Consider the following 40,464-nt stretch of genomic DNA (forward strand, 5'->3'; position numbering starts at 1 on the left):
GCGTGCGGCGCGTCTGGCGGCGCGTTCCGGGGCGCATACCATCATTGTGGGTGGTCGCCTGGAGCGTGTGCTGGACCGTCTGAAGGCAGGCGAGCGCCTGGGTACATTGTTGTCGCCTGAGCGTGGCATGCTGGCGGCGCGCAAGCAGTGGCTGGCCGGGCATCTGCAAACGCGCGGCACCCTGGTGCTGGATGCCGGTGCTGTGGCGGCATTGTCCGAAGGGCATAAAAGCTTGCTGCCGGTGGGCGTCAAAGCCGTGCAGGGCGGGTTCCGTCGTGGCGAAATGGTTGTGTGTGTGGCGCCTGATGGACGAGAAATTGCCCGTGGCCTGGCCAACTACAGTGCGGCTGAAGCGCAAAAAATTATTGGGCAGTCGTCTGAGGCGATTGTCAGCTTGTTGGGTTACATGGCTGAACCAGAGTTGGTTCACCGCGATAACCTGATCCTGGTGTGAATTGAGGTGTTGAATGCGCTTGCTTAGCGGTCTGTTGGGTTTGATCTTGGCGGTGCCTTTGTTGGCATCGGCTGAGGAAATTGGCACGGTGTCGACCGTGTTCAAATTTGTTGGGCCGAACGACCGCATTGTGGTCGAGGCATTCGATGACCCGAAGGTGGATGGCGTGACCTGCTACCTGTCGCGGGCCAAGACTGGCGGCATGAAAGGTGGTCTGGGCCTGGCGGAAGATCGCGCTGAAGCGTCATTGGCTTGTCGTCAGACCGGCCCGATCAGCTTTAAAGGTGATTTGAAAGATGGCGAAGAGGTGTTCAAGGAGCGCACTTCGCTGGTCTTCAAGACCATGCAAGTGGTGCGCTTTCTCGACAAGAAGCGCAACACGCTGGTGTATCTGGTGTACAGCGACCGCCTGATCGAAGGCAGCCCGCAGAACGCAGTGACTGCGATCCCGATCTTGCCGTGGCCGCAGCGGTAATAAAAGCGCTAAGTGACTGTGTAGGAGCTGCCGAAGGCTGCGATCTTTTGATCTTTTAACCTCAAAAGATCGCGAGCAAGCTCGCTCCTACAAGGTTCTGGTGAAATCGCAGGCAATAAAAAACCGACCCTAGGGTCGGTTTTTTTAAAAGCTTATCGCTTAAGCAGCAGTCGCAAGGTTCAACGCCTTGACGTGGCCATTCAGGCGGCTCTTATGGCGAGCAGCTTTGTTCTTGTGGATGATGCCTTTATCGGCCATACGGTCGATAACAGGGACAGCCAGAACATAAGCAGCTTGCGCTTTAGCAGCGTCTTTTGCGTCGATGGCTTTAACTACATTCTTGATGTAGGTACGAACCATGGAACGCAGGCTGGCGTTGTGGCTGCGACGCTTCTCAGCCTGTTTTGCACGTTTTTTGGCGGAAGGTGTGTTGGCCACCGTCGAGCTCCTCGAAAGACTTTTGAATTAACAAACAAAATAGGCCGCGAATCATGCCGATGACGACAACTCTTGTCAAGGGCGATTGATTCGAGCCGCTGAGTGGTTGATCGAGGGAGACGGGAGATTTATTTCCGGCGCTTGACCTGTAAACTCGCGAGCTTGGCTCTGTGCTGTTGCGGCGCGCAGTATCGCATAAGTGAACGCTTTGTTCGCCTGCTCTTTCTCTAAAGGCAAAAACTCTTTCAATGAATTTGCTCAAGTCGTTGGCTGCTGTTAGCTCCATCACCATGATTTCAAGGGTTCTGGGCTTTGTCCGGGACACCATCGTGGCGCGCATGTTTGGCGCAGGTATGGCTACGGATGCGTTCTTTATTGCCTTTAAACTGCCCAATCTGCTGCGCCGGATTTTCGCCGAAGGCGCTTTTTCGCAAGCGTTTGTGCCGATTCTGGCCGAATACAAAAATCAGCAGGGCGAGGAGGCCGCGCGCACCTTTGTGGCCTATGTCGCCGGGCTGCTGACGTTGGTGCTGGCCATCGTCACCTTGCTGGGCATACTGGCTGCGCCCTGGGTGATCTGGGCCACGGCGCCAGGGTTTGCCAGCACGCCCGAGAAGTTTGAACTCACCTCAAACATGTTGCGGGTGACCTTTCCTTATATATTGCTGATCTCGTTGTCATCGCTGGCCGGGGCGATCCTCAATACCTGGAACCGCTTCTCGGTGCCGGCGTTTGTGCCGACGCTGCTCAACGTCAGCATGATCATCTTTGCCCTGTTCCTGACCCCGTACTTTGACCCGCCGGTGATGGCGCTGGGCTGGGCGGTGCTGGCCGGTGGCCTTGCGCAGTTGCTGTTCCAGCTCCCGCACTTGAAAAAAATCGGCATGCTGGTGCTGCCGCGCCTCAATTTGCGCGATACCGGCGTATGGCGCGTGATGAAACAGATGGTGCCGGCCATTCTGGGGGTGTCGGTCAGTCAGATTTCGCTGATCATTAACACGATTTTTGCCTCCTTTCTGGTGGCCGGGTCGGTGTCCTGGATGTACTACGCAGACCGCTTGATGGAGTTGCCGTCCGGTGTGCTCGGGGTGGCGCTGGGCACAATCCTGCTGCCAACGCTGTCCAAGACCTACGCCAATAAAGACCGTCAGGAGTACTCGCGAATTCTCGACTGGGGGCTGCGTCTGTGCTTTTTGCTGGTGTTGCCGTGTGCACTGGCCTTGGCGATCCTGGCGGAACCGCTGACCGTCTCGCTGTTTCAGTACGGTGAGTTCAGTGCCCTGGATGCGGCGATGACTCAGCGCGCCCTGATGGCGTACTCGGTCGGTTTGCTCGGGCTGATTCTGATCAAGGTGCTTGCGCCCGGCTTCTATGCGCAACAAAACATCCGCACCCCGGTAAAAATTGCCGTGTTCACCCTGGTGGTCACGCAGTTGCTCAACCTTGTATTTATCGTGCCGCTGCAGCACGCCGGGCTTGCCTTGGCCATTAGCGTGGGCGCGTGCATTAACGCCGGGCTGCTGTTCTGGCAGTTGCGCAAGCAAAAGCTGTTTATCGCCCAGCCGGGCTGGTCGCTGTACCTGTTCAAACTGGTGTTGGCGGTTGCCGTGATGTCGGCGGTGCTGATGGGCTTGATGCACGTTATGCCCGCCTGGGATCAAGGCCATATGCTCGAGCGCTTTATGCGCCTTGGCGGCTTGGTGGCTGCGGGCATACTGGCTTATTTCGGTATGTTGTTGCTGTTGGGCTTGCGTTTGAAGGATTTCGCCCGCAAGTCTCTGATGTAAGGAAAATTACGGTCAAACGTCTATTTTGTCGGTTTGACCTGATTTGCCTTGCGCTGTCGCCTGTCGTCACGGGCCGGGTGTGGTTATAATCGGCCACTTTATGAGCAAGAAGCGCGTTATGCAGCTGGTTCGAGGCCTTCACAATCTGCGGCCCCAAGATCGGGGCTGTGTCGCCACTATTGGCAACTTTGACGGTGTACACCGTGGTCACCAGGCTATCCTGGAGCGGCTGCGTGAACGTGCACTGGAGTTGGGCGTGCCCAGCTGCGTGGTGATTTTTGAGCCCCAGCCGCGCGAATTCTTTGCCCCTGAAACCGCTCCGGCGCGTCTGGCTCGCCTGCGCGACAAATTGCAACTGCTGGCTGACGCCGGGGTTGATCGCGTGCTGTGCCTGGCGTTCAATCAACGTCTGTGCAAGCTCAGCGCGGCCGAGTTTGTCGACACGATCCTGGTCGATGGCCTGGGTGTGCAGCACCTTGAGGTCGGTGACGACTTCCGCTTTGGCTGCGACCGGGTCGGTGATTTTGACTTCCTGCAACAAGCAGGCGTCATGCAGAACTTTACCGTCGAAGCTGCGCAAACCGTTGAGCTGGACGGCGTGCGCATCAGCAGCACCCAGGTGCGTGATGCGCTGGCCAAGGGCGATTTCGCTCAGGCAGAACGCTTGCTGGGCCGCCCGTTCCAGATTGCCGGCACGGTATTGCACGGGCAAAAGCTGGCGCGCCAATTGGGCACGCCAACCGCCAATATCCAGCTCAAGCGTCGTCGTGTTCCGTTGACCGGGGTGTACCTGGTGAGCGTCGAGATCGACGGCAAAACCTGGCCCGGCGTCGCTAATATCGGCGTCAGACCTACCGTAGCAGGGGATGGCAACGCCCATCTTGAAGTACATCTATTGGATTTCGCTGGCGATTTGTATGGCCAGCGATTGACCGTGGCATTCCACCACAAGCTGCGTGATGAGCAGCGTTTTGCCTCCCTGGAGGCGCTCAAGACGGCGATCAATGCGGACGTCGCCGCCGCCCGAGCCTTTTGGCTGGGTCAACCGCTTAAAAAGAGCCTGAAATGACCGACTACAAATCCACGTTAAACCTTCCGGACACAGCCTTCCCAATGAAGGCCGGCCTGCCACAGCGCGAACCGCAAATTTTGCAGCGCTGGGACAGCATTGGCCTGTACGGGAAGTTGCGCGAGATTAGTAAGGATCGTCCGAAGTTCGTACTTCATGACGGTCCTCCGTACGCCAACGGTACGATTCACATCGGTCATGCGCTGAACAAGATTCTGAAAGACATGATCGTGCGTTCGAAAACCCTCGCCGGTTTCGATGCGCCGTACGTACCGGGCTGGGACTGTCACGGTCTGCCTATTGAGCACAAGGTCGAAGTGACTCACGGTAAAAACCTGTCCGCGGATAAAACCCGCGAGCTGTGCCGTGCCTACGCGACCGAGCAGATCGAAGGCCAGAAGTCCGAGTTCATCCGTCTGGGTGTGCTGGGTGACTTCGCCAACCCTTACAAAACCATGGACTTCAAAAACGAGGCCGGTGAAATCCGTGCCTTGGCCGAAATCGTCAAAGGCGGTTTCGTCTTCAAAGGTCTGAAGCCGGTGAACTGGTGCTTCGATTGCGGCTCGGCCCTGGCTGAAGCAGAAGTCGAATACCAGGACAAAAAGTCGTCGGCCATCGACGTTGCCTTCCCGGTTGCCGATGACGCCAAGCTGGCCGAGGCCTTTGGCCTGGCAACCTTGAGCAAGCCGGCGGCGATCGTGATCTGGACCACCACCCCGTGGACCATCCCGGCCAACCAGGCGCTGAACGTGCACCCGGAGTTCACCTACGCGCTGGTCGACGTGGGCGACAAACTGTTGGTGCTCGCTGAAGAACTGGTTGAATCGAGCCTGGCGCGTTACAACCTGCAAGGTTCGGTGATCGCCACCACCACCGGTTCGGCACTGGAACTGATCAACTTCCGTCACCCGTTCTACGACCGCCTGTCGCCTGTTTACCTGGCTGAGTACGTTGAACTGGGCGCTGGCACGGGCGTGGTTCACTCCGCACCGGCTTACGGCGTAGACGACTTCGTGACCTGCAAAGCCTATGGCATGGTCAACGACGACATCATCAACCCGGTTCAAAGCAATGGCGTGTACGTGCCGTCGCTGGAGTTCTTCGGTGGCCAGTTCATCTGGAAAGCCAACCAGAACATCATCGACAAGCTGACCGAAGTTGACGCGTTGATGTTCACCGAAACCATCAGCCACAGCTATATGCACTGCTGGCGTCACAAAACCCCGCTGATCTACCGCGCAACCGCGCAGTGGTTTATCGGCATGGACAAAGAGCCAGTAGCTGGCGAGACCCTGCGTACCCGCGCACTGCAAGCCATCGAAGACACCCAGTTCGTACCGGCCTGGGGCCAGGCGCGCCTGCATTCGATGATCGCCAACCGTCCGGACTGGTGCATCTCGCGTCAACGCAACTGGGGCGTGCCGATCCCGTTCTTCCTGAACAAGGAAAGCGGTGAACTGCACCCACGTACCGTCGAAATGATGGAAGAAGTGGCCAAGCGCGTTGAAGTCGAAGGCATCGAAGCCTGGTTCAAACTGGACGCTGCCGAGCTGTTGGGCGACGAAGCGCCGCTGTACGACAAAATCAGCGACACGCTGGACGTATGGTTCGATTCGGGTACTACCCATTGGCACGTGCTGCGCGGTTCGCACCCGATGGGCCACGAGACCGGCCCGCGTGCCGATCTGTACCTTGAGGGTTCCGACCAGCACCGTGGCTGGTTCCACTCGTCGTTGCTGACCGGCTGCGCCATCGACAACCACGCACCGTACCGCGAACTGCTGACTCACGGTTTCACCGTGGACGAAGCGGGCCGCAAAATGTCCAAGTCGCTGGGCAACGTGATTGCACCGCAGAAGGTCAACGACACCCTGGGCGCTGACATCATGCGTCTGTGGGTAGCCTCGACCGACTACTCGGGCGAAATCGCAGTGTCTGACCAGATCCTGCAACGCAGTGCGGACGCCTACCGGCGTATCCGTAACACCGCGCGCTTCCTGCTTTCCAACCTGACCGGCTTCAACCCGGCTACCGACCTGCTGCCTGCTGAAGAAATGCTCGCGCTGGACCGTTGGGCAGTAGACCGCGCCTTGTTGCTGCAACGTGAGCTGGAGCTGCACTACGGCGAATACCGTTTCTGGAACGTGTACTCCAAAGTGCACAACTTCTGCGTTCAGGAACTCGGTGGTTTCTACCTCGACATCATCAAGGACCGCCAGTACACCACGGGCGCCAACAGCAAGGCCCGCCGTTCGTGCCAGACCGCGCTGTTCCACATCTCTGAAGCGCTGGTGCGCTGGATCGCTCCGATCCTGGCCTTCACCGCCGACGAACTGTGGCAATACCTGCCGGGCGAGCGCAACGAATCGGTCATGCTCAACACTTGGTATGACGGCCTGAGCGAACTGCCGGAAGGCACCGAGCTGGACCGCGACTACTGGGAGCGGATCATGGCGGTGAAGGTGGCGGTCAACAAGGAAATGGAAAATCTGCGCGCAGCCAAGGCCATTGGCGGCAACTTGCAGGCAGAAGTGACCTTGTTCGCCGAAGCTGAACTGGCCGCTGACCTGTCCAAGCTGAGCAACGAACTGCGCTTCGTCCTGATCACCTCCACCGCCAGTGTTGCGCCTTTTGCGCTGGCACCGGCTGACGCTGTGGTCACCGAAGTACCGGGCCTCAAGCTCAAAGTGGTCAAGTCGGCACACGCCAAGTGCGCGCGCTGCTGGCATTGCCGTGAAGACGTGGGCGTGAACCCGGAGCATCCGGAAATCTGCGGCCGTTGCGTTGACAACATCAGCGGCACCGGTGAGGTACGTCACTATGCCTAACACCAGCACTGCCGGGCGCTTCGGGCGCCTGGGCTGGCTCTGGTTGACTGTGCTGGTCCTGGTCATTGACCTGACCAGCAAGGTCTATTTCGACAACGCCTTGCAGATGTACCAGCAAATCGTGGTCATCCCGGACCTGTTCAGCTGGACGCTGGCCTACAACACCGGCGCAGCCTTCAGCTTTTTGGCAGACAGTGCTGGCTGGCAGCGTTGGCTGTTTGCCCTGATCGCCATCGTGGTCAGTGCCGTGCTGATCGTCTGGCTCAAGCGCCTTGGGCGCAATGACACCTGGTTGGCGATTGCGCTGGCGCTGATTTTGGGCGGCGCGTTGGGCAACCTGTATGACCGGATTGTGTACGGTCATGTGGTCGATTTCATTCTGGTGCATTGGCAAAACCGCTGGTATTTCCCGGCCTTCAACTTCGCCGACAGTGCGATTTGCGTGGGTGCGGTGATGCTGGCACTGGATATGTTCAAAAGTAAAAAGTCTGGAGAACCGGCTCATGACTGAGCAACGTATTGGCCAGAACACGGAAGTCACGCTGCATTTCGCATTGCGCCTGGAGAATGGCGACACCGTCGACAGTACATTCGACAAGTCCCCGGCGACCTTCAAGGTGGGTGATGGCAGCCTGTTGCCAGGTTTTGAAGCCGCTTTGTTCGGCTTTAAGGCGGGCGACAAACGCACCCTGCAAATCCTCCCGGAAAACGCGTTCGGCCAGCCTAACCCGCAAAACGTACAGATCATTCCACGTTCGCAGTTCAAGGACATGGACTTGTCTGAAGGTTTGCTGGTGATCTTCAATGACGCGGCCAACACCGAGCTGCCGGGTGTGGTCAAAGCCTTTGACGACGACCAAGTGACCATCGATTTCAACCACCCGTTGTCAGGCAAAACCCTGACCTTCGACGTGGAAATCAAAGACGTTAAAGCGCTGTAATTCAGAGCCCGGCGTGTGCCGGGCCTGATTGGCATTATTTTTCTGCGCGACCCACGAGGCTCAGCATGCACATCAAACTCGCCAACCCCCGTGGCTTCTGCGCTGGGGTGGACCGAGCGATTGAAATCGTCAATCGCGCTCTCGAAGTCTTCGGTCCGCCTATTTATGTTCGCCACGAAGTGGTGCACAACAAATTTGTGGTCGAAGACCTGCGCTCCCGTGGCGCGATCTTTGTTGAAGAGCTGGACCAGGTGCCGGATGACGTCATCGTGATTTTCAGTGCCCACGGCGTTTCCCAGGCCGTGCGTACCGAAGCGGCAGGCCGTGGCCTTAAAGTGTTCGATGCCACCTGCCCGCTGGTGACCAAGGTGCATATCGAAGTGGCACGTTACAGCCGCGATGGCCGTGAGTGCATTTTGATCGGCCACGCCGGGCACCCGGAAGTGGAAGGCACCATGGGGCAGTACGACGCGAGCAATGGCGGCGCGATTTATCTGGTTGAAGACGAAAAAGATGTCGCCAACCTGCACGTCAACAACCCCGAAAAACTCGCGTTCGTAACCCAGACCACCTTGTCGATGGACGATACCAGCCGTGTGATCGACGCGCTGCGTTCGCGCTTCCCGGCCATTGGCGGACCGCGCAAGGATGACATCTGCTACGCCACGCAAAACCGTCAGGATGCGGTCAAGCAACTGGCCGACGAGTGCGACGTGGTCTTGGTGGTGGGCAGCCCGAACAGCTCCAACTCCAACCGCTTGCGCGAGCTGGCTGAACGCATGGCCACCCCGGCTTACCTGATCGATGGCGCCGAAGACCTGCAAAAAAGCTGGTTTGACGGTGTGCAGCACATTGGTATTACCGCAGGTGCGTCGGCGCCTGAGGTGCTGGTGCGCGGTGTGATTCAGCAGTTGCATGCCTGGGGTGCAACGGGGGCAGACGAACTGGCTGGCCGCGAAGAGAACATCACCTTCTCGATGCCTAAAGAACTGCGCGTTCGCTCCCTGATTTAAGCCATGGCGCACAATGCCTGCGTCGCTTGATCGCTGCGCAGGCTGATGCGACCGCTCTTTGCTAGTACCACCTGGTAGTGGCTCAGAGCGGTGTCTGCCTGGCAAATATGCAACGTCCCCGCCTGAAATGCCCCGCCACTTAATAACGGTTCGCCCAGCGGGTTGAACCGCACGTAATGTTTTACCGGCGTATTACCGGCAATCGGTATTTGCGTGTTGCCTTGCTTGTACGCAAGGACCGGGTTGCTCTCATCCAGATGCCCCCGGCCGCTCTGATCCAGAATAATCCTCCAGCCTTTGCTCCAATCGTCTTCCAGTGCGTGCACCACCACATAGTGGTGGCGAACCAGCGCCTCGGTGCGCGCGTTGCGCAAACCGCTGGCCAATTGCTCGGCCGCGACCTGACGGCGTTGCTGTTCAACCAGAACGCCGTAGGCCGGGCCGGCGAATTGCGCGGTAATCGCGACAATCGCCAGCGTGAACAACAGTTGGATCATGCTCATGCCGTGTTGATACACCTTGTCCTCCCTGGACATGCCCTCGCGCATTCCTTGCGCTTGTATCGGTATAGCCCAGCCATGACGTGTGCCGCTCACGCAACGATTTCAGCATGTTTAAAGCGTTATCAGCGTTAGGTAGCTTACCTGAATGGACGATTAGTCCCGGCGCTTTACCAGCCAGATCCTACAAACATGGCCTGTGTACAGGGCTAGGCTTTTGGCAGGTCGACACAGGACGTGTCGGCGAGTGATGGCCAGGGTGGCGCACATGAATCGATCGGATAAACGCCGGCAAAGCGGGGTCACCTTGATTGAGGTGCTGGTGGCGACAGTTATTTTGGCGGGCGGGTTGCTGGGGGCGGCCGCCGTACAGCTGAATGCGCTGAAACACACCGACAGCGCGTTAATGACTACCCAAGCCAGTTTTATTGCCTACGACATGCTGGATCGTATTCGCGCCAACCCTGCGGCTGATTACGCCGGGGCGACTGCCGGAGCGGGGTTGCACAGTGTGCTGGGCCAGGATTTGAGTGACTTCAAGCGCAATGTTCGCCAATTCGGCGGGGCAAGTGCCAAGGGCAGCATTGCGATCAACGAGCGTCAGGTGGCCATCACTCTGCAATGGGACGACACGCGTGCCGGGGGCCAGTGGCAAACATTCAGCCTGACCAGCCAGATCGCATCCGGGTTTGCGATGGGCGCCTCATGACACGTCGCAATGCCGGGTTTGGCCTGATAGAGCTGCTGATCGCCCTAGGGCTGGGCGTGCTGCTGATGTCGGGTGCCACCCAGGTATTTTTGAGTGCCCGTGAGACTTACCTAGCGCAGTATGCCGCCGCCATCGCCCAAGAAGACGCCCGTTTTGTCCTGAGCAAAATCGCGCAGGAAATTCGCATGATTGGCATGTTCGGCTGCCTGTCGGCCGACAGCATCATCAATGCGCCTGCCGTGTTCCAGACGCCTGTTTCATGGCAGGGCGCAGCGGGTTCCAGGTCGTGGCGGTTCGTCAGTGGTGATGTCGGCCTGCAAGGCACCCGGCCGGACTGGACGGTGGTGTCGGACTGTAAACGTTATGCACAGGCCTATGCCGGGCAGCCTGGGCCGCTTGAACCCGGTGAAACCGCCTTTGCATTACGTAACGTTGTTTACTGGTTTGAGAACGGGCAGCTCAAGACTGGCCCGGGTAAAGCGGTGCTGCTGGATAACGTGGCGGCGTTTGAGGTGACGTTTGGTGTCGCCAGTTCGGCAGCGGGGGCATCGGTTCAGCGCTATGAACAAAGCCCAAGTAGTTTGGCCAGTATCCGCAGCCTGAAAATAGCCCTGACACTGCGCGATCCCAAGGCACGGGTAAAGGATCAGACCTACCACCTGGTGGTGGCCCTGCGTAATCGGCTGGGTTAGGGGGAGTTATGCGTGATTACCCGCGTAAACAGTCGGGCATGGTCCTGTTGGTTTGCCTCACATTGTTGCTGTTGCTCAGTGTGCTGGGGCTTACCTCCTTACAGAGCGCCGTGCAGCAAGAAAAAATGGCGGGCAGTGTGTGGTTTGCCAATCACTCGTTGCAGGCCGCGGAAACGGGGCTGCGCATGGGCGAGGCGCAGGTGCAGACGCAGTGGCGTGAGCTGCTGGTATGCAGCGCGCCGGCTCAATGCGTGCCGCCTTTGTCGGCCCGCACGCAGGTCTTGCCCGGCCTGGACCCGCAGTCCGGTGTGCTGTGGCTTAAGGCGCCTGATGGCGTGTTCGGTATTCAAAGCCTGGGTGTGGGCGTAACGCCTGCACACTTGCCGGGTATTGCTTCAGCGCACTTTTACCGTGTGACCGCCGTTGGGGCGCGCGGCCCTTCACGTACGGTGCTGGAGAGCGTTTATGCGCGTTATCAGCCAACAGACAGCGAGGCGGGCGAGCCCGTACGTCAGCAGTTTCGACGAATCATGTGGCGGCAAATCCAGTAAGGTCAACGGTATGAATCGATATGGAGCAGGGTTCACTTTGATGGAGTTGATGATCGTGGTGGCGATCATCGGCATCCTTGGCGCGTTCGCGTATCCGCTTTACAGCGACTCAGTGAAGCGCGGCTATCGCGCTCAACTTGTATTGCTGTTGTCAGAGCAATCCCAAAGTCTTGAGCGTTTTTATGCGAAAAAAGGTTTATACAGTGGGGCGGAAAATGTCAGCCCGGGTAATCAGCACTACCTGATGACCTCTGAGCTCGCCGATCACACCTACCTGTTGACGGCGACACGTCGAGCAGACTCGCCCATGGCGGGAGACGCCTGTGGTGACTACACGTTGAACCACGTGGGCCTGGCAGCCAATACAAACGCCGCCCCGGACCTGACAAGGCAACAGTGTTGGGGGCGCTGACGATTAATGTGCATTTTTTGAGCTGAGTGGATAGATGGCTAAGCAGCAACGAGTGGTGATTGTAGGCGGTGGCGTGATCGGGCTTCTGACGGCGTTTAACCTGGCGGCGGAGGTTGAACACGTGGTTTTGCTGGATCGCAGTGGCGTCGGGCAAGAGTCTTCATGGGCGGGCGGCGGGATTGTCTCGCCCCTGTACCCTTGGCGCTACAACCCGGCCGTCACGGCGTTGGCGCATTGGTCCCAGGACTTTTACCCACAACTGGCCGACCGTCTGTTCACCACCACCGGTGTCGACCCCGAAGTCCACACCACCGGTTTGTACTGGCTGGACCTTGAAGACGAAGAGCAAGCGCAGGCGTGGGCGCAGCGTGAAGGTCGTCCTTTAAGTGCCGTTGAGATTCCGGCAGTTGAACAGGCCGTGCCCGTACTGGGCCGTGGCTACTCGCGTGCGATTTACATGGCGGATGTGGCGAACGTACGTAACCCGCGGCTGGTTAAATCACTGAAAGCGGCGCTGCACGCCATGGCAAATGTGACGATCCATGAACACTGTGAAGTTCAGGGGTTTATCCGTGAGGGCAGCACCATTGCCGGTGTGAACACCGCGCAGGGTGAGATTCGCGGCGACCAGGTGGTGTTGTCAGCGGGTGCCTGGAGCGGTGAGTTACTGGGCCTTTTGGGCCTGGAGCTGCCAGTAGAGCCAGTAAAAGGGCAGATGATCTTGTACAAGTGCGCGCCTGATCTGCTGTCGAGCATGGTCTTGGCAAAAGGCCGTTATGCGATCCCGCGCCGGGATGGGCATATCTTGATCGGCAGTACGCTGGAGCACGAAGGCTTTGATAAAACCCCGACCGACGTAGCGCTTGAAAGCCTTAAGGCTTCGGCCGTTGAGTTGATTCCTGCGCTGGCGGACGCCGAGCTGGTGGGGCATTGGGCTGGCCTGCGACCGGGCTCGCCCGAAGGCATCCCGTACATTGGCCGGGTGTCAGGGTTTGACGGGTTGTGGCTTAACTGCGGGCACTACCGTAATGGCCTGGTGCTGGCGCCAGCATCGTGTCAGTTGTTTGCCGACCTGCTGCTGGGCCGTGAGCCGATTATCGACCCGGCGCCGTATGCGCCGACCGGGCGGATTTAAAGCACACCAACCCGTAGCCGTTGACGAGCCTTGCGAGGCTACGTCCGGCTGCGCAGCAGTCGTAAACCATCCACCTAGGTACTGCGCCAAGATCTTTATGCAACGTGACACGGTGTAAGGGCTGAACCCTAAATGGCCGTGTACATAAAAGCTTCTCTAATCAAGAGCACCCCTCACCCTAGGCCTCTCCGAAGGAGAGGGAACCGATTGGGGGATGCTGAAGATAGTCGGTGGCCTGTTTACTACGTAGCAGTTGACGAGCCTTGCGAGGCTACGTCCGACTGCGCAGCAGTCGTAAAACCAAGATAAAAAGATCGCGAGGCAAGCTCGCTCCTACAAGGCGTGACCAGCGTTGGAGCGAGCTTTTGACTTTAACGGGGGGCTTGTGGGCCTTGCTGCAGGTGCTCTTGTGAGCAGAACCATTGCTGCTGTTTGCTCAGGGCGCGATCGCGTGGCAGGTGCACGCCGCAGTGGGCGCAACGCACCATCGGTTGTGCGCCAGGGTCGGCCGGTTTTTTAGGCGCCTGAAGGCTGGCTTTGTATTTGCGCCAGAACCACACGCCAGCCGCAATCAGAGCAGCCCAGATCAGTAAACGAAGCATGGTTATCCGCTATTCGAGAAAAGGTCAGTCAGTTTAGCCAAGGACTTGGCGGGCGCACAGCAGCAAATCACAGACCAAAAAAAGAGCCCCGAAGGGCTCTTTTTTTATTGCCGAACAATCAGTCGAACAGACCAAAGGTCATGTAGCTGAACCACGAGCGGCTTTTGCTGGTGTCTTCAGGCTCTTCGATGATGTTGCCATCAGCGTCTTTGGCTTTGAGTTCCGACGGAATCGCGTCCTTGGCATCCTGGTATTGCTTCTGGATGTCGAGGTTGGCGCGGGTTTCACCCGGTGGCAGCGGTGTCGACGACTCGATCAGGCCCAGGGTGGCCTTGCTCAACCACGAACGGTTGTCAGACTCGGAAACCTGCGGCACAAACTCACCGTTCACCAGGCTTGGGTGGTTCGGGTAGTTGTCCTTGAGCACTTCAAGGCTGGTGGCAGCCAGTTGGTCGAGGTGCATGCGCTGGTAAGACTCAACCATCACCGCCAGGCCGTCACCGACCGAAGGGGTTTCCTGGAAGTTCTCAACCACATAACGGCCACGGTTGGCAGCTGCGACATAAGCCTGACGGGTCAGGTAGTAGTCGGCTACGTGGATTTCGTATGCCGCCAGCAGGTTACGCAGGTAAATCATGCGTTGCTTGGCGTCAGGAGCATAACGGCTGTTCGGGAAACGGCTGGTGAGCTGGGCGAACTCGTTGTAGGAGTCGCGTGCAGCGCCCGGGTCACGCTTGGTCATGTCCAGCGGCAGGAAGCGCGCCAGCAGACCAACGTCCTGGTCAAACGAGGTCAGGCCCTTGAGGTAGTAGGCGTAGTCGACGTTTGGATGCTGCGGATGCAGGCGAATAAAACGCTCGGCAGCGGACTTGGCCGCTTCCGGTTCGGAGTTTTTATAGTAGGCGTAGATCAGTTCGAGCTGTGCCTGGTCGGCATAACGGCCGAACGGGTAGCGCGACTCTAAAGCCTTCAGCTTGGCGGTGGCACTGGTATAGCTGTTGTTGTCCAGGTCGGCCTGCGCCTGCTGGTACAACTCGACTTCGCTCAAGTTTTCGTCAACGACTTCTTTTGTCGACGAGCAAGCGGCGGTCAGTGCGAGGATGGCGATCAGCAGCAGGTGTTTCACTTGCATGGCGGCTTGCGTCCCTATGACGGCCGCTGTCTTGGGCGGGTCCGTCCTGTTATGATGAGCGCCCCGTGAAAAGCCTCGGGGCAAAAGACGCCGTATTTAACCACAAGCGCGCAGCCGAAACCAAAGGCTTGGCGCGGTCCTGATGAGCATGTCCGAGAAAATTCAACTTCGCGAAGAGGTGCCGTCCGAACTGGGTGGCCAACGCCTCGATCAAGTCGCCGCACAATTATTCGCTGAGCACTCGCGCTCGCGCCTTTCCGCCTGGATCAAAGACGGCCGCCTTACAGTGGACGGAGCCGTCATACGCCCTCGTGATATCGTCCACGGGGGTGCCATTCTGGAGCTGACTGCCGAGCAGGAAGCACAGGGTGAATGGGTCGCCCAAGACATCCCTCTGGATATCGTTTACGAAGACGATGACATTCTGGTGATCAACAAGCCTGCGGGCCTGGTGGTGCACCCGGCTGCCGGTCACGCCGACGGTACGTTGCTCAACGCCTTGCTGCACCACGTGCCGGACATTGTGAATGTGCCGCGTGCGGGGATCGTGCATCGCCTCGACAAAGACACCACCGGTCTGATGGTGGTCGCCAAGACCATCCAGGCGCAGACACAACTGGTTGCACAGTTGCAGAGCCGCAGTGTCAGCCGTATTTATGAGTGCATCGTGATCGGTGTCGTCACCGCCGGGGGCAAGATCAACGCGCCCATCGGCCGTCACGGCCAGCAACGCCAGCGCATGGCGGTCATGGAGGGCGGCAAGCAGGCGGTGAGTCATTACCGTGTGCTTGAGCGTTTCCGTTCCCACACCCATGTGCGGGTCAAGCTCGAAACCGGTCGCACGCACCAGATTCGTGTACACATGGCACACATTAACTTCCCATTGGTCGGAGACCCTGCCTACGGCGGTCGCTTCCGTATCCCGCCGGCAGCGAATGTGAACATGGTCGAATCGCTTAAAAACTTCCCGCGCCAGGCCCTGCATGCGCGTTTCCTCGAGTTGGATCATCCGACGAGCGGTGTACGCATGAGCTGGGAATCGCCATTGCCGGACGACTTTACCTGGTTGCTGACCCTGCTGAAGCAAGACCGTGAGGCTTTTATCGGATGAACACCTTCCTGATTCCTGACTGGCCCGCGCCGGCAGGCGTCAGGGCCTGTGTGACCACCCGTGCGGGCGGCGTCAGTGTGGCGCCGTTCGACAGCTTCAATCTGGGCGACCATGTGGGCGACGACCCCGTCGCCGTTACCCATAACCGCCAACGCTTGACCCATATTTTTGACGTACAGCCCGCCTGGCTTAGCCAGGTTCACGGGGTTGTCGTTGCGCCTGCCACCCCCGGCCAGATCGCAGAGGCCGATGCCAGCTGGACAGCCACCCCCGGCATTGCCTGTACGGTAATGACGGCTGACTGTTTGCCTGCCTTGTTCTGTGATCGCGCGGGCACGCGCGTCGCTGCGGCCCATGCCGGTTGGCGCGGGCTGGCGGCCGGTGTGCTTGAAGCGACAGCGCAAAGCCTCAATGTTGAGCCACAAGACATACTGGTCTGGCTCGGCCCGGCCATCGGCCCCAAGGCCTTTGAAGTCGGCGGCGAAGTGCGTGATGTCTTTATAAAAGACCTGCCCGACGCCGCTGCGGCTTTTGTTCCGAGCGTCAATGAAGGCCGCTACATGGCCGACATCTATGAGCTGGCGCGCCTGCGTCTGGCCCGCTGCGGCATTACGGCGGTGTATGGCGGCGGTTTTTGCACCGTCACCGACCCGCGTTTTTTCTCCTACCGGCGCAGCCCTCGCACCGGTCGTTTCGCCTCGCTGGTCTGGATCGAAACGCCTGCCAGTTGACGTACATCATTTTCTATACGCTTGAAACTCTCGAAACCGCCCGCATCTACTAAGGTATCTGGCAGGTTTCTTCATTCAGGAGTTTCCATCCCTCCGGCCTGCTCATAAGGAAGGTGACGAATGCGTATAGATAGATTAACCAGCAAGTTGCAATTGGCGTTGTCCGATGCCCAGTCATTGGCCGTTGGTCATGACCATCCGGCTATTGAGCCTGTGCACTTGATGCAAGCATTGTTGGAACAGCAGGGCGGTTCGATCAAGCCGCTGCTGATGCAAGTCGGTTTTGATGTAAACAGCCTGCGCAAAGAGCTGACCAAAGAGCTCGACCAACTGCCAAAAATTCAGAATCCAACCGGCGACGTGAATATGTCGCAGGACTTGGCGCGTCTGTTGAATCAGGCAGATCGTCTGGCGCAGCAAAAAGGCGATCAGTACATCACCAGCGAGCTGGTCGTGCTGGCCGCGATGGACGACAACAACAAGTTGGGTAAATTGTTGTTGAGCCAGGGCGTAACCAAAAAAGCCCTGGAAAACGCCATTAACAACCTGCGTGGCGGCGAAGCGGTCAACGATCCAAACGCTGAAGAGTCGCGTCAGGCGCTGGATAAATACACCATCGACCTGACCAAGCGTGCCGAAGACGGCAAGCTCGACCCGGTGATTGGCCGTGACGATGAGATTCGTCGCACCATTCAGGTCTTGCAACGCCGGACCAAAAACAACCCGGTACTGATCGGTGAGCCTGGCGTGGGTAAAACCGCGATTGCTGAAGGTTTGGCGCAGCGGATCATCAATGGCGAAGTGCCGGATGGTCTTAAAGGCAAGCGCCTGCTGTCGCTGGACATCGGCGCACTGATTGCCGGTGCCAAGTTCCGTGGCGAATTCGAAGAGCGTCTGAAAGCAGTGCTCAACGAGCTGTCTAAACAGGAAGGGCAAGTCATCCTGTTTATCGACGAACTGCACGTCATGGTCGGTGCCGGTAAAGGCGAGGGCGCCATGGATGCGGGCAACATGCTCAAGCCAGCGTTGGCCCGGGGCGAGCTGCATTGCGTCGGTGCGACCACGCTCAACGAGTACCGCCAATATATAGAGAAGGACGCAGCGCTTGAGCGTCGCTTCCAGAAAGTATTGGTCGATGAGCCAAGTGAAGAAGACACCATCGCGATTCTGCGGGGGCTGAAAGAGCGCTATGAAGTGCACCACAAGGTGGCGATCACCGACGGTGCGATCATTGCGGCGGTCAAACTCAGCCATCGCTACATCACTGACCGGCAGTTGCCTGACAAGGCAATCGACCTGATGGACGAAGCGGCCAGCCGCATCCGCATGGAGATCGACTCCAAGCCTGAAGTGCTGGACCGTCTTGAGCGCCGCTTGATTCAACTGAAGGTTGAAGCCCAGGCGCTGAAGAAAGAAGAAGATGAGGCGGCGAAAAAACGTCTCGAGAAACTGCAGGAAGAAATCGAGCGCCATGAGCGTGAGTATTCTGACCTGGAAGAAATCTGGACCTCGGAAAAAGCCGAAGTGCAGGGTTCTGCCCAGATCCAGCAGAAAATCGAGCAGGCTCGCCAAGAGCTGGAAGTGGCACGCCGCGGTGGCAACCTTAACCGCATGGCCGAGTTGCAGTACGGGGTCATTCCCGACCTGGAGCGCAGCCTGCAGATGGTCGACGAGCACAGCAACCAGACTGAGAACCAGTTGTTGCGCAGCAAAGTGACCGAAGAAGAAATCGCTGAAGTCGTCTCGAAGTGGACCGGTATCCCCGTGTCGAAAATGCTCGAAGGCGAACGCGAAAAACTCATGAACATGGAAAACCTGTTGCATGAGCGCGTGATTGGTCAGGACGAGGCCGTGGTGGCCGTGGCGAACGCGGTACGTCGTTCGCGGGCTGGCTTGAGTGACCCGAACCGTCCAAGCGGCTCGTTCATGTTCCTGGGCCCAACCGGTGTCGGTAAAACCGAGTTGTGCAAGGCGCTGGCCGAGTTCCTCTTTGATACTGAAGAGGCAATGGTACGGATCGACATGTCCGAGTTCATGGAGAAACATTCCGTGGCTCGACTGATCGGTGCGCCACCAGGGTATGTGGGTTACGAAGAAGGCGGTTACCTGACCGAAGCAGTACGGCGCAAGCCTTACTCGGTGGTGCTGCTGGACGAAGTCGAGAAGGCGCACCCGGATGTGTTCAACGTGCTGCTGCAAGTGCTTGAAGACGGTCGCCTGACTGACAGCCATGGCCGTACGGTGGATTTCCGCAACACGGTGATCGTGATGACCTCCAACCTGGGCTCTGCACAGATCCAGGAACTGGTCGGTGATCGTGAAGCACAACGCGCTGCGGTGATGGATGCGGTGAGTACGCACTTCCGTCCGGAGTTTGTGAACCGGATCGACGAAGTGGTGATCTTCGAGCCTCTGGCACGTGATCAGATCGCAGGCATTGCCGAGATCCAGCTGGGTCGTCTGCGCAGCCGTCTGGCTGAGCGTGACCTGACGCTGGAACTGAACCAGGATGCGTTGGACAAGTTGATCGCTGTGGGTTACGACCCGGTGTATGGCGCACGGCCACTCAAACGTGCGATTCAACGCTGGATCGAAAACCCTCTGGCACAACTGATTCTTTCGGGTCAGTTCTTGCCAGGCACCACGGTAGTGGCCAGTGTGAAAGACGACGAAATCGTCTTCGCATAAGGCTCAAGACCCGTGTTTTAAGGAAGGCCTCACTGAGTGAGGCCTTTTTTTACTTAGGGTGTTGATCTGTAAGGAAAACGCTTGTAAGATGCGCCCCGCAGTAAGTCACCCGCAACGGCAACTTGGCCCAAACCGAGAAGCCCATTAGAAGACCTAAATCATTGTCTTCTAAGGAAAAAAAAGGGTTGACAAGGGTTTGAAAGGTTGTAAAATGGCCCGCCTCAGAGACGCCAACGCAGCGATGCGATGAAGTCAAAGAGAGCTGCAAAGATGTAAAGCAGTAACGTTGTAAATTGAAACAAATAGTTCCGCGATAGCTCAGTTGGTAGAGCAAATGACTGTTAATCATTGGGTCCCTGGTTCGAGTCCAGGTCGTGGAGCCAGTTTCAAGCCGGGGTATAGCGCAGTCCGGTAGCGCGCCTGCTTTGGGAGCAGGATGTCAGGAGTTCGAATCCCCTTACCCCGACCATTTTTGGGTCGTTAGCTCAGTTGGTAGAGCAGTTGGCTTTTAACCAATTGGTCGTAGGTTCGAATCCCACACGACCCACCATTTTTGGCTCCAGTTCGCTGGAGCTAGATCTTAAGATCAGAGGCCAAAAGCGCTGATCGCAGAAGGCGCCTCTTGAAGGTGCCTTTTTTTTACCGGGGTATAGCGCAGTCCGGTAGCGCGCCTGCTTTGGGAGCAGGATGTCAGGAGTTCGAATCCCCTTACCCCGACCATTTTCTGCCCGGCAGTAATGGGTGTGAAAAATCAGGTACTGATGCCAATCGCATCAGAGGCCATAAAAAAAGCGTCCTTCGGGACGCTTTTTTTATGCCTGTAGAAAACCCGGTTCCCCGCGACCTTGTAGTCGCTGCCGCAGGCTGCGATAAGGCCCGAAGGGCCTTCGGTTTTAAGCAGGACCGCGATACGGTCCATCGCAGCCTTCGGCAGCGACTACAGGCCCATCACGCCTTCGCGGCCTTGGCGTCGGCGTCCTGCAGGTCTTGCAATGCCGCTGAATATTGATCGGCCTCGGCTTTTGGCACCATCTGCCATGACGGTTTGCGCACCGCATAGAAGATGAACGGCGGCACGCCAGCAATCACCAGCCCGATCAACAAGACCCCTGCGTACTCGAAAAACGGCATGCTGCTGAAGTTATTCGGCGGGATAAAGCCGAACACCAGCGCCACACACGTCGAGAACAACCCCAGGTAGCACCAGCCATGCAGCCCTTTAAGGACATAGCCGCGTTTAACGTTGGGCTGAGTTTTACGCAGCTTCATGGCGGAGAGGAACATAAACACATAAATAATCAGGTACATCAGCGCCGCCATCGCACTGATCATCCAAAACGCATCCGACACGTTGTCGATAAAGATGTAAATCGTTGAGAGCAACGTGACGATCACGGCCTGCAGGTACAAAATATTTTTCTGTACGCCTTTTTTGTTCACTTCTTGCAGCACAGGCGGGAGCATCCCGGCCTTGCCCACAAACAACAGACCCGTCGAAGGCCCTGCCGTCCAGGCCAGTACTCCGCCCAACGCCCCGATAATCAGCAAAATTGCCATGATCGGCGTCGCCCACGGCATGTTGAACCCTGCAAAGAAAGCGGCATAGGCCTGAATCACGCCGGCTGTGAGGCTGGTTGAGTCAGCCGGTACCACCAGCGAAATCGCCACGGTCGGCGGGATGAACACCAGCAGGATCATAAAGAACGCCAAAAGAATCGCACGCGGCATTTCTTTTTGCGGGTTACGCAATTCGCGGGCGTGGATGGCGTTCATTTCGATACCGGCAAACGCCAAAAAGTTACTCACAATCAACACCAGGCCGGTAATCACCCCGGTGAATTCGCGCCACAAGTCCGAGTGCAGGTTGTGCGGGCCTGCCTTAACCGTGGTGGAAGTGTCGAAAATGGCCGGGATCAGCGCGTCCAGGGTTAATGGCGCCGCAGACTTGTGCCCCAGTACCAGCCAAGCCACGCCCAGCAATACCAGCACGGCAGCAGGCAGGGCCGTGCCCAGCAACATGAACCAGGACGTCAGCTTGGACAGCGCACCCAGGCCGTTAAGCGCGACAAACGTTGATAACCAATACAACACGATGATCACCGCCGCCGTGAACACCCCGCTTTTGGCCAGGTCCGGGTTGATCAAGTAGGCCATGGTACTGGCTGCAAATCCGAGCACGATGGGGTACCACACCACCACCTGTACCCACATGAACCACATGATAAAAAAGCCCGGACGGTCGCCGTACGCTTGCCTCACCCAGCCGTAAATCCCGCCATTCCAGCCGGTGCCCAGTTCAGAGGCCACCAGTGACACGGGGATGAAGAACAACAGGGCTGGAATCACATATAGAAAAATAGAGCCCAGGCCATAAACGGCCATGGTCGGTAGTGAGCGGATACTGGCAACAGCGGCCACCATCATGAAACAGATGGTGAGCCATGACATGTAAGTTTTTGCTTTGCTGTTCGTAGCCATTTGCGCCTCCCTTAATCTTCCTGATCAGTGCAGCAAGCTCAGATTGAGCGTGCGGCTGAGATATTCAGCGGCCAATTGGCCGCGAACGCTGTTGCCTGCTACATCCAGTGGCGGAGCAAAGGCGGCGATGGCGCACACCCCGGGTACAACGGTCAGAATCCCGCCGCCAACACCGCTTTTGCCGGGTAAACCGACTTTGTAGTACCAGTCACCGGTGGTGTCATAAAGGCCATTCAAGGTCATTTCGGACAGTATCGGCGCTACGTTTTTGGCCTCTACCACGCGTTTACCGGTGAGCGGATTAACCCCGCCATTGGCCAGTGTCACGCCCATCGTGACCAGGTCCTGGCAGGTGATCGACACCGAACATTGGCGGGTGTACACGGCGCAGACTTCCATCGGATCGGCGTACATGTAGCCGTAACTTTGCAGCAACCAGGCAATGCCGCGATTGTGCTGATTGCTGGCGGCTTCGGACTTGTATACCTCTTCGTTGACGCTTAACTCGCGCCCGGCAAAGGCGTTGTAAGTGGCCTGGATTTTCTCCCAGCGCACTTGCGGGTTTTCGGCCTTGATCAAGCTGACGGTGGCCATGGCACCGGCGTTTACAAACGGATTGAGTGGTCGGCCTTTGTGCAATTCCAGGGCGACCACCGAGTTAAAAGGTTCGCCGGTCGGGTCACAGCCAATCTTGCTGCGCAACGTTTGCGGGCTGTATTCGTCGAGCACATGGGCGAGGGTGAAGACTTTGGAGATCGACTCGATGGCGAACTCGTAATCGGTGTCTCCGACCTCGGCATGGGTGCCGTCGCAGAACATGATGCTGATGCCGAACAACTGCGAAGGGACAGACGCCAGATAGGGAATGTAACTGGCGTTTTTACCGTGGTGATTGCTGGCGAAGCGTTTCAAGGCTTCCTCCAGGGCCTGTGTAACGGTGGCGTCGGCAGTCGTGACTTTTCGCTTCATTACGCTCGCTCCGTGAGTTCAGTACAGGAACGAAGACTATAGATCGGAAAAAAAGCGTTGATCGTAAATCGAACAGCAAACTTCAAATGCTTAGCTAAGCTGCATGGGTCGATGCTGAGCCGGTGGCAAGCGGTAGGTTCAGTTGTGTTGCTTATTACTCAAGGAGAGTTTTCATGGCACTGCACCGCGTCAAGCGTCACTCTGCGACTGACCCTATTTTTGGTTCATCGACTCTGGATCATGCCGCCGCGATCAAGCGCTTCCCGGAGTCGGAGCAGGTCGCAAGCGAGGTTTTCCAACTGGTCCACGACGAGTTGTATCTGGACGGCAACTCCCGACAGAACCTCGCCACTTTCTGCCAAACCTGGGCAGAAGATGAAGTGCACCGGCTGATGGACCTGTCGATCGACAAAAACATGATCGACAAAGACGAGTACCCGCAATCGGCGGAGCTTGAGAGCCGCTGCATCCATATGCTGGCCGACTTATGGCATTCCCCTGATGCGGCGAACACCTTGGGCACCTCCACCGTGGGTTCCAGCGAAGCTTGCATGCTCGGCGGTCTGGCTGCGCTGTGGCGCTGGCGTGCTGCACGTAAAGCCGCTGGCAAATCGACGGCTAACCCGAACATGGTCTGCGGGCCGGTACAGGTGTGCTGGCATAAATTCGCCCGCTATTGGGATGTAGAAATCCGCGAAGTGCCGATGTCCGAAGGTCACTGGTTCATGACCCCGGAAGACCTCGACGGCCGGGTCGATGAGAACACCATCGTGTTGGTGCCGACGTTCGGTCAAACCTTTACCGGTTTGTACGAAACAGTCCAGCCGCTGTCAGACGCCCTTGATGAGCTGGAAAAGCGCACCGGCCTGAGCGTTGATATTCACGTCGACGGCGCCAGCGGTGCCTTTTTGGCCCCGTTCTGTGCACCTGAAGTGCTGTGGGATTTCCGTGTTGCACGGGTCAAATCCATCAGCACCTCCGGCCACAAATTCGGCCTGGCGCCATTGGGTGCAGGCTGGGTGGTCTGGCGCGATGCGCAAGACCTGCCAGAAGGGTTGATCTTCCACGTGAACTACTTGGGCGGCGACATGCCGACATTCGCCCTGAACTTCTCGCGCCCGGCCGGGCAGATTATTTCCCAGTACTACAACTTCTTGCGTCTGGGACGTGAGGGCTACGAGCGTATTCACTCGGAATGCTATGCAACGGCGCAGTACCTGGCACGTGAACTGGTCAAGATCGGGCCGTTTGAAATGCTCTTCAGTGGCGACCCCAAGCTCGGGATCCCGGCACTGACCTGGCGTTTGAAGCCTGGCGCCGACACCAATTACACCCTGTATGACCTGGCTGACCGTTTGCGCATTCGTGGCTGGTTGGTGCCAGCTTACAGCCTGCCGGCGAATGTTGAAGACGTCGTGGTGCAGCGGATTCTGGTCAGACAAGGCCTGTCGATCGATATGGCCAAATTGCTGCTGGAAGACTTTGCGCGCAACGTGAAGTTTTTTGAAGACCACAAACCCCACGGCTTTAAAGGCCGTGAGGCGGAAGCGGGGAACCACGCAGGGCGTTGAAACCTGTGGTCGCTGTCCAGGCATGAGGCCGCGCCTCTTGCCTGGTCAGCGGCTACGGTTAATGCAGTTTCAGGCGCGGCTCGGTGCCGCGTCCGATTCTGCTGCCCAGCATCAGCATCAACGTACGGAACGTGCCATACAGCGCCATCTGGTGCATGCGGTACAGCGAAATGTAGAACATTCGCGCCAACCAGCCTTCCAGCATCACGGTGCCCATCAGGCTTCCCATCAAGTTACCCACCGCCGAAAAACTCGACAGCGAGATCAACGAGCCGTAATCGCGGTAGTGGTAGTCCGGCAATTGCGTTTTACCTTCCAGGCGCAGCTTCAACGATTTGGCCAGCAACGAAGCCTGCTGGTGAGCCGCTTGCGCGCGCGGCGGCACCATCTTGTCGGTGCCCGGTTGCGGGCAGGCCGCGCAATCACCAAAGGCGAAAATGTTCTCGTCGCGAGTGGTTTGCAGGGTCGGCAGCACCACCAATTGGTTGATCCGGTTGGTCTCAAGACCCGCCAAATCCTTGAGAAAGCCCGGCGCACGAATACCGGCGGCCCAGACTTTCAGGCTCGCAGGGATCACCTGCCCATCGGCAGTCACCAAACTGTCTGCGGTCACTTCGCTGACGGCCGAGTTGGTCAGCACTTTAACCCCAAGTTTCTCCAGGGTTTTATGCACAGGCCCGCCAATACGCTCAGGCAGTGCAGGCAATACCCGTGGCCCGGCTTCGATCAGGGTGATGTGCATGTTTTCTGGCTTGATGCGATCCAGGCCGTACGCTGCCAGTTCGTGCGCTGCGTTATGCAGCTCGGCGGCCAGTTCGACCCCGGTCGCACCGGCGCCAACGATGGCCACGCTGATGGTTTCGACCGCGTCTGTTTGTCCGGCGTGGGCGCGCAGATAGTGGTTGAGCAATTGCTGATGGAAGCGCTCGGCCTGCTTACGGGTATCCAGAAACAGGCAGTGTTCAGCCGCGCCCTTGGTGCCGAAATCGTTGGTGGTGCTGCCCACGGCAATCACCAGCGTGTCGTAGCTCAACTCGCGCGCAGGCACCAGCTCTTGCCCGTTTTCGTCGAGGGTCGCCGACAATGAGATCTTTTTCAGCTCACGGTCCAACCCGCTCATGCGCCCGAGCTGGAATTCGAAGTGATTCCATTTGGCTTGGGCCACATAGTTGAGTTCGTCTTCCGATGAGTTCAGCGAGCCGGCAGCGACTTCATGCAGCAGCGGTTTCCAGATATGGGTCAGGTTGGCGTCCACCAGCGTGACGCTGGCTTTGTTGCGCTTGCCCAGGCTCTTGCCCAGGCGGGTCGCCAACTCCAGACCGCCAGCGCCGCCGCCGACGATAACAATACGATGGGTCATAGGTATCACTCACAAGGCTTAAAAAAATCGGTGCGCGGGTTATCCGGGCGAGCGCAAAGCAGCTCAAAGCGCGGGACAACCTGGAATTCGGTGTGCAACGGGTCATCTGGGTTATGGGGCCAGGCATAAAGAGTGCCCCGTCAGATAGACGTTGCAGGGTGTGACAAAGCTACAGCATTAGCGCCATCAGGATCAAAGCCAGCATAACGGTTGCAGCTCAACGGCTCGACTCTCAGTTTGTCGTGTAGACGAACGAGGGTGTTTTCAATTAACCGCTTTGGGCTCACAAACTGATCCCGACATCGAAAATAATGCTGCGGCCCAGATTGTTGCGCAGAAAATCTGGCGCATCCGGTTGGGCGAACAATACTCGGGCGAAGGTCGGTCCCACCAGTGAAAGCGAGCGCCAGCCCTGGCGCAAATACTCGGTGGGCGGCGGGAAATGACTGTTCAGGTCCAGCACCTCACGTTTGAGGCTGGAAAAAGCGACGATGTCCAATTGGCCCAAGTCGATGTCGCGCTCTTGGTAGTTCTTGGCTTTTTTGTGCAGCGTGGGGCCCAGACGTTGCAGCAGCTTGCTGGCCGGGATCCGCTTGGGCCGCGCTTCGCGGCGCACCAGTTGGCTCAAGGAGTAAGCACTGCGGCGGCGCTGGAGTTCTTCGCGCCATTCATCGTTGAGACGGCGGCCTTCATCGAGCACAAAAAACACCTCAAAACGGGCCTCACCAAACAATACGTCGGGCGGTTCCTGGCTGGCTTGAGTGAAGTCCTCGGTGTGGTAGGCAATATTCAAGCCCTGAAGCAGCCGTTGGCATACCCAACGCTCACGCTCCCATTTGCGGGCATTGGATAAAAAGGCATTGGCTTGTTCGGCCTGACTCGTAAGCAGGCGCAAGTAATCAGAGTCGTCCATGCACGCAGCTTAGCCTTGAAACAGGTGTAACTGAAAGTGTGGGGGTGGAACGTTCAATTGCACCCCCACAGGCTTCACGATTAATGCAGACGTGTTGGCAAGTCTTCTGAAAACAACTCGTCTTCAGCGTCCGGGGCCACCGGGATCTTGTGTTCTTCGCTGGCCCAGGCGCCCAGGTCGATGAGTTTGCAACGGTCCGAACAGAATGGCCGGAAGGCATTGGTGGTTGTCCATTGCACTGCGACGCCACACGTCGGGCAGTCTACGGTCATTGGGGGTTTGGTCATGGTTGGCCTCCATGCAGAGTTAAATAAAAGTGATGCAAGCGCTCAACTTCGGACTTGAGCGCGTTGAGGTCAGTGTCGTTGACCAGCACGTCATCAGCATGGCGCAGGCGCTCTTCGCGGCTGGCTTGGGCCTTGAGGATAGCCTGCACTTGCTCTTCGCTGGTGTTGTCGCGCAACAACGTGCGCTGAATTTGCAGGGCTTGCGGGGCGTCGATCACCAATACGCGTTGGGTGGTCTTGTGTTGCCCGGCCTCAATCAACAGCGGCGACACCAAAATGGCGTAGGGCGATTGAGCCTGGGCCAGGTTTTGCGCGATCTCTTCACGCACCAGCGGGTGCAGCAGGGCTTCGAGCCACTGGCGCTCCTGCGGGTCGCTGAAAATCAGGCTGCGCAGCGCGCTGCGATTGAGCTGCCCGTCGGCCTGCAGCACGTCATCGCCAAAGTGCTTGGCGATTTGCGCCAGTGCCGGGCGCCCGGGTTCGACCACCCAGCGCGCCGCATGATCGGCGTCGACTACGTGCACGCCCAACGAGGCAAAGTGCTCGGCGGCGGCACTTTTGCCGCTGCCGATGCCGCCGGTGAGGCCGAGAACCCAGGGTTTGGAAGAGGGGGTATTCATTTCAAACCGAAATCTGCCAATAGAAGTCGGCCATTTGACCACCCCAGAGCAATGCAATCCAGCCGGCAATTGCCAGATACGGTGCAAACGGGATGGGCGTTGAGGCCTGCGCCCGGCGCATAGCCAGCAGCGCCAGCCCCACCAAAGCGCCCAGCAACGATGACAGCACAATCGTCAGCGGCACAATCGCCATGCCGCCCCAAGCCCCGAACAGCGCCAGCAACTTGAAATCGCCATAGCCCATGCCGTCCTTGCCGGTGAGCAGCTTGAACAGCCAAAAAATCGACCACAGGCTCAGATACCCCAGCGCCGCGCCCCATACAGCCTGGATCAGGCTGGTAAAGGTCTCGAAGGTGTTAAGCAGCAAACCCAGCCACATCAAGGGCAACACCAGCACGTCCGGCACGATTTGATGCTTGAGATCGATCAGGCAAATACCCAGCAGGCCCCAGGTCAACAGCAGCATCCAGCCTGCCTGCGGGCTTGCCCCGAAGTGCCATGCGACCACGCCCGACAAGACCGCGCAGGTCAACTCGGTGAGGGGGTAACGCAGACTGATGGCGGTTTTGCACTGCGAGCATTTGCCGCGCAGCACCAGGTAACTCAGCAGCGGAATGTTCTCCCAGGCGCGCAAAGTGTGTTGGCAGTGTGGGCAATGTGAGCGCGGCAGCATCAAGTTATACACAGGGCCTTTGGCCGGGGCGGGCAGGCCAAGCAGTTCGCGGGCCTGCGCCTGCCAGTCCTGCTCAAGCATCTTGGGCAGCCGCCACGCCAGCACATTGATAAAACTGCCCACCAGCAGGCCAAGCACCAGGGCGCAGGCGATAAAGGCGCCGGGAGACAGGGTGAAAACATCGATCGTGCTCAAATGACATGGCCCAGTTTGAAAATCGGTAAATACATGGCGATCACCAGCCCGCCCACCAAAACGCCGAGAACCGTCATGATTAGCGGCTCCATCAACGTTGTCAGGTTGTCGACCACACTGTCGACCTCGCTCTCATAATAGGTGGCGACGTGATTAAGCATGTCATCCAATGTGCCGGATTCTTCGCCAATTGCTGTCATCTGAATCGCCATGCCCGGAAACACGCCCGTCGCGCCCATGGCCACATGAATTTGGCTACCGGTTGCCACGTGCTGCTGGAGCCTGAGCACCGCCTCTTTGTACACGTGGTTGCCCGTTGCACCAGCGACGGCGCGCAACGCCTCGAGCAGCGGAACACCGGCCGCCAGGGTGGTGGCCAAGGTGCGGGCAAAGCGGGCGATGGCTGACAACCGCAGCAAGCTGCCGATAACCGGCAGTTTCAGCAGCCATCGATCAACCCGCTGGCGCAGGGCCTCAGAGCGTTTATAGCGATGGCCAAGCGCGAAAAAAATCAGGCAGCCACCGCCAAACAGCCAAGCGCCGTGTTGCGTCAGCATCTCGGACAAAGCGATCACCGCCAGGGTGAAGGCGGGCAATTGGGCATCAAAAGAACTGAACACGCCTTGAAACTGCGGTACCACCTTTATCAACAAAATGGCACTGACCACCAGTGCCACCAGCACCACGGCGATGGGGTAGGTCATGGCCTTTTTGATCTTCTTTCTCAGGGCTTCGGTTTTTTCTTTGTAGGCCGCCACCCGTTGCAGCACGACATCCAGAGCACCGGCCTGCTCGCCTGCGTCGACAAGATTGCAAAACAGCGCATCGAACTGCGCCGGTTTTTTGCGCAGCGCCGTGGCCAGGTTGATGCCTGCGCTGATGTCCTGCTTCAGCTCGCCGACCAATTGGCGCATGGTCATGTGCTCGAAGCCTTTGGCGATGACCTCAAGGGCCTGCAGCAGCGGGATGCCCGCTTTGATCAGCGTGGCCAGTTGGCGGGTAAACAGTGAGATTTCCAGCGCGGTGATCGATTTGCCCCTGCGCGGCTCGCGGTCACTATGACGGCGGATTTTACCTGCGGTAATACCTTGGCGGCGTAGCTGAACGCGGATCATGGCCAGGCTTTGGGCGCTGGTTTCGCCGCTCACAGGGGTGCCCTTGAGGTCGGTGCCTTCCCAGCGGTACACCCCGGTTTTAACTGGCTGTGTTGCCATGCGTTGATCCTTGAAGAGTGGCTCGCCCTGTTGGGCTGTGAGTCTGAAGGCTAGATGCGCCGGGCGCTGAGCAACTCACTGGAGCGTGTCCAAAGGTGTCTGCCATGCAGTGAGGGAGCATCCGCCCGCTAACCTTGATAGCCTGTGCGCACTTTTTTGCAGGCTTGGCACGGTTATGGCGTTTGGCCGCTGGGCCGCGTCCCACGTTTGGAGATTTTTTGTGAAACAACAACAACTCGGCATCACCCTGATCGAAATGATGATCGTGGTTGCGATCATCGGCTTGATCGCCTCGTTCGCGTTACCGGCTTACCACGAGCACACCATGAAGGCCCGCTTCGCTGAACTGAACGCCATCAGCAATACGTACAAGACGGCAGTGGCCCTGTGCTACAGCGAGAGCAATGACTTGAGCGTTTGCGACGCGGGCAGCCATGGCATTCCTGCCCCGGCCGATCCGACGGACAACCTGGCGGCTGGCATGACCGTGATTGACGGCGTGATCACCATGACCGGCACCGAGGCAGCGGGTGGCTGGACCAGCGTCATGACCCCATCGCTGAGCAGCTCGGGCGGCACACTGGTGTGGAGCCAAAGCGGTACATGCCTGGAGAAGGGGGCGTGCAAATAACGGGTAATCCTGTGGGGGGCAGCCCGGACATTGACGTCCGAAAATGGCGAGAACCGCTAAAAACCCGGTGCTATTCTGCGGCTCATGAACACACAAGACAGCCTTCCCGCACCCAGCACCGCCGCCTGTGAAATCGCCCGTTTAAGCCGCGATGCGCGGTTTGACGGGGTATTTTTTACCGCGGTTCTCAGCACGCGCATCTATTGCCGCCCGGTGTGCCCGGCGCGGCCGCCCAAAGCCGAAAATGTGGTGTATTACCCCAGCGCTGCCGCCGCCCAGGCCCAAGGTTTTCGCCCGTGCTTGCGCTGTCGGCCGGAGCTGGCGCCGGGTAACCAGTTGTGGCTGCATGGCGAGCATTTGGTGGCGCGGGCGCTCAAGCTCATTAATGAAGGCTATTTGGCCGACCACTCGCTGGAGACGCTGGCCGAGCGCATGCACATTGGCGCCCGTCAATTGCGCCGTTTGTTCGTCCAGCATTTGGGCGCGCCGCCCATGGCGGTGCATGCCACCCAGCGGCTGCTGTTCGCCAAACAACTGCTGACCGAAACCGACCTGTCGATTACCGAAGTGGCCATGGCATCGGGTTTTCGTAGCCTGCGCCGTTTCAATGCCGCGTTTGCCGAAGCCAACCATGCAGAGCCCAGGGCGTTCAGGCGTAGCCCTAAACCCCGTGCCGACAAGGCCTTGGTTCTGCGCCTGGGCTTTCGCCCGCCGTACGATTTCCAGGCGTTGCTGGGCTTTTTGCAGACCCGGGCTTTACCGGGTATCGAGTTAGTGGATGCACAGAGTTATCAGCGAGTAATGGGCGATCCAGCGGCGCCTGGCTGGCTGCGGGTCAGCGCCTGGCCCGGCGAACAGCATGCGTTGCAACTGGAGCTACTGAATGTGCCGCCGAGCCAGATGCTCAGCGTGGTCACGCGGATTCGCCGCATGTTTGATCTCGATGCCGACCCGCTGGCTATCGCCCGAACCTTGAGTGCCAGCCCGCTGCTGGCGCCGGTCATTGAGCGCTACCCCGGCTTGCGGTTGCCGGGTGGTTGGGACGGTTTTGAGGTGGCGGTACGCGCTGTGTTGGGGCAGCAGGTCAGCGTGGCTGCGGCGCGCACACTCGCCAGTCGCATCGTGCAGCGCTACGGCATTGCGATTGAGCCGGTTGCTGGGGCGGATTTGAACCGGCTGTTCCCCGGCCCCGAGCAATTGGCGGACGCCGACATGGACCAAATGGGCATTACCCAGGCCCGCATCAACACTATTCAAGGCATTGCCCGCGCCTTGCTTGACGGGCGAGTCGATTTTGCCCTCGAACAACCACTGCAGCACTTTATCAACCGCTGGGTGCAACTGCCGGGCATTGGCGAATGGACTGCGCATTACATCGCCATGCGCGTGCTTAAACACCCGGATGCGTTCCCGGCGGCGGACTTGATCCTGCGCCGCGAGGCCAATCCGCTGGGCGACCCGGTCAGCACCAAAGCGTTGCAAACCCTGGCCGAAAGCTGGCGCCCATGGCGTGCTTACTCAGTGATGTATTTATGGCGTGCAGCCACCGATTCGGCTGCGGCGCGCAAGGAGCCAACATGACCCAAGTGTATTACGACCAAATACCTTCACCGATTGGCCCGCTGTTTTTGGTGGCGGACGCTGAAGGCCTTCGCGAAGTCCGCTTTGAATTGGACCGCCGCCCACACACGCCACTGGACGGTTGGGAACATGCACCGCACAAACTGGCCGAAGTGCGCCGCCAGCTGGACGAGTATTTCGCGGGTGAGCGCTTGATCTTCGAGCTGCCGCTCAAACCGCAGGGGACGGCGTTTCAGCAGTCGGTGTGGCAAGCCTTGACCACCATTGCTTACGCCAAGACCACCAGCTACGGGGAGATTTCCCGGCAGATCCAGCGACCCAAAGCCTCACGGGCGGTGGGTGCTGCCAATGGGCGTAACCCGATTCCGATCATCATCCCGTGCCATCGGGTGATCGGCAGCAACGGCACCCTGACCGGTTTTGGCGGCGGACTGGCGGCCAAGCAGTGGTTGCTTGAGCATGAAGAACGCAGCCAAGGGTTCTCGCTGGCGTAATGACTGTAGGAGCGAGCTTGCCTCGCGATCTTTTAAACATTCAACAGATCGTGAGGCAAGCTCGCTCCTACAGGTGAGGGGGGTTAGATGCTCAAACGCATCGACAGGTCCACCGCTTTGACATCTTTGGTCATGGCACCGATCGAGATGTAGTCCACGCCGGTTTCGGCAATCGGGCGCAGGGTGGAGTCGTTGATCCCGCCGCTGGCTTCAAGTTTGGCCTGGCCCGCGTTGATGCGCACGGCTTCGCGCATGTCGTCCAGGCTCAGTTCGTCAAGCATGATGATGTCGGCGCCCGCCGCCAGCGCTTCCTTGAGTTCGCTCAAGCTTTCGACTTCGATTTCCACCGGCTTGCCAGGCGCGATTTTGTGCGCGGCATTGATGGCTTCGGCAATGCCGCCACAGGCCGCAATGTGGTTTTCCTTGATCAGGAAGGCGTCGTACAAGCCAATGCGGTGGTTATGGCAGCCGCCACAGGTCACTGCATACTTTTGCGCCAGACGCAGGCCCGGCAAGGTTTTGCGGGTGTCGAGCAGCTTGACTTGAGTGTCAGCGACTTTATCGGCCAATGACTGCGCGTGGGTCGCAACGCCCGACAACATTTGCAGAAAGTTCAGGGCGCTGCGTTCACCGCTGAGCAACGAGCGGGCAGGGCCTTCGAGGTGAAACAACACTTGGTTGGGGCTCACGCGCTCGCCGTCGACCACTTGCCAGTGCACGGCTACGCGCGGGTCAAGCTGGCGAAACACAGTGTCGACCCAGGCGGTGCCACTGATCACGGCTGCTTCGCGGGTAATGATCGTCGCTTTGGCCAGACGTTCGGCGGGTATCAGTCGTGCAGTGATGTCGCCGCTGCCCAGGTCTTCGGCTAACGCACGACGCACGTTGGCTTCGATTTCGGCAGTGAGGTCGGCCAGATGTAAATTCGGCATAACGCGCTCCACAAACAAAGTGCGTCGATTATATGACTATGCCGCTGCGGAACCCAAGGCGCATGCAGCGCAGGAATAACATGCCTAACTGTGCGGCTTTTGGCAGTTTCAGGATTAATTTGCCCGCTCGCTCATTGAAATGCCGAGTGTGACTGGTACAAGCGAGTTCTTTTACCGATAATCCGCCTTCTATTTGGCGTCATAGCTTTGACGCACTAGGTGATGTTCTGATTTCGACCTGCCGGCGAGTGTGCAAACACTTGCCGGTAACTGTCTGTGAGCGTCAGGCGTGACCCATGAGTCACGTGCAGTTCACGGGGCAGCGTAGAAACCATTACTGGAGGGCAGGATGCAAAATGACGGGAAAGTGGGGCCTGGCTACAGGACCTCTACGGAGTTGGCGATGCATTCGCCGCTTACCCGCCTGCCTGTGATCCTGTTGCAGGTGCATGACAAGGCCGCGCAGCAACTGAGATACGAGCTGCAAGTGCTGTTCGACAATGCCGACGAAACCCTGTTTGCAATGGCCGACAAGGCCCGCAGTGACGCCGAGCAAAGCCTGTATTTTGAAGCCATGCGCGACGTGCGGCTCAAGCGTAAAAACATCGAGCGCGGCTTTCTTGAACGACTGTTTTTCGCCTTCCTCAAATTGACCCAGCCAGAGACCAGCGAAAGCGCCTTGCATGACCCTGTGCCGACACAGAGCGCCTTTTCATTGGTCATTGTCGATAGCGAGCGTGATCAAGCGATCAATGCGATGGTCACTCAAGTGCTGGCCCGGGATCAGCTGGACCTGTGCCACTTGACCACGCGCCTCAACACCTTGAGTTGGGTGACGCTCAATGAGCACACCAACCCGTTGGGGCCGGCCATGCTCTGCGAGTACTTCTTGCAGGCTGAACGCGATCAGGGCGTTGATCTCAAGGTCAAACTGATCATGTTGCAGCTCTTCGAAAAGTACCTGCTCAGCCAGACCTCACGCCTGTACGCCGATGCCAACCAATTGCTGGTGGCCACGGGCGTGCTGCCCGAGATCTCGACCGGGATCGCCTGCTGTAGCTCAAGCAAGGCCGGGCACCAGCATGAGTCGGTAGTGGCGGGCGAAGACGTGAATCAGTTGGTCGGCAAGCTATTCGACTATATAAGCAGGGATCGCAACCTCGCGCCGCCGTTGAAAAAGCTCATGGGCCAGTTGCAAGAGCCCATGCTCAAGATCGCACAGCTCGATCCGCACTTCTTCAGCAGCGACAGCCATCCGGCCCGCAGCCTGTTGAACGTGATGGCTGATGCGGCGGTTGGCTGGGATGACAGCGTTGGCGTGCGCAACGAGCCGCTGTACCGCGAAATCGAACAGCTGTTGAAGCAACTGGCGCGTTGCCCCTGCGTTGACACGCCCGAGTTGCTGGAAGAGTTGCTGAATGACTTTTTGCGCTTTACTCACGCCGAACGCGGGCTGGTCGAGCAGCTTGAGCATCGTACCCGTGCCCACGAGCAGTTGCAGGCACGCCGGTTGCGCCCGTTGGAGGCTGGCCTGCCGTCGGCGCTGGATGAGCAGGATCACTTGGGTTTGCTGCTGGTCAGCCAGCTCCGTATTGGCACCTGGATCGAGCTGCAAACCAACCCGACCTGCCGCCAGCGCTGCAAACTGATTGCGATTATGGAGCCCGAAGGTCGGCACATTTTTGTCAATCGCAGTGGTGTGAAAGTGGTGGAAAAGAGTCGCATCGACTTGATCGGCCAACTGCGCAGCGGGACGATTTCGTTACTGGATGACCGCCCGTTGTTCGACCGCGCCCTGGCATCGATGATTGGCAGCCTGGGGCAATACAGCGCTCATTGATCCACAGCAGGCAGATTGCTCCCCATCGCCGCGTTCATCGCGGCATACTGGGCCTTTCGTTAGCGTCGTTGAGGAGCCTGTATGCAGCTGGACCCCGCAAGCGGTTGGTGCAAAGGCGTGCGCCATTGCCCGTCACCCAACTTCAATGCGCGCCCTGAGGGCGAGATCTCCCTGCTGGTTATCCACAACATCAGCTTGCCGCCGGGTCAGTTCGGTACGGGGAAAGTGCAGGAGTTTTTCCAGAATCAGCTCGACTTCACTGAACATCCCTACTTTGAAGGCATCCAGAAGCTCACGGTCAGTGCGCATTTTCTGATTGAACGTGACGGCAAAATCACTCAGTTTGTCTCGTGTCTTGATCGCGCATGGCACGCGGGTATTTCGTGTTTCGAAGGGCGTGAGGGTTGCAATGATTTTTCTTTGGGCATAGAGCTGGAAGGCACCGATGACCTGCCATTCACCGACGCGCAGTATGAGTCGCTGCTAGCCTTGACCCGGCAATTGCAAGCCGCCTACCCGGCGATCACGGCGCAGCGCATATGCGGTCACAGTGACATCGCACCGGGGCGCAAAACGGACCCGGGCCCGGCTTTTGAATGGATGCGCTTTCGTGACGCGTTGCGCCACACAGGAGATAAGCAATGAGTTTTGTGGTGTTACTGCTGGCGATTCTGGTCGAGAAGTTCTCGGCGCTGCGCCAGCGTTTGCAGTGTGATAGCGGCTGGTTGCGCGAACTGCACAAACTGGAGGCCAGTCCCAAACTGGTGAACAGGCCATGGTGGGTGCTGGCCATTCTGATTCTGTTCCCGGTGCTGGTCCTGGGCCTGCTGTTGTGGGTGCTGGAGCCGGTGGCGTATGGCTTGCTGGTGTTGCCGGTGCACCTGTTGGTGCTCATTTACAGCTTGGGCCGGGGTGACCTGCTCGCGGGGCTGGGGCCGGTTCGCGATGCCTGGCGGCGCGGAGATTTGCAAGCCAGTGCACATGTGGCCGAGCGCGACATTGGCGTGCGTGCAGACAGCGGCGAGCAGTTGCTTGAGAAAGTGCAGAGCCATTTGCTGTGGCAGGCGTATCAGAGCTTTTTTGCGGTGATTTTTTGGTACTTCCTGCTGGGGCCGGTGGCGGCCTTGAGCTATCGCTTGCTGGCGCTGGCGGCCGAGCACAGTAAAAAACCTGAGCTGGTTGAGCGTGCCCGGCAACTGCGGCATGCCTTTGACTGGTTGCCGGTGCGTTTGCTGGCGGCGAGTTTTGCGTTGGTGGGCAACTTTGCCGCGGTCACCCGGGTGATGTTGCACGAACTGCTGAGCTGGGACATCAGCGCAGAACAACTGATCAACAAAGCCGGTTGTGCCGCGGCTGAAATCCCGGCACCGCAAGTCGGCCCGGAAGGCGTCGCCAGCCTCGATACGCTATGGGCCTTGCTGCTGCGTGCGGCGGTGCTGTGGTACACCGGCTTTGCGGTGTGGACGTTGTTGCTCTAAGCCAACCGCCTGTAGGAGCGAGCTTGCCTCGCGATCTTTTGCTGGTTTAAAAGATCGCGAGGCAAGCTCGCTCCTACAGAGTTTTAGTTAGCTTCCCAGCCAAACACTTCACACGCATTTGCCGTGCTGGCCTCGGCCAACACCTCGGCACTGATCCCCATGATTCCCGCCAGTGCTTCACAAATAGCTGGCAAGTGCTCCGGGCTGTTGCGTTGGTTGGGGTACATGACCGGCGCCATGTCCGGCGAGTCGGTTTCCAGCACGATGGATTCCAGCGGCAAGTCGGCGATGACTTTGCGCAGGCGCAATGCCTGCGGCCAGGTCGCGGCGCCGCCCAAGCCCAATTTGAACCCTAGCTTGATGTATTCGCGGGCTTCTTCCCGGCTGCCTGCAAACGCATGAATGATCCCGCCGCGCTTAAGCCTAAAACGCTTCAAGGTCGCAATCACTGGCGCATGGCTGCGGCGCACGTGCAGCAAGGCCGGGAGTGAGGCATCTGCCGCCAACGATAACTGCGCTTCAAATAACGCCTGCTGAGCGTCGCGATCCAGCTCCGGCAAAAAGTAGTCGAGGCCGATCTCACCGACCGCGCACAACTGCGGGTGCCCGGCCAGACGCTCCAGCCATTGCCCGAGTTCGCGCACATGCTCGGGCCGATGCTGCGCCAGGTATACCGGATGCAAGCCAAAGGCGGCGTAGAGCTGAGGGTCAGTTTGGACCCCGTCCCACAGGCGCTGCCAATTGTCCTGATACACCCCCAACACGACCATTTGCCTGACCCCCAGCGCCCGGCTGCGCGCCAGTAAAGACGTGCGGTCGGGGTCAAAGTCCGGGAAGTCGAGGTGGGTGTGGGTGTCGATCAGGTGCATGCAGCCAACCTACTGAATGCGCTGTTTAAAGGTGCGCGCAATGGCCCGGATGCCCGGCTCGTAGCGCCGATCTTCAATGGCCGCCAAGGCCAGTTCCAGGGCTTTCTCAGCGATCAGCGGGTGCTGTTGGCCCATGGCATTGACCGGCAGCGGCAGGAAGTCCAGCAACTGTGTATCACCAAACGTGGCCAGGCGCAGCGGCGGCGTGTGGTCAGGGTGCTCCAGCAACGCATCGAACATGCCTTGCAGCAGCACGTAGGAGGTTGTAACCAGCGCTTCAGGAAAATGCCCCAAACGCTCCAGCAGCTCATCGATGATGCGGCGGCCACAGTCGCGGCTGAAGGCTGCGCCGTGCTCTATCAGAATTTCACCTTCAAAGCCTTCCAGTGCCTGTTTGAAGCCCGCCGCCCGCGCCTGGCTGATGCTCAGTTCGGGGCGTGCGCCGATCAGGGCGATTTGCTGTGGCAGGGGTGTGAGCAGGCTGCGGGTCAGTTGCAGGCTGGCTTCGCAGTCATCGCTGATCACGGAGCAGAAGCGCGCCGGGTCCAGGGTCCGGTCAATCGCAATGATCGGCATGCCGAGGTCTTGCAGTTGGCGGTAGCTGTCATCTTCCGGTGGCAGGCAACTGGCCACAAACAAGGCGTCGCAACGGCGGGCACGAAACAGCTTGAGCAACTGCCGCTCGCTGTCGGGGGCGTCATCGGAGCTGGCGATCAGCAATTGATAGCCGCGCGCACGGGCACCTTGCTCCAGTTGCTTGGCGATGCGTGCATAACTCGGGTTTTCGAGGTCCGGAAGAATAAAACCCAGTGTGCGTGTGTGCCGGCTGCGCAGGCCTGCGGCTTGCGGGTTGGGGGTAAACCCATGCGCCTCGACGACTGCGCGTACGCGCTCGACCGTGCTGCTGCTGATGCGCTGCTGCTCGGCCTTGCCATTGATGACATAGCTGGCGGTAGTCACCGAAACCCCTGCCAGGTGTGCAATATCACTGAGCTTCACGCCGAAAATTCCTTATTTTTTGTAGTACGTGTCGACATTGTGGTCAATCCTAACCGATTACGGCAGTCGATCATCGTCTGCCTTGTGGTCACTGTATTTTTTTGCAACATCGCTCGGTTGACATCGATCAAACCGACAGGTTGGGCTTCAAGCGCGAGCGATTATGCAGTAACGTGCCGTTCTTTCTTGATTAAACGATTCAGCTTACGTGATTTAAGGTGTTTTCCCACGACAGCAGGGTGCTTGCCACACATCTGCTGACACACTCCGGGGAGAGCGACCTAAGCTGACATAATTCAAAACAATACCGTGCGCCATTGAGCGTCGGAAAAGGAGAACGCATGCTCGAGCTCACCATAGAGCAGATTTCCATGGGCCAAACGGCTGTGGACAAGTCTGCGGCGCTGCACTTACTCGCCGATAAACTGGTCGCCGATGGTTTGGTGGCCGAAGGTTATCTGAATGGCTTGCAGGCGCGTGAGGCTCAAGGCTCAACCTTTTTGGGGCAAGGTATTGCGATCCCCCATGGCACCCCTGAAACCCGCGACTTGGTGCACACCACCGGCGTGCGTTTATTGCAGTTTCCACAGGGTGTGGACTGGGGCGACGGGCAGATTGTTTACTTGGCGATCGGGATTGCGGCCAAGTCCGATGAACACCTGCGCCTCTTGCAGCTGCTGACCCGGGCGCTGGGTGAAACCGATCTGGGTGAAGCTCTGCGCCGCGCCAGCACACCAGAGGCGCTGCTCAAGTTGCTCCAGGGCGCACCGCAAGAGCTGGCGCTGGACGCTCAGATGATCGGCCTTGGCGTGTCTGCCGACGACTTTGAAGAACTGGTTTGGCGCGGTGCGCGTTTACTGCGCCAGGCCGATTGCGTGAGCAATGGTTTTGCCGCTGTCCTGCAACAAGCAGAAGCGCTGCCGCTGGGCGATGGTCTGTGGTGGCTGCACAGCGAACAAACGGTCAAACGCCCGGGGCTGGCGTTTGTCACCCCAGACAAGCCAATACGCTACCTTGGCCAGCCGCTCAGCGGCCTGTTTTGCCTGGCCAGTTTGGGCGAGGCGCATCAGGCCCTGCTTGAACGCCTGTGCGCCTTATTGATTGAAGGGCGTGGCCAAGAGTTGGGCCGCGCCACCAGTCGCCGTGCGGTGCTCGAAGCCTTGGGCGGCGAGTTGCCAGCCGATTGGCCGAGTGCTCGTATCACCCTGGCCAATGCCCACGGTTTGCATGCGCGTCCGGCCAAAGTGCTCGCGCAATTGGCCAAGGGCTTTGAGGGCGATATTCGTGTGCGCATCCTCGATGGCCAAGAGGGCAGCGCCGTGTCTGCCAAGAGCTTGAGCAAACTGCTCAGCCTCGGCGCCCGTCGTGGCCAGGTCCTGGAATTTATCGCAGAACCGACCATCGCCAATGACGCCTTGCCAGCCATTTTGGCGGCGGTTGAAGAGGGCCTGGGCGAAGAAGTCGAGCCACTGGCAGCGCAAGCGGAACACGCGCCAGCCTTGGCCGAGATTGCTGAAGTGGTGCTGGCCCCGGCTGCCGGCAGCGTGATCCATGCCGTGGCGGCGTCGCCGGGCATTGCCATCGGCCCGGCGCATATTCAGGTGCTGCAAACCTTCGATTACCCGCTGCGCGGCGAGTCATCCGCGGTTGAGCGTGAGCGTTTGCACGGTGCTATCAGTGCGGTGCGCCAAGACATCGAAACGTTGATCCAGCGCAGCCAGTCCAAGGCCATTCGCGAGATTTTCATCACCCACCAGGAAATGCTCGACGACCCGGAACTGACCGATGAAGTCGGCTCGCGGCTCAAACAGGGTGAAAGCGCTGAAGCCGCCTGGATGGCGGTGATCGAAGCGGCGGCCCGTCAGCAGGAGTCCTTGCAGGACGCGCTGCTGGCCGAGCGTGCGGCGGACTTGCGCGACATTGGTCGCCGCGTACTGGCGCAGTTGTGTGGTGTCGAAACTCTGGCCGAGCCCGATCAGCCCTACGTGTTGGTGATGGACGAAGTCGGGCCTTCTGATGTGGCGCGCCTCGACCCGGCGCGGGTCGCGGGCATTTTGACCGCTCGCGGTGGGGCGACCGCACACAGCGCCAT

At 58.7% G+C, this 40,464-nt stretch carries 39 protein-coding genes and 4 tRNA genes; 28 read left to right on the top strand and 15 right to left on the bottom strand.

Annotated elements, in window-relative coordinates; translation table 11 throughout:
- Together GHO41_RS15270 and GHO41_RS15275 are read left to right on the top strand one after the other, a co-directional pair.
- The coding region (locus GHO41_RS15270; protein ID WP_371928940.1) for a PUA domain-containing protein at positions 1-454 on the top strand (454 nt) is incomplete at its 5' end.
- 13 nt (positions 455-467) lie between these two features.
- A complete protein-coding gene (locus GHO41_RS15275) occupies positions 468-929 on the top strand; it encodes a CreA family protein (RefSeq protein ID WP_048367388.1) in 462 nt (153 codons plus the stop codon).
- Positions 930-1,088: 159 nt separating this feature from the next.
- Here GHO41_RS15275 and rpsT read toward each other — a convergent pair whose 3' ends face one another.
- On the bottom strand, positions 1,089-1,367 hold the full coding sequence (rpsT, locus tag GHO41_RS15280; RefSeq protein WP_003443902.1) for a 30S ribosomal protein S20: 279 nt from the start codon (positions 1,365-1,367) through the stop codon (positions 1,089-1,091).
- A 248-nt stretch (positions 1,368-1,615) separates the two neighbouring features.
- Between rpsT and murJ the strand changes: the two genes are divergently transcribed.
- From murJ to ispH, 6 genes are all read left to right on the top strand, one after another.
- Complete coding sequence (murJ, locus tag GHO41_RS15285) at positions 1,616-3,154, top strand: murein biosynthesis integral membrane protein MurJ (protein WP_048367385.1); 1,539 nt, start codon at positions 1,616-1,618, stop codon at positions 3,152-3,154.
- Positions 3,155-3,272: 118 nt separating this feature from the next.
- Positions 3,273-4,223: a bifunctional riboflavin kinase/FAD synthetase gene (gene ribF, locus GHO41_RS15290; protein WP_048388080.1), complete on the top strand. Its 951-nt coding sequence runs from the start codon at positions 3,273-3,275 to the stop codon at positions 4,221-4,223.
- Positions 4,220-7,051, top strand: coding sequence for an isoleucine--tRNA ligase (ileS, locus tag GHO41_RS15295; protein WP_123751290.1), 2,832 nt, complete (start codon positions 4,220-4,222; stop codon positions 7,049-7,051). The genes ribF and ileS overlap by 4 nt, the downstream gene beginning before the upstream one ends.
- Positions 7,044-7,562: a signal peptidase II gene (lspA, locus tag GHO41_RS15300; protein ID WP_048367375.1), complete on the top strand. Its 519-nt coding sequence runs from the start codon at positions 7,044-7,046 to the stop codon at positions 7,560-7,562. The genes ileS and lspA overlap by 8 nt, the downstream gene beginning before the upstream one ends.
- Complete coding sequence (fkpB, locus tag GHO41_RS15305) at positions 7,555-7,992, top strand: FKBP-type peptidyl-prolyl cis-trans isomerase (RefSeq protein WP_048388077.1); 438 nt, start codon at positions 7,555-7,557, stop codon at positions 7,990-7,992. Before lspA ends, fkpB begins: the two co-directional genes overlap by 8 nt.
- 65 nt (positions 7,993-8,057) lie before the next feature.
- Positions 8,058-9,005 carry a 4-hydroxy-3-methylbut-2-enyl diphosphate reductase gene (gene ispH, locus GHO41_RS15310; protein WP_048388074.1) on the top strand — a complete coding sequence of 316 codons (948 nt, stop codon included), beginning with the start codon at positions 8,058-8,060 and terminating at the stop codon, positions 9,003-9,005.
- Here ispH and GHO41_RS15315 read toward each other — a convergent pair.
- Positions 9,002-9,541: a GspH/FimT family protein gene (locus tag GHO41_RS15315; RefSeq protein WP_123751291.1), complete on the bottom strand. Its 540-nt coding sequence runs from the start codon at positions 9,539-9,541 to the stop codon at positions 9,002-9,004. The two genes, ispH and GHO41_RS15315, sit on opposite strands and share 4 nt — an antisense overlap.
- 232 nt (positions 9,542-9,773) lie before the next feature.
- On the opposite strand from GHO41_RS15315, the gene pilV reads away from it, so the two are divergent.
- The 5 genes from pilV to thiO are packed head-to-tail and all read left to right on the top strand — an operon-like array spanning position 9,774 to position 13,004.
- Positions 9,774-10,214, top strand: coding sequence for a type IV pilus modification protein PilV (gene pilV, locus GHO41_RS15320; RefSeq protein ID WP_228392647.1), 441 nt, complete (start codon positions 9,774-9,776; stop codon positions 10,212-10,214).
- Positions 10,211-10,906 (top strand): PilW family protein, encoded by a 696-nt coding sequence (locus tag GHO41_RS15325; protein WP_048367361.1) that lies wholly within the window; start codon positions 10,211-10,213, stop codon positions 10,904-10,906. The genes pilV and GHO41_RS15325 overlap by 4 nt, the downstream gene beginning before the upstream one ends.
- Positions 10,907-10,914: 8 nt before the next feature.
- Positions 10,915-11,457 (top strand): PilX N-terminal domain-containing pilus assembly protein, encoded by a 543-nt coding sequence (locus GHO41_RS15330; RefSeq protein ID WP_048367358.1) that lies wholly within the window; start codon positions 10,915-10,917, stop codon positions 11,455-11,457.
- A 10-nt stretch (positions 11,458-11,467) separates the two neighbouring features.
- Entirely contained in the window at positions 11,468-11,869 is a 402-nt protein-coding gene (locus tag GHO41_RS15335) for a type IV pilin protein (RefSeq protein WP_153326903.1), read from the top strand.
- A gap of 34 nt (positions 11,870-11,903) precedes the next feature.
- Positions 11,904-13,004: a glycine oxidase ThiO gene (thiO, locus tag GHO41_RS15340; protein ID WP_153326864.1), complete on the top strand. Its 1,101-nt coding sequence runs from the start codon at positions 11,904-11,906 to the stop codon at positions 13,002-13,004.
- A gap of 371 nt (positions 13,005-13,375) precedes the next feature.
- Here thiO and GHO41_RS15345 read toward each other — a convergent pair whose 3' ends face one another.
- Both GHO41_RS15345 and GHO41_RS15350 read right to left on the bottom strand, forming a co-directional pair.
- On the bottom strand, positions 13,376-13,606 hold the full coding sequence (locus tag GHO41_RS15345; RefSeq protein ID WP_048367351.1) for a PP0621 family protein: 231 nt from the start codon (positions 13,604-13,606) through the stop codon (positions 13,376-13,378).
- A gap of 118 nt (positions 13,607-13,724) precedes the next feature.
- Positions 13,725-14,738, bottom strand: coding sequence for an outer membrane protein assembly factor BamD (locus GHO41_RS15350; RefSeq protein ID WP_123751294.1), 1,014 nt, complete (start codon positions 14,736-14,738; stop codon positions 13,725-13,727).
- A gap of 148 nt (positions 14,739-14,886) precedes the next feature.
- On the opposite strand from GHO41_RS15350, the gene rluD reads away from it, so the two are divergent.
- The 7 genes from rluD to GHO41_RS15385 all read left to right on the top strand — a co-directional run bounded on the left by rluD (position 14,887) and on the right by GHO41_RS15385 (position 19,988).
- On the top strand, positions 14,887-15,849 hold the full coding sequence (gene rluD, locus GHO41_RS15355; protein WP_048367800.1) for a 23S rRNA pseudouridine(1911/1915/1917) synthase RluD: 963 nt from the start codon (positions 14,887-14,889) through the stop codon (positions 15,847-15,849).
- Positions 15,846-16,580, top strand: coding sequence for a peptidoglycan editing factor PgeF (pgeF, locus tag GHO41_RS15360; RefSeq protein WP_048367349.1), 735 nt, complete (start codon positions 15,846-15,848; stop codon positions 16,578-16,580). The genes rluD and pgeF overlap by 4 nt, the downstream gene beginning before the upstream one ends.
- Before the next feature lie 120 nt (positions 16,581-16,700).
- A complete protein-coding gene (gene clpB / locus GHO41_RS15365; RefSeq protein WP_048367348.1) occupies positions 16,701-19,268 on the top strand; it encodes an ATP-dependent chaperone ClpB in 2,568 nt (855 codons plus the stop codon).
- A gap of 307 nt (positions 19,269-19,575) precedes the next feature.
- A tRNA-Asn gene (locus GHO41_RS15370) sits at positions 19,576-19,651 on the top strand.
- A 9-nt stretch (positions 19,652-19,660) separates the two neighbouring features.
- A tRNA-Pro gene (locus tag GHO41_RS15375) sits at positions 19,661-19,737 on the top strand.
- A 5-nt stretch (positions 19,738-19,742) separates the two neighbouring features.
- Positions 19,743-19,818: transfer RNA gene (locus GHO41_RS15380), tRNA-Lys, on the top strand.
- Positions 19,819-19,911: 93 nt separating this feature from the next.
- Positions 19,912-19,988, top strand: a tRNA-Pro gene (locus GHO41_RS15385).
- A gap of 228 nt (positions 19,989-20,216) precedes the next feature.
- On the opposite strand, the gene GHO41_RS15390 is transcribed toward GHO41_RS15385, so the two are convergent.
- Both GHO41_RS15390 and glsA read right to left on the bottom strand, forming a co-directional pair.
- On the bottom strand, positions 20,217-21,716 hold the full coding sequence (locus GHO41_RS15390; protein WP_228393728.1) for an amino acid permease: 1,500 nt from the start codon (positions 21,714-21,716) through the stop codon (positions 20,217-20,219).
- Between the two features lie 54 nt (positions 21,717-21,770).
- Entirely contained in the window at positions 21,771-22,715 is a 945-nt protein-coding gene (gene glsA, locus GHO41_RS15395) for a glutaminase A (protein WP_153434043.1), read from the bottom strand.
- 173 nt (positions 22,716-22,888) lie between these two features.
- Here glsA and GHO41_RS15400 point away from each other — a divergent pair, with 173 nt between their 5' ends.
- Entirely contained in the window at positions 22,889-24,286 is a 1,398-nt protein-coding gene (locus GHO41_RS15400) for a glutamate decarboxylase (protein WP_153334951.1), read from the top strand.
- 58 nt (positions 24,287-24,344) lie between these two features.
- On the opposite strand, the gene GHO41_RS15405 is transcribed toward GHO41_RS15400, so the two are convergent.
- The 6 genes from GHO41_RS15405 to GHO41_RS15430 form a co-directional block, all read right to left on the bottom strand.
- The gene (locus GHO41_RS15405) at positions 24,345-25,646 is read right to left on the bottom strand and encodes an NAD(P)/FAD-dependent oxidoreductase (protein WP_153434044.1); all 1,302 of its coding nucleotides are present in this window, start codon (positions 25,644-25,646) and stop codon (positions 24,345-24,347) included.
- 283 nt (positions 25,647-25,929) lie between these two features.
- A complete protein-coding gene (locus GHO41_RS15410; RefSeq protein WP_048367338.1) occupies positions 25,930-26,559 on the bottom strand; it encodes a DUF1780 domain-containing protein in 630 nt (209 codons plus the stop codon).
- 80 nt (positions 26,560-26,639) lie between these two features.
- On the bottom strand, positions 26,640-26,846 hold the full coding sequence (gene yacG / locus GHO41_RS15415) for a DNA gyrase inhibitor YacG (protein WP_048367331.1): 207 nt from the start codon (positions 26,844-26,846) through the stop codon (positions 26,640-26,642).
- A complete protein-coding gene (gene coaE / locus GHO41_RS15420) occupies positions 26,843-27,466 on the bottom strand; it encodes a dephospho-CoA kinase (protein WP_153434045.1) in 624 nt (207 codons plus the stop codon). Before coaE ends, yacG begins: the two co-directional genes overlap by 4 nt.
- Before the next feature lies 1 nt (position 27,467).
- The gene (locus GHO41_RS15425; protein WP_153434046.1) at positions 27,468-28,334 is read right to left on the bottom strand and encodes an A24 family peptidase; all 867 of its coding nucleotides are present in this window, start codon (positions 28,332-28,334) and stop codon (positions 27,468-27,470) included.
- On the bottom strand, positions 28,331-29,548 hold the full coding sequence (locus GHO41_RS15430) for a type II secretion system F family protein (RefSeq protein ID WP_153434047.1): 1,218 nt from the start codon (positions 29,546-29,548) through the stop codon (positions 28,331-28,333). The genes GHO41_RS15425 and GHO41_RS15430 overlap by 4 nt, the downstream gene beginning before the upstream one ends.
- A gap of 220 nt (positions 29,549-29,768) precedes the next feature.
- Here GHO41_RS15430 and GHO41_RS15435 point away from each other — a divergent pair, with 220 nt between their 5' ends.
- The 3 genes from GHO41_RS15435 (at position 29,769) to GHO41_RS15445 (ending at position 32,254) form a co-directional block, all read left to right on the top strand.
- The gene (locus tag GHO41_RS15435) at positions 29,769-30,179 is read left to right on the top strand and encodes a prepilin-type N-terminal cleavage/methylation domain-containing protein (RefSeq protein ID WP_371928941.1); all 411 of its coding nucleotides are present in this window, start codon (positions 29,769-29,771) and stop codon (positions 30,177-30,179) included.
- Positions 30,180-30,263: 84 nt separating this feature from the next.
- Positions 30,264-31,760, top strand: a complete 1,497-nt coding sequence (locus GHO41_RS15440) for a DNA-3-methyladenine glycosylase 2 (protein WP_153334957.1) — start codon at positions 30,264-30,266, stop codon at positions 31,758-31,760.
- Positions 31,757-32,254, top strand: coding sequence for a methylated-DNA--[protein]-cysteine S-methyltransferase (locus GHO41_RS15445; RefSeq protein WP_153434049.1), 498 nt, complete (start codon positions 31,757-31,759; stop codon positions 32,252-32,254). Before GHO41_RS15440 ends, GHO41_RS15445 begins: the two co-directional genes overlap by 4 nt.
- A gap of 83 nt (positions 32,255-32,337) precedes the next feature.
- Here GHO41_RS15445 and nadC read toward each other — a convergent pair whose 3' ends face one another.
- Entirely contained in the window at positions 32,338-33,186 is an 849-nt protein-coding gene (nadC, locus tag GHO41_RS15450; RefSeq protein WP_153434050.1) for a carboxylating nicotinate-nucleotide diphosphorylase, read from the bottom strand.
- A gap of 403 nt (positions 33,187-33,589) precedes the next feature.
- Here nadC and GHO41_RS15455 point away from each other — a divergent pair, with 403 nt between their 5' ends.
- The 3 genes from GHO41_RS15455 (at position 33,590) to ampE (ending at position 36,504) form a co-directional block, all read left to right on the top strand.
- Entirely contained in the window at positions 33,590-35,026 is a 1,437-nt protein-coding gene (locus GHO41_RS15455; protein WP_371928942.1) for a DUF1631 family protein, read from the top strand.
- Between the two features lie 81 nt (positions 35,027-35,107).
- Positions 35,108-35,671 carry a 1,6-anhydro-N-acetylmuramyl-L-alanine amidase AmpD gene (gene ampD, locus GHO41_RS15460; RefSeq protein WP_153355675.1) on the top strand — a complete coding sequence of 188 codons (564 nt, stop codon included), beginning with the start codon at positions 35,108-35,110 and terminating at the stop codon, positions 35,669-35,671.
- Entirely contained in the window at positions 35,668-36,504 is an 837-nt protein-coding gene (ampE, locus tag GHO41_RS15465; RefSeq protein ID WP_153434052.1) for a regulatory signaling modulator protein AmpE, read from the top strand. The genes ampD and ampE overlap by 4 nt, the downstream gene beginning before the upstream one ends.
- An 83-nt stretch (positions 36,505-36,587) precedes the next feature.
- Here ampE and GHO41_RS15470 read toward each other — a convergent pair whose 3' ends face one another.
- Both GHO41_RS15470 and cra read right to left on the bottom strand, forming a co-directional pair.
- Positions 36,588-37,373, bottom strand: a complete 786-nt coding sequence (locus GHO41_RS15470) for a TatD family hydrolase (RefSeq protein WP_153434053.1) — start codon at positions 37,371-37,373, stop codon at positions 36,588-36,590.
- 9 nt (positions 37,374-37,382) lie between these two features.
- The gene (cra, locus tag GHO41_RS15475; RefSeq protein WP_273218569.1) at positions 37,383-38,372 is read right to left on the bottom strand and encodes a catabolite repressor/activator; all 990 of its coding nucleotides are present in this window, start codon (positions 38,370-38,372) and stop codon (positions 37,383-37,385) included.
- A gap of 341 nt (positions 38,373-38,713) precedes the next feature.
- Here cra and fruB point away from each other — a divergent pair.
- The coding region (fruB, locus tag GHO41_RS15480; protein WP_153434054.1) for a fused PTS fructose transporter subunit IIA/HPr protein at positions 38,714-40,464 on the top strand (1,751 nt) is incomplete at its 3' end.

This window comes from Pseudomonas sp. FSL R10-0399, from assembly GCF_009600165.1.
Classification (GTDB): Bacteria; Pseudomonadota; Gammaproteobacteria; order Pseudomonadales; family Pseudomonadaceae; genus Aquipseudomonas; species Aquipseudomonas helleri.

Coding starts and splice junctions, on each gene's coding strand:
- GHO41_RS15455 (WP_371928942.1), top strand. CDS start 33,590: ATGCATTCGCCGCTTACCCGCCTGCCTGTGATCCTGTTGCAGGTGCAT.
- GHO41_RS15335 (WP_153326903.1), top strand. CDS start 11,468: ATGAATCGATATGGAGCAGGGTTCACTTTGATGGAGTTGATGATCGTG.
- ribF (WP_048388080.1), top strand. CDS start 3,273: ATGCAGCTGGTTCGAGGCCTTCACAATCTGCGGCCCCAAGATCGGGGC.
- thiO (WP_153326864.1), top strand. CDS start 11,904: ATGGCTAAGCAGCAACGAGTGGTGATTGTAGGCGGTGGCGTGATCGGG.
- GHO41_RS15390 (WP_228393728.1), bottom strand. CDS start 21,716: ATGTCATGGCTCACCATCTGTTTCATGATGGTGGCCGCTGTTGCCAGT.
- glsA (WP_153434043.1), bottom strand. CDS start 22,715: ATGAAGCGAAAAGTCACGACTGCCGACGCCACCGTTACACAGGCCCTG.
- GHO41_RS15405 (WP_153434044.1), bottom strand. CDS start 25,646: ATGACCCATCGTATTGTTATCGTCGGCGGCGGCGCTGGCGGTCTGGAG.
- lspA (WP_048367375.1), top strand. CDS start 7,044: ATGCCTAACACCAGCACTGCCGGGCGCTTCGGGCGCCTGGGCTGGCTC.
- GHO41_RS15430 (WP_153434047.1), bottom strand. CDS start 29,548: ATGGCAACACAGCCAGTTAAAACCGGGGTGTACCGCTGGGAAGGCACC.
- ispH (WP_048388074.1), top strand. CDS start 8,058: ATGCACATCAAACTCGCCAACCCCCGTGGCTTCTGCGCTGGGGTGGAC.
- GHO41_RS15325 (WP_048367361.1), top strand. CDS start 10,211: ATGACACGTCGCAATGCCGGGTTTGGCCTGATAGAGCTGCTGATCGCC.
- GHO41_RS15410 (WP_048367338.1), bottom strand. CDS start 26,559: ATGGACGACTCTGATTACTTGCGCCTGCTTACGAGTCAGGCCGAACAA.
- ampE (WP_153434052.1), top strand. CDS start 35,668: ATGAGTTTTGTGGTGTTACTGCTGGCGATTCTGGTCGAGAAGTTCTCG.
- GHO41_RS15350 (WP_123751294.1), bottom strand. CDS start 14,738: ATGCAAGTGAAACACCTGCTGCTGATCGCCATCCTCGCACTGACCGCC.
- GHO41_RS15470 (WP_153434053.1), bottom strand. CDS start 37,373: ATGCACCTGATCGACACCCACACCCACCTCGACTTCCCGGACTTTGAC.
- murJ (WP_048367385.1), top strand. CDS start 1,616: ATGAATTTGCTCAAGTCGTTGGCTGCTGTTAGCTCCATCACCATGATT.
- yacG (WP_048367331.1), bottom strand. CDS start 26,846: ATGACCAAACCCCCAATGACCGTAGACTGCCCGACGTGTGGCGTCGCA.
- GHO41_RS15275 (WP_048367388.1), top strand. CDS start 468: ATGCGCTTGCTTAGCGGTCTGTTGGGTTTGATCTTGGCGGTGCCTTTG.
- nadC (WP_153434050.1), bottom strand. CDS start 33,186: ATGCCGAATTTACATCTGGCCGACCTCACTGCCGAAATCGAAGCCAAC.
- pilV (WP_228392647.1), top strand. CDS start 9,774: ATGAATCGATCGGATAAACGCCGGCAAAGCGGGGTCACCTTGATTGAG.
- ileS (WP_123751290.1), top strand. CDS start 4,220: ATGACCGACTACAAATCCACGTTAAACCTTCCGGACACAGCCTTCCCA.
- coaE (WP_153434045.1), bottom strand. CDS start 27,466: ATGAATACCCCCTCTTCCAAACCCTGGGTTCTCGGCCTCACCGGCGGC.
- pgeF (WP_048367349.1), top strand. CDS start 15,846: ATGAACACCTTCCTGATTCCTGACTGGCCCGCGCCGGCAGGCGTCAGG.
- GHO41_RS15330 (WP_048367358.1), top strand. CDS start 10,915: ATGCGTGATTACCCGCGTAAACAGTCGGGCATGGTCCTGTTGGTTTGC.
- GHO41_RS15315 (WP_123751291.1), bottom strand. CDS start 9,541: ATGTCCAGGGAGGACAAGGTGTATCAACACGGCATGAGCATGATCCAA.
- rluD (WP_048367800.1), top strand. CDS start 14,887: ATGTCCGAGAAAATTCAACTTCGCGAAGAGGTGCCGTCCGAACTGGGT.
- clpB (WP_048367348.1), top strand. CDS start 16,701: ATGCGTATAGATAGATTAACCAGCAAGTTGCAATTGGCGTTGTCCGAT.
- fkpB (WP_048388077.1), top strand. CDS start 7,555: ATGACTGAGCAACGTATTGGCCAGAACACGGAAGTCACGCTGCATTTC.
- GHO41_RS15445 (WP_153434049.1), top strand. CDS start 31,757: ATGACCCAAGTGTATTACGACCAAATACCTTCACCGATTGGCCCGCTG.
- GHO41_RS15400 (WP_153334951.1), top strand. CDS start 22,889: ATGGCACTGCACCGCGTCAAGCGTCACTCTGCGACTGACCCTATTTTT.
- ampD (WP_153355675.1), top strand. CDS start 35,108: ATGCAGCTGGACCCCGCAAGCGGTTGGTGCAAAGGCGTGCGCCATTGC.
- GHO41_RS15345 (WP_048367351.1), bottom strand. CDS start 13,606: ATGCTTCGTTTACTGATCTGGGCTGCTCTGATTGCGGCTGGCGTGTGG.
- GHO41_RS15440 (WP_153334957.1), top strand. CDS start 30,264: ATGAACACACAAGACAGCCTTCCCGCACCCAGCACCGCCGCCTGTGAA.